Genomic DNA, 57,534 nt, shown 5'->3' with positions numbered 1-57,534 from the left:
ATCGTTTGGACCCTGGACGAGACGACCAGTCGGGAGGTTACGGAAATCCTCCAGCGAAAGGTGGACTGGAAGGCGGCGACAATTAAGACTCTCCTTCACCGGCTAGTCACTAAGGGTGCCCTGACGACGACACGGCGGGGCCGGGCCTTTATTTACCATCCGGCAGTTGCCGAGCAGGAGACAATGTGTCAGGCAGCGGACGACCTGTTTCAAAATATCTGCGAGCGCCGGGTTGGCCGGACGCTTAACCATGTCTTAAACCAGGTGGAGTTGAGCAAGACTGATATCAAAAACTTGCAAGCAACGTTGGATAAGAAGCTGGCAACCGCACCAGACCAGGTTCAGTGTAACTGTGTGCCGGGCCGACCGATGAACTGTTAGGGGGCGCAGGATGATAAAGGGTTTAGGCATTGACCTAACGGAGATATCACGGGTTGCTCACCTGGCGGCAGAGCATCCCCAGTACGTTCAAAGAATCTTAACCTCCAAAGAAATTGCCCAGTACCAGCACTTTACTGGGCAGCGAGCCAACGAGTACCTCGCCGGACGGTGGTCATTAAAGGAGTCGTTTTCCAAAGCCTGGGGAACCGGAATTGGAAAAGCGGTCGGTTTTCAAGATATCGAGATTCTGGATAACCAGCTCGGCGCGCCGGTAGTCACCAAGTCACCATTCAACGGGGCGGTCCACGCCTCGGTCAGCCATACCAGCGAGTTGGTAATGACGGAAATAATACTGGAAACAACTGAAAACGGTGGAACAGTTGCATGAGTCCTGCTACATAAAAAGGCCTTCAGTCGAGCTGGAGGCCTTTTATAGTTGGGTGCCGAAGTCAAAATCAATCCGGCAACGTCTGCGTCATTTTGCTATTCAAGCTTACTTTTCCTTTTTGTCGTCATCCTGGTCGTCGTCCTTATCCTTCTTCTTCGGTTTGATGTAGACGACCTTAAACTTCTTCACGTAGGAGTTCTGCAGGTCTAAAGGCGTGAATGAGAAGTTGTCAACCCGAATTGGTTGGCCGACTTTTAAGTCATACTGGCGTTCCAGGAAGAAACCAGTTAGGGTCGTGACTTCTGACTTTTCGAACTGGGCAATCTTGGTGTGGAAGTATCGTTCAAAGTCGTCGAGTGGCATCTTTCCCGATACTTCGTAGGTTGGGTTCCCCTTAGCGTCCGGGTCCTTCTTCTCGATCATGTCTGAGGTAGCGTGATCGATTTCTTCTCCCACGGTCCCAAAGAGCTCTTCGTAGATATCCTTATCGGTGATGATCCCAGAGGTACCACCGTATTCGTCCTGAACCACAACGATTGGGACCTGCTTCTTAACCATGGTTTGCAGGACACTGGTGATCGGTTCGTTCTCATAGACGATGGGGATCCGCCGCATGATTGTCCGAATTGACTGCTGGGAGTTGATTTGGTTTTGCCGCATCACATCGTAGGAGAAAATGTACCCTAAGATGTGGTCCTTATCGTTATTGGCAACAACGGGGACCCGGGTAAACTTCTTTTCAAAGTACAGCTTAGCGGCGTCCTCAATCGAGGCCTGGATATCAATGACCGCCAGTTGGGTCCGGTCAATCATAATGTCTTCGGCGACCTTGTCGTTCATTTCAAAGGCCCGCTGCATGAAGAGGACGTCTTCCTTGTCCATTTCACCGGCCTTTTCGGATTGCCGCGAAAGGGTGACGATTTCGTTTTGGGAGTAGGTATCTTCCTCTGGCTGGACGTTAAAGCCAAGCAGCTTAGTAATTCCCGCAGCGGCAACCGCGAACAACCATACAAATGGGTAAAAGATCGTGTGGAAGAACTGGACGGGGTGGACAATTGCCAGCAGGATGGGCACCGGCCGGTCAATCGCCATGTTCTTTGGTACCAGATCGGTAAAGACGGCGTGGAAGAAGGTGAAGATCAGGACACCGATAACCGGGGCCAGCGGCTTCAACACGTCTTCGGGAATCAAGTGAATCTTTAACAAGAGGTCAGTAATGAATTCGTCACCAATCCACCCTAAAATCAAGGAGGTCATGGTAACCCCAACCTGGGCGGTCGATAGGTACTCGTTCAGGTTGTTAACCATGTGGATGGCCCGCTTGACTTTTCGGGTCTGACGAAGTTCCGCCAACTCACTTGGCCGGACCTTAACAACTGAGTATTCCAGCAGCGTAAAGAGGGCGGCCAGAAGAAGAATCAAAATAATTACAACTAATCTAAACCAATAAGATGACCATAGTGCATCCATATTAAATACTTCACCTAGGCTTTCATTTCTAATTTCACATCTATTGTATCAATTTACTTTTTGGGTGACCAACTATTTGATAAAAAAGTGCGGTAAAATTGTAATAATTAATCTGTGGGGGCGAACCGAATGAGTAATGACCAGGGACAGACTGTTAAAAGAAGTGCCCGGCTAAAAGAAATTATGACCGTGATGCGTAAACACCATTTTCTTTCAAACTTCTACCGCCAGGAGGCACCTGAAGAAATTTGTGCGGCCTTGCAGGAGCTGGGCCCAACTTTTATCAAGTTGGGACAGATTCTTTCAACGCGGCCCGACCTTGTTTCACCGGCCTATATTAAAACCTTTCACCAACTGCAGGACCAGGTTAAGGCCGACCCGTTTGCCAGTGTTCAGCAAACGTTCGCAGCGGCGACCGGAAAACAGATTGGTGATGTCTTTGCGGAATTTGAGGAAAAGCCGTTTGCGTCAGCCTCGATTGGTCAGGTCCACCATGCCAAGCTGAAGGATGGGACGCCGGTGGTGGTGAAGGTTCAACACCCAGCGGTCACCCAATTAGTCAATACCGACCTGGCACTGCTCCGCCAAGCAATTAAGCTGTTTAAGTACGTCCCGACCGGCAAGATGGTGGTTGACCTCGATAAGACCCTTGATGAATTAAGTGCCTCCCTGTTAAGCGAGATCAACACGATGAATGAGGTTCAAAACGGGGAGGAGTTCTACCGTCTTAACAACGGGGACGGTATTATTATGGTTCCCAAGGTTTATCGCGACTACTGCGCACCTCAAGTGCTGGTCAACCAGGCGATGGTCGGGAAAAGCATTCGGACCCGTTTCGGCCACGATGATGATGAGAAAGTCGTTAAGGAAAATAAGTACCTGGCGAAATGTTTGGTGCGGAACTTTATGAAACAGGTCTTTGTTGACCGCTTCTTCCACGCTGACCCCCACCCCGGCAACATTCTTTTTGCCAAGGGGCAGGCTGGTGAGCGGCAAACGACCAAAGAGCTGGCTAAGCGGTGGGGTGCCGCTAGTGTGCGCTATCAGCGACAAGAGGAGTTACCGCCGTACCGCCTGGTTTACCTAGACTTTGGCATGATGGGGCGCTTGACCCCCGTCATGGCAGACGGCATTGCGGAGGTGATTTTGGCCCTGACCAGCAAAAATGGTCACCGGATTGCGGAGGCCATCCTGGGAATTTGTAACCAGGTCGGGGAAGTAAATGAGCAGCGTTTCACCAGGGAATTAGGTAGTTTTCTCCGTCCCTACATGGCCCAGGGGTTAGGACAGATTGATTTTGCAAACATGCTTTACCGGGTTATTCAGCTCTGTCAGGATAATAATCTGCAGATCAAGCCCGAAGTCACCCTCCTCGTCAAGGCCTTTGGAACGCTTGAGTCAACAGTAGCCAAGCTCGACCCTGATATTTCGATGATGGCAGTTGCCCGGCCGTTTGGGCTTGCCTACCTAAAACGAAAGTTGCGTGCCCGTGACCTGGTTGATGACGGCCTTTTCAAGAGCCTGGTAACGCTGGAATCCGTCAGCCAGCTCCCCGAAAAGGTCGATACGGCCCTCGATACCATCAACAATGGTGATATTGAGTTCAAACTGCGTTATCAGGGGCAGGAACGGTTGGTTAAGCAGGTGGAGCGGATCACTAACCGCTTCTTGATTGTCATTATTTTAGCAGCCGTTATCCTGGGTTCCTCCTTACTGGTGGAAAATAGTACCCAACATCCCCACATCTACCACCTCGGGGTAATGGGGTACGCCATTTCGATTGCGGTCATTGTGATCCTGGTCCTGAGTGAACTGGTTCACCGCTTTCGCCACTGGCGGAACCAGAATAAGTAGGGGATGGTCATGATGGATACCAACATTGCGGCCTTATTAACGGCCATTCTGACGGCTTTAACCTGGGCCATCACAATCTACCTGATCCTGATCCTCCGCTTTAAGAACCGCGGGGCAATCTTGAAGTATAACTTCTGGACGGCCTTCTTAATGGGCGCCAACCTGCTTGGCTGTCTGCCAATATTATGGTTCTTCGGTCGGCAATCCCTGGGCGGCTTCGTCCGTCAGGCCTGGCTCCTGGCAGTGGTGACGGATAGTCTGACCACCGGGGCGCTGATTATCTTCATCCTGGTCACCTGGTCGATGAGATTTGTCCCAATTCCGGACCACTTTGACTTTCTGATTGTTTTGGGCGCGGCACTTAATAGGGGAAAGGTTCCACCGGTGCTGGCGGCGCGCTTAGACCGGGCCGCTGAACTGTGGAAGGCAAATCCGGATGCCCTGATCATTGTAACCGGTGGGGTGGCCCACGGTGACCAGGTGGCCGAAGCGGTCGCGATGGGCCGGTACTTACAAGGGGTAGGGGTGCCCACTAGTAAAATTCTCCTGGAAAAGCGGGCAATGAATACCTGGCAGAACCTCGAAAACTGCCTGACCCTGATTGAGCAGCGCTGGCAGGCGCACCGGGCCCCTAAAATCGTCGTGGTGACGAGCTCTTTCCATGTTTTGCGGGCGGCCAGCTACGGTCGCCGGCTCGGTTTAACTTTGAACTGGGTCAGTGCCCGGACACCGGGTCCCTACCTGCCGTTGACAGTTGTCCGCGACTTTCTTGGCAACATTCGGGACCACCGCAAGATGGCCATCCTTATTTTAGTAGTAGCCTTGATTCTTGTGGAAATAATTTGATAAAAAAAGAGCAGCGATCGTTGAAGCAATCGCTGCTCTTTTACTTTATTTGTTCTTGTAAACACTAATCTCAATCAGGTTATTATCCGGGTCATGGACGTACAGTGAGGTCATTGCCCCCTCGGACCCGTGCTTTTCTACTGGCCCTTCGATGACGTCGACGTAGTAGCTCTTGAGGTGGTGGATGATGTCTTCCAACTTGTCGCCGGCGACCATGCAGAGGTCAGCGGTCCCCACGGTTGGCTTAGCCGCCTTTAGTTTGGTCGGTCGGTCCGCCTTCTGGAGACGAATCAGTTGGTGGCCGCACCGGAGGGTGATTAAGTGGTCATTACTCTGTTGGTCGATAACGGGCATGTCAAAGACTTCATGGTAGAAGCGCATTGATTCTTCCAGATCACTGACCGTGAGGACAATATGGTCGATTCTGCGCATTTTCATGGATTAAAGTACCTCTTTTCCAAATTTTTTGCCTATATTATAACAGGAATATCGGCTGAAATCCGCTTTTTACCGATGTTAGTCAACGGTTGCCCAGACATCCTGCAGTTTGCCTATTAAGGGCGTGAGTCGCTGACGATCAGTGGCCAAATAGTTGGCATAAAACTGCTGGTGGGCAACTGGGTCTGTGAAGGGAACCGTCACCCGGTTTTTGGGCAGGTCCGCCCCCCAAAGCTTATCGAGGACTGTCAGGTTGGTTGAGAAGAAGGGGAAGCTGGAGTGGGCGAGGAGCTCACTGTATTCTGCCGAGTCGTCTTGGTAAATGAAGCGTCCGTTTGGAATCTCATCTTCAAAGAGCTGGCCCCAAAAGCCAACGTTCTTACCGACGAGGAAGGTTGTTCCCTTCATATCGGTAAAGGAGAGCTGGTCCACTTTCGCAAAGGGCGAATCAGCTGGTACGTTGATGGCAAGACTTTCGGTCCCCAGGTAAGTTGACGAGAAATCTTCCCCAGATAAGCAGTGATTTAAGAGGAGGAGGGAGAACTGCCCACTTTTCAGGAGATCGGCAAACCGGTCTTTGATAAAGGCATCATGGATGAGGACGTTTGGGGCTTTGACTGCCCGGGCAATGATCAAGGGGCCGGGGGCGTCAGCCGCCAACTTGATTTTGGCGTGACTCTGGGCAAAGTTTTGGACCTTTATTCCGTAGGCCTGGTTTGTCCAAAGCAGCTTTTTTGCTTCAGCTGCCGCAAACTTTCCGGTTTCATTAAGGCTGATCCGGTTGGGCTGGCGGTTGAAGAGAGGGACGCCCAATTCATCTTCAATCTTTTTCATTGACCTGGTCAGGGCTGGCTGGGTGACTGATAACTGTGCCGCCGCTTTGGCGAGCGTGCCCGCCTTGGCGAAGGCAACCAGGCCCTCTAGTAAGTAATTATCAATCATAACGTACCCTCCTTAGTATAAGTTACGCTTATACTACCATGATAGAGAAGTAATTTTCAAACAGGAAAGAGCACCATATAATTAATCATGAAAATTAATTGATGAGGAGGAAGAATGATGGCAAAGATCGTAATTTTAACTGGTAGTCCTCACAACCCAGGAACTTCAAAGCAGCTGGCCGACGCCTTTGAAAAGGGCGCTAAGGTAGCTGGCAATGACATTTACCGTTTTGACGCTGGTCTCCAAGGTAATGGTGAGCCGCACTTCTTACAACTGAAGAAGGAACCGGGGATGGAAGTAGGAATCACTGATCATGACCTGGTCGAAGAAGAGGTGATTCCCCACCTAATTAAGGCTGACGTTGTAGTACTGGTTTCATCCCTCTACTACTTTGGTATTAACGCCCAACTCAAGACGGTAATTGACCGTTTCTATAACTACAACCATGAACTCAAGGACAAGCACTCGGTTGTCTTGGTCAGTGGCTATGGTACCCAGGATGACTTGGGCGCAATCAAACTCCACATGCAAAAGTTACAGAAGTACATGCGCTGGCCAAGCTTGGGTGACGTCTACGCGGACGATTCATGGAACCAAAGTAAACTCAGTCGGTTTGCCCAACAAGCATATGAAATTGGTAAGAAGATTAAGTGAGGAGGAACTCAAAATGACAGAATGGACGAAGGATGAAATCGCCACCCTTAACCGGGTGCAGACGCTACAGAACCGGCCTTTTAATGATGACCAACAGACATTTGAGGAGGACAACCCGGTATGGGAAGTCACGGTTGACGGCAAGCTCTACATTCGTGGTGCTAAGGGGACGACTAAGACGAAGTGGTACGTAGCTGGCGTTAAAAACGGTGGCCAGGTTGGCATTGACGGGCAAAATTATAGTGTCAAGTACGTCCCACTGAGCGATTCGGCCACGATTAAGAACGTTACTGCTGCATATCAGGCTAAGTATAACGGCCAGTACCCGATTGACCTGATGGTTTCTGACGATGTTGCCGCAGCGACCGTTGAACTGGTAAAGAACTAAAAAAGGAGGTTGTTGCCAATGATTAAAGGAAAAGTAATCGTAATTACAGGCGCCTCTTCTGGTATCGGGGCCGCTACGGTTAAACGGCTGGCAGCGGCGGGAGCTAAGCTGGTCCTCGGAGCGCGCCATGAGGATAAGCTACGTCAACTTGCAGCCGAAATTAAGGATAATGGTGGCCAGGCCACCTACCGGGTGACCGATGTTACTAATCGGTCAAATAACCAGGACCTGGTGGAATACGCAGTGGAACAGTTTGGCCGAGTTGATGCTATTTTTCTTAACGCGGGGATCATGCCTAGTTCACGGTTAGCGGAACTAAAGGTTGATGATTGGGACCGGACGATTGATGTTAACCTAAAAGGGGTCCTTTACGGAATTGCGGCGGTCTTACCAGTCTTTAAGAAACAAGGCTATGGTCAAGTGATCGCAACATCATCGGTTGCTGGTCTGAAGACATATGCCGGTTACGCTCCCTACTGTGCAAGTAAGTGGGCGGTACGGGAAATCATGGCAACCCTGCGCTTGGAAGCAGCCCAGGATAAGGCCAATATTAAGACAACCACGATTTACCCGGCGGCTGTCCATTCTAACCTGATTAGTGGAATCGCCGATGCAGATATCCAGAAGGGTGAAATGGCAGTACGTGCCCAAACGGAGTTACCGGCTGATGAAGTGGCAAAAGCTGTCGAATATGCGGTTGATGCACCTACAGGGACCGATATCCAAGATTTGACAATTGCTCCACTGAACCAGGAGTGGTAAAGATGGTTGAACGCGTTACGTTAACAAATTCACAAAAACGGCTAATTGCCAAGAATAAACCCTTGATTCAGGAACTCAATACTGGCGTACATAGCGACGCCGAGATTCACCAATTGATGAGTGAAATCATGGGTGAACCGCTTGATCCGTCAACGGAAATTCGGTTGCCCTTCTTCACCGATAATGGCTTTAATACGCACCTGGGTAAGCGTATCTTTATTAACACAGGAGCGACCTTCTCAGACCTCGGTGGGGTCTACGTTGAAGATGATGTACTAATTGGCCCCGGCGCAAAGCTGATTAGTACTAACCACCCGATTGATCCGCACTTCCGTCATGAAATGGAACTACAACCGGTGCGGGTAAGGAAAAATGCCTGGATTGGCGCCGATGCCAAAATTCTGCCCGGGGTCACGGTTGGTGAAAATGCCGTGGTCGGTGCCGGGGCGGTCGTCACTAAGGACGTTCCAGCTAACACGGTCGTAGTTGGCGTTCCCGCGAAGGTAATTCGAAAAATTAAAGAATAAGTGAAAATGCTCCAGCAACTGCAATTAGGACAGTTGCCGGAGCATTTTGCCTTTAAACCAACCTATTTAAGCGTTAAGCAGGCAATGATTTGCCTTTGAATGAGGGCCAAGTCGGCCTGACTGCCGGGGGCCTTAAAGAGCTGGGTTTGCAAGGCGTAGGTTAGGACAGGCCCGATGAAGATCCGGGCAATTTGAAGTGGCGTTAATTCCTGATTAACTTCCGGAAAAGATTCTTGAATTTTCGTCATTTGAATAAGAAAGCCGTTTGGACCGGTTACCATCCCCGAGTATAGTTCGGGTGGCAGATTGCCAGTGAGGGCCTCCTGGGCAATCAGGCGGACAAAGTCAAAATTAGCGGCGATAAACTGGAGGCGGTTGTTCACCACGAATTCAACCAGTTGTTCCAAGTTAGCGAAACCACTAAGCTGCCCAAAGAAGTTCCCCTTAATTTCCGCAATTACCGGACGGAGAAGCTTGGCGAGGAGGTCGTCTTTTGAAGAGAAATACTTGTAGATAGTCCCTTCACTGGCCCCGGCCCGTTTGGCAATCTGCGCAGTCGTGGTGGCGTGAAAACCGTTGCTGGAAAATAACTTCAGGGCAGTCTTCAAGACCTTCTTTTTGCCGGCCGGCATCTTGGCGTCATCAAGCTCGGCGGCGTAGTTTGTTAATACTTCTGCCATTCTATTCACCTCACGTTCTATTATACTTTCCGGTACCGTTTCATCACAATGATGTTAAGCCAGAGAAGGACCACCAGAAAAATCAACAGGGCGAGGATATCGCCACCTAGGCTAGTGAGGCCCTTACCCGTCATCACGATTTTGGTTAAGGCATCCCCAGTGTAGGTTAAGGGCAGGACTTTACCAATGTATTGCACCCAATGGGCCATCGAATCGAGGGGGATGATTCCGGAGAAGAAAACCTGTGGCACGACGACCAGGGGGATGAACTGCATCATTTGGAATTCTGAGTTAGCGAGCGTTGACATTAAGATCCCAAAGGCAAGGGCTACCAGGGCAAGGAGGACGCTCACAATAATGATGTTAACGATACTACCAACGACTTCAAACTTGAGCAAGCAGACAGTGGCCAGGACGATAACCGTCGATTGGAGAATTGAAATGGCACCGTAGCCTAGCATGTAGCCATAGACAATCTCACTACGCCTTACCGGGGTTGCCAGTAAACGATTGAGGGTCCCCGAGGTTCGTTCGTTTAACAGGGCCATTCCTGAGATGAGGAAGACAAAGAAGAAGACAAAAAAGCCCATCAGAATAGGAACAATTTTGGCAAAGAAGCCGGTATCCTTGTTACCGTACTGGTAGTGGTTACTAATGGTCGGCGCCGTATTCTCCCTTTGTGGTTGAACGGCGATTGGGCGGTTCTGCTGGACCATGGATTGGAGCCGGTGATTAGCAGCAGTGAGGGTACTGATGGTTTGGCCGGTGAGGGCGGCCTTCAATGCCTGCTTGGTAAGGTTGGTTTTACTAGCATCGGTATTGGCGTAGGTCACCTGGTAGTGGTTGCGGGCTTGCCGGTAGTTGATAACGGCGTCGACGGTCCCTGATCTTAGTGCCCGCTGCGCCTTACTGTTAGTGGCACTTCGCTTAACAGTGATTCCGTTGACCTGGCCCAAGTTGTGGCGGACGGTCTGGGTCACGTTGACGGTTGCGACCGTTGCTTTGGTGTTTGAGTTGGCCGAAAACATCACGTTCATCAACCACATAATTAAAATGGGGGCCAGAAACATCAACGCCAGGGTCCGCTTGTCACGAATTAGCTCTTTCAAGACCCGCTGGGCAATTGCTAGTGTCCGCATCATTGCTGTTCCTCCTTTTCTGCTTTTAAGAAGACGTCTTCAATTGTCGGCACTTGGTACTGCTGTTCTAGTTTTTGCGGTGGCGCAAAGGCGATAATGTCACCGTGAAGAAGGAGGGCGACCCGGTCGGCGTGTTCGGCTTCATCCATCACGTGGGTCGTAATTAGGACGCTTTGTCCCTGATCACGGAGGAGCCCTAATTCGTGCCAAATCTGGCGACGAAGGGCCGGATCGATGCCGACTGTTGGCTCATCAAGTACTAATAGGTCTGGCTGCCCAAGCAGAGCAATGGCAAGCGATAGTCGCCGTTTCATTCCCCCGGAAAAGCCACTGATTCTTTGGTCAAGGTTTTCGGTAAGGTCAACCACTTGACTGACGTGGGTAATTTCATTAGCTAACTTTTTACCGAAAACACCCTTCATCTTGCCAAAGAAGGCGATGTTCTCCCGGGCCGATAGGCGACTATATAAGGCATCAGACTGGGCCATATAGCCAATCCGACTCAGTAGTCGGCGGTCGGGCATTGTTCTACCCAGGACAAGGGCGGTTCCAAAATTAATCTCTTCCATCCCCAACATTGTCTTGATGATGGTCGTTTTGCCGGCACCAGAAGGTCCAATTAGGCCCACAATCTCACCGGGATTAACGGTCAGGTTGACATCCTTGAGGACGGTTTGGTGACCAAAACTCTTTTGGATATGTTGTAATTGAATAGTTGGGTTCATATTTAACCTCCTCCTGGTGAGTGAACACTCACTTTGCTAACCGTTAAAATTATAGTGAGTAATTACTCACCAGTCAAGCCAAAAAATGACCCTCGCAAGGGTCACCTCTTTAGCGCCAACTATCTGGATCATGGGTTGGCTGGATATAGTCGGGATCGTCAGGTGATAGGTTCATCCGGCGCTTTAGTTCTGGATCAATGTTCGGATCCGCATTCATTGCCTCACGGGCCTTTTCCTGTGGGTCTTGTGAACTGTTGTTAGTCGTGGACTGGTTATTGGCCGGTTGGTCTACATTGCCAGTGTTGTTTGAACTCCGCTGGTCCTGTAGGTTAACCGTACCGGCCAACTGGTTAATGACGTCGCCGGCATTGTTTTTGAAAACGGGCAAGGAAACACGTTCTTTTAAGGACGTGATGAATTGCCTATTTTTTAACCTTTTAGAGGATAACCTGTATAACAGGTAGTCCTTCTCATCACTAATACTTATTTAACCGTGTACCGCAGCCGAACAGCCCCGTCGTCAAAGCTCTGAACACCCTTTAATTGTAGGCTTAACGGCTTATCACCTAAGCAACCATCAAATAGGCTGGGTTGGTTAACCCGTCCGTCTACTCCAGGACCGATTAGGACACTAATCTCGTCAACCAATCCGGCATTGAGGAAGCCGGCGTTGATTTTGCCACCACCGACCACGGCTAACCGACGAACACCAAACTCCTCAGCGAGAATATCCATGGCGCGGGCCAGGTCAACCTGTTCTTGGCCAGTCGCGATCCAGGAAATTCCCTGCTGGTTAAGGTAGGATAAGTATTCCTTATTAACCTGTTCACTGGTGATGATGAGGTGGGGGAAATCAGCCCCGTCTTCTGAAGGCCAGTCCAAGGTGCCATGAGTATCCACCACGATATTGTAACGATCACTACTAGTATTCACCTTGAATGCTGTTTGGTTGAGCTGTTTATCATGTTGGGGGTGGAACTGCTCACCACTGGTCATTTCGGTGGCGGCGGTTACCCGACCACTGACTCTCGTGGGGGCATTCAAACTATTAAGGGTAGTGTAGTACTCATCAGTACCACGCAGCTGGGCGGTCATCTTACAGTCGATTCGACCATCAATTGATTCCATCATGTGGACAATAATATCAGGCTTATTCATACGTTATTCCTCCTCAAGGTTGTTAATTCAATTCTAATTCCCAATCTCAGCCATTCCCAATACCAATTGCTTATCCTTTTCCATACGGTTTAGGTATATCAGTAATGTTGACAAGCAACAAAATTAGAGTATGCTAGTATATAAGTAATGTTGATAAGCAACAAAAAGGAATGATTAATATGAGTACAGTTTTAGTAGTTCAAGCACATCCTCACATTGAAAATAGTCTTTCTCTGACGGTGGGGAAACAGTTCGTTGATAGTTACCGCCAAAGTCATCCCGACGACCAGGTAATTATCCGTGATCTCTATGCTAAGGGAGGAGTCCCACCATTAAACGACGTGACGATGGCAGCGTGGCGGAAACAGAAATTTGATGAACCATTGACGGAAGAAGAGAAGGCCCTCTTGAACCGCCACCAGGAGTGGTTGGCAGAGTTCATGGGAGCAGATAAATACGTCTTCATCAACCCAATGTACAACCACTTCTTACCAGCAGAGATGAAACAGTACCTTGATTTGACGGCGGTCGCTCATAAGACCTTTAAGTATACTAGTAAGGGGTCGGTCGGCTTATTAACCGGGAAAAAGGCAATTCATATCCAGGCCGCCGGTAGTGAGTACCACGCCAGCGGCAAATGGGGAATCGTCAAGTTCCTCTTAAAGCGTGCGTTGGGCATTAACAGCAAAGAAAGCTGTGCCCTGATGGATCTGGGGGATACCTACTTGACTAATATGTTGAAATTCTACGGCGTTACGGATGTTCAAAAGCTCTTCATTGAGGGGGCCGACGCCCATCACGACCGGCGTCAATCAATTTTAGATCGGGCACTAAACCAGGCCAACGCCATGGCAAGTGATTTTTGATATAATGGCCTTAACAACAGTAAAGCGGGGCCATCTGATGAGCGAAGAGACAATTGATAAAATTCAACACACAATCCAGCAACTGCGAGCACGGCACAACAATGTCCATGGTTCACAAGAACAGAAGTGGATTCAAAAGCATGTGGCGGATGAGAAGCTGGCGGATATCGTTTTAGACCTATCAATTGTCGCTTTTCATATTCTCTCGGCTTTAGAGACGGGAGAAAAGACCGGAATTGAGCTGGCAAGTCTTCTCCAGGTCACCCGCGGTGGAATTACCCGGGCGGCAAAAAAGTTGGTTCACTACCAACTTGTCGATGCTAGCAAACATGTCAATGACCAGAAAAAGATCTATTATTCGTTGACCGAACAGGGACAGAAATTAGCCCAGGTTCATGACCAAATGCACCGCAGCATTAAGAAAAAGCTGGTTAAGAGTTTAACGGCGAAATATTCATCTGCAGAACTGGAAACGGTCGCCGCCTTTTTACAGGACCTTTACCAGTTGGAAAGTAAACTATAGTTAGGTTAGTAAAATACGCCAGTATCCGGAAAAACCGAATGCTGGCGTATTTGGTCATTGTCTGCCTAAGTTAACTAGAAAATTAATCGCTAACCACGACGTATGATTTAATTGCCTGGTGGTCGGCCATGGCCTGGTAAGCCTGGTTGATTTCATCCAGGCTGAAGGTCTTGTCAAATACCTTTCCCGGGTTAATTTCACCATCGAGGACCGCCTTAAGAAGAACTTCCTTGTCGTAAGTGGTGACGGAAGCCGGGCCCCCAGCGATTGTTGAGTTGCCGTAAAAACTCTGGGCAGGGTTGAGTTCGGCTCCATGGGGAAGGCCAACCCGGCCGATGTATGAACCAGGCCGGCCAATTTGCATTGCTTCAGCGTTTGACTGGGCAGTCCCGACACATTCAAGGATGGCGTCAGCGCCGCCATTGGTAATTGCTAGTAGCTTCTTGATTCCGTCTTCACCACGTTCCGCAACGTTGTCGGTAGCGCCAAACTCACGAGCGAGCGCTTCCTTATCGGCATGCCGGCTAGTGGAAAAGATCTTTTTAGCGCCCCGCATCTTGGCGGCAATGATTGCGCACAGGCCAACCGCCCCGTCGCCTAAAACAACAACGGTGTCACCAGGCTGAACGTGGGCAACGCGGGCGGCATGGTAACCAGTCGCCATCACGTCGGCAAGGGTCAGCAAGGACTTCTTCATTCCTTCCGTGTAGTCGCTAGCTTGCCCTGGAACCTTAACGAGGGCCCACTGAGCATGCTGGTAGCGGACGTATTCTGCCTGGTAGCCCGACGAGAAGTTCTCCGTCAGGGAGTGGTCCATGCAGGTGCCATCATAACCGGCGACGCAAGCACGACAGTGACCGCAACCATGAGTGAATGGGGCAATTACGAAGTCCCCGGGCTTAACAGTTGTGATATCCGCACCAACCTCTTTAACAATCCCAATTACTTCGTGACCGTCATTTTCTTCACCGTGTTCCTCTAGTCCCTTGTATGACCACATATCGGAACCACAGACACAGGTCCGTAATACCTTAATAATGACGTCATCATCAGCCTGAATTGTTGGCTTTGCGATATCCTTAACTTCAATTTTTCCCGCACCTTCAAATGCTGCAGATTTCATTATTACAACCTCCGTTTCTGGTTATCAAACATATCTTTCATGATTAATTATATTGGCGAGAGTGAAGGTTGAAAATTAATGATTATGAATGCTAGGATAAATATGATTTATCCTAAGGAGGTGGGGAATAATGGTTGACTATGGTTTATTGCTCGCATTAGTGACATTTGCCCAGCAGGGGACGGTTCGTAAAACCGCCCAGGCCCTGGGCCTAACTTCCCCAGCGGTTACGCACGCGTTAAAGAAGCTGGAGGAGGAAACGAATGTCCAGCTGTTCATCCGGCGCCCCAATAAAATTTCCCTGACCAAGGCTGGTCAATACGCCGCTCATCAGGCCCAGCGGTTAGTTAAGGAGAATCATGACTTTATTCCCTTAATTCAACGGTATGATGAAAGAACGGCGACGGTGACGTTAGCAGCTAACGCACCAGGACCCCTGATTGTGGCCCGCGCAATTCATGATTCCCGGCTTACTATTGTTGACCATTATTTAGAAAGAAATTTTGTTCAAATATTAATGGACGACCAGGTGACGATCTTAATTACAAACCAGCGCGTAGAGTCTCCAGCGATAAGTTCGGCTTATCTTGGAACGGAGGAGATGATGGTGAACCTCTCTAGTAAGGATCAGCTGGCCAAGCGGCAATCACTAACCTATGCGAACCTCCGAGAACGGTCAATTCTTAGCCCGGCGGAAGTTGGCTTCTGGCGACACTTATACCAAGAACATATCCCCGGCGTTCGCCTGATTTCACAGCCCCGTCCGGAGGAATACAACGCCCTGCTTAATTATTCGGAGCTACCCTTCTTCACGACCAACCTGACCCACCTTGACCCACACTGGGGGAGGGGGTTACCTGATAACCGTGTCATTCTCCCTCTAGAAGATGATTGTGCTCACCAGCGCTTCTACGCTAGCTTTTTGAAGCTGAACCGGCGGCGGGTTGCCCCCGTAATTGCTCGCATACGGGCATGCTGGTCGCAAAGAGCAAACTCATTCGACTATCAGTCTTAGTTATACTGGTATGAGCATTAAGCAATATTCGTAAATTCACCCGCATGGTAAGCTGAAAACTGTCAATAGCGGTTAGGACCCATCAGGAATGGATTGAACGTGATAGGAAAGTTGAATGGTTACTTATTAATAATAAGCATTTTACTTGAGTCAATTCCGGTCCTAAGGTTATTATTAAAGTTAATAGGAGGAGATTAACAATGGCAAAGACCCTTGTTCTGTACTACTCAGCAACGAATACTACTAAGAGAATTGCGGAAAAGATTGCCCAGCAGCTTGATGCTGATATTGCCGAAATTCACGCCGCACAGCCGTACACGACCGCGGACTTGAACTGGCACGATCCCAAGAGCCGGACCTCAATTGAACAGCACCAGCACAATCGCCGGGTTGACATCAAGGACGACCTTCCGGACATCAGCACTTACACCAACATCATCATCGGTCACCCCATCTGGTGGGGGATTCCACCGCGGATGATCAGCAGTGTCATTGACCATTTGGACTTGAATGGTAAGACCCTCTCCTTATTTGCCACTTCAGGCGGAAGCTCCTATGAACGTTCACAGAGCTACGTGGAACGGACGGTTAAGGAAAATGGTTACGACGTGCAGGTCAACCCGGGAGCCGTTTTGAATAGTGGTAACCAGGTTCAATCCTGGCTTCAAAAACTTAATTTAAACTAAAATAAGCCCGCAGGCTGTTTGTTAAATCCAAACACCTGCGGGCTTACTTATTTAGTCGTTATCTTCGTCACTTTCAACGATGCTGTTCAGCTTGTTTTGCTGATTACTGAACTGCTTTTCCAGTTTAGCTTTGGTGAAGGTATGAACCTTGCGCTTCCCATTTTGGTCGGTGGTCTTAAGGATCACGTTTGACTTATTGACCTCAACAACGAAGTCACTACCGTTCTCGTTATCGATTTCAAAATGGCCGTGTTCGCTTTCCACCTCGAGTGAGTTATCAGCAACGCTGTTCAGATCCTGCTTAGTGTACTTCAGGTAGGCCATCACCGCATAGTTCTGCTGACTAAATTTAGTAGTCGCTGCCAGGGCGGTCGAGTCAGTGCTTAAGCTAAAGCTATTGGCACTTGTGGCAAAAGTACTTACCGTTAACACGGCCAGTGCCGAAGCACATAGCAATCCAATTTTCTTCATTATTAAGTTATTCCCCCATAAATTTCAGTGTTACACGTCACTAACTAGTATATCATACTTGCCATTTACACTAGTGGAAAGGGAAATAAGCTAATTTTGGTAACGATGCCAGTAGTCGGCCAGGTACTTGCTGGTCAGACTGTGCGGGTCAGCGATTAACTTGCTTGGGGCACCTGCAGCAACAACTTGGCCACCATTTTTACCACCACGGGGCCCGAGGTCGAGGACATAGTCAGCATTTACCACGAGGTTAAGGTCGTGGGTGATTGTGACCACAGTTGCCCCGCGGTTAATTAACTGCTGGATGACGCCCACTAATGTTTTGACGTCCAGGGGATGGAGACCAATCGTCGGTTCATCAAAAACAAAGAGGGTGGTTGCCTGGTTGTGGTTAAGGTGCTTGACCAACTTCAGCCGCTGGGCTTCACCACCGGACAGGCTAGGGGTACTTTCACCCAAATGAAGGTAAGCCAGGCCAACTTCTTCAAGGAGTTTTAACTCCCGTTCAATCTTTGGAACGTCCTTGAAAACGGGCAGGGCTTGCCGGACATCTAGCTTGAGAAGATTAACGATTGAATAGCCGTGCCACTTGACCTCCTGGACGTCCTGGTTGTAACGGTCACCATTGCAGACGGGGCAGACCTGTTGCATGTCGGGAAGAAACTGGATATCCAGGGTGACGATTCCCGCACCCCCGCAGTTGGGGCAAGCCCCCTGCTTATTGTTGTAGGAGAAGTAACTTGGTGTGTAGTGCTTTTGCTTGGCCAGGGGCTGGGCGGCAAATAGCTTCCGGAGGTTGTCCATGATGCTGGTGTAGGTGGCGACCGTTGACCGCTGCGTCTTGCCAATCGGTGCGGCGTCGACACTGACGACCTCCTTCAACGGCGATTCGAGTTTGCGCACTTGTTTAGGAAGGGGACTTCCCGTACCCTGGGCTTTGATTGCGGGAACCAGGCTATCGAGGATCAGACTCGTCTTCCCGGCACCGGAGAACCCGGTGATGGCGCTCAACTGGTTGACGGGGAGGTCGACATGGACATCTTTAAGGTTGTAGTAATTGGCAACCTCAAAGTCGATTTGTTTTTTAGGCGCTTTTGTAACTGGCTTCCGGGCCATGAGTTGTGCGGTCCCGTTTAGGTAGGGGCCAATCTTGGAATGGGGGTTGGTGATAATCTTGTCTGGCGTGCCCTGGGCAATCACCTGACCACCCTCATCCCCGGATCCGGGGCCAATCTCGATGATCCAGTCCGCGTTCTTGATGATGTCGACGTTGTGGTCAACGACCACGAGGGAGTTCCCCTGGCTGACCAGTTCCCGGAAGACATTTAAGAGGCCGCTGATGTTGTCCGGGTGGAGACCAATGGAGGGTTCGTCAAGGATGTAGAGGACCCCGGTCGTTTGGGTTCGTAGTGTCCGGGCCAGCTGAATCCGTTGCAATTCACCGGTGGACAAGGTATTTCCGTTCCGTGAGAGGGTCAGGTAATCGAGCCCCAATTCGAGCAGGGGGCGGAGGTTGTCGTCGAATTCCTTGAAAAGGCTGCCCGCCATCTTACCCATGTTGTTAGGCAGTTCGGCCAGAACTTTCTTCTTCCAGTCCGTCAAGTCGCCCAGGGTGAGGTCGGTTACCTCGGCGATGTTTAATCCCCCGGCCAGCTGGTTGAGGAGTTCTGGGCGCAGCCGGGTTCCATGGCAGACAGGGCAGGTTGAGTAGTGGAAGAACTCGCTAATCCGCTTCTGGGCCCGCTCACTCTTGCTGGACTTAGCCGACTCCAGGACAGCTGCATGGGCATTTTCGTAGAGGGCGTTGAAGTCGTGGAAGACCCGGCCTGTTCCTGACCGGAAATCCATTTTGAACTTTTGCTGAGGACCGTTTAAAACAAAGTCCTTTTCCTTAGCAGTCAGGTCCTTGTAGGGAACGTGAATCCGGACCCCAGCTTGTTCAGCGACATTCGGCATGAAATTACGTCCCGGCAGGTGCCAGGAAGCCACGGCACCATCAGCAAGACTTAGGTTTTCGTCACCAATCAACTTGGAATCGTCAATCTCACGTACCATTCCCGTCCCCTGGCAGTTGGTGCAGGCTCCATCTGAATTAAAGGCAAAGTCCTCGGCACTAAAGGCCTGGAACTTGGCCCCACACTCTGGGCAGGTCAACTGGCCCATACTGCTGTCGGACCGGCTCATTGCTTCAGCAATTTTCAGACTTGGCTTTAGACGGTGGCCATTTGGACAAACCGGGGACCCGAGGCGGGAAAAGATTAGGCGGATGACATTAAAAATCTCACTCATCGTCCCGACGGTGGCTCGCTCGGATGGGATGCTCGGCCGCTGCCGAAGAGCCAGGGCAGAGGGAATATGCTTCACGCTAGTGACCTCTGCCTGGGCACCCAGCTTGATCCGCCGCCGGGTGTAAGTTGAGAGGGCCTCCAGGTAGCGGCGGGACCCTTCCTCATACAAGATCCCCATTGCCAGTGAACTTTTGCCCGAGCCGGACAACCCTGAGATGGCAACGAACTTGTGTAAGGGGATGTCAACGTCGATGTTTTTTAAATTATGGACCTTGGCACCACGCACTTCGATCTTCGTTGGTAAGTCATTCACACTTAAGACTCCTTCATTCATAATTACTATTTCTAGGTTACCAAATAACAAACGGGAGCGGCAAATAATCCGTTCCCGTTATTTTATTTGTGATAATTTTGACTGAGGAAGCTGAGCATATCCTGCGGGGCGTGACCCGTAATCCGCTGGAAGTCGTCCGTGGTTTTAGCCATCAGCCCCTTTGCTGCTGCGGCATACATCGAGGCTAATTCATCCCCATCCCCCTCGGACCGGTAGATGTCGGCAAATTCCCTAATAGAAACTGGTGAGTAACCGATTGACTGGCCAGTGACCTTAGTCATGATCGTGCTTAGTTCAACCATGTTATAGTTTTGCTTCATCGTCAGCAAGTAATTCTGCCCGTGATCCCGGAGGTAGTCTTTGACGGCCACGTGGGCAATTGCTGTAGCGCTGTCCTGACGACTGATAAAGGACATTGCCTGGTCACCGACCGGGTAGATGACATTATGCCGCTGAATGAGTTCCGGTAAGTAGGGGACCAGTGGGTCGGCGTACAGGGCGTTCTTGATGACCGCATAGCTAAATGATGAGCTGGCCAGGCGGGCTGGCAGGTAGGCGTAGTAACCCGCCATCTGGAAGGGGTTATTGAACTGGTCAGCGATAAAACTGACATCAACAATGCTCTTGACTCCGGCAGTCTTCATTGCCGTGAGGGTGTTCTCAAATTCGTTGATCCGACCCTGAACGTCGTAAGTCAGACTTGGGATGTAAATGAGGACATCAACTCCCTGAAAAGCACTTGTCATGGTAGAAATGTCCGTATAGTCAATCGCCGCTAGCTGGTAGCCAGCGTTCTTCAGGTTGGTTGCCTTAGCTGGAGTGTGGACCCCCAGGCGAATCGCGGACTTGGGCACTAGCTTACTTAGTTCCGCTACGACCTTACTGCCGAGGTGACCGGTTGCGCCAGTAATAAAGTAGTTCATTATTATTTACTTCCTTTCTTGATAGCCTCTTTTTGGGCCTGCTTGACGAGAATCGAATCGATGACGTCGGCGAGTTTGAACTGAACGAGCTTAGCCTCCGCCGCAACCTCAGCCTGGTGGTAGTAATCGGCCAGGGTGGCTTGAATGTTACCTCCCACGATGCACGCTGGTTCCGTTTTTTCGTCAATCGTGAAGAGGTGGCGCTGGGGCCCCTCGACCGCAAGAAAAATATCATATAAGGAGATTTGATCAAGCGGGCGTGCAATTTGGGGATCGGCAGAGCCGTGGACCGTTTTGAGTAACCCCGCCTTCCTGAGGGCGCTCATTAACCGGCGGACAACGACCGGTGATGTTTTGACACTTCCCGCAATGTTTTCACTGGTTAGTGGTAACTTGTCCTTATATATCGAAATGAAGGCTAAAATATGAATACTGTCGCTAAAACGCGTTGAGATTCGCATGTCCATCCATCCATCCTTTCAGTTACTATTGTAACTGTATTAGTTACATATGTCCAGGGGTAACACCGCAAATTTCGTGCACGTATCAATTGACTTTACACGTCTACCCGTATTATATTAGTCCCAGCAACTTAAATGGCCTGAAACTTTTATGGTTACTATAGGAGGCTGAATACTAATGTTGAGAAAAGAGAAATGGTTAGCAATCACTCTTGCAATCTTACTGGTTACAAGCTTTTTGCCATTAACCGCCAAGGCTAACAGCCGGACACCAATTGTTGTTGGTTCAAAGAGCTTTGCCGAGAGTAAAACCGTCAGTGAAATATACGCGCTGGCCCTCGAGCATGCGGGATATAAGGTGATTCGTAAACCCAATATCGCCAATTCGGTAGTCTACCGGGTGGTTAAGACCGGACAGGTAGATGTCTATCCCGAATATACCGGGACGATTGTTGAGACTTATTTGAAAAAGAACGGCTCCGGTTTAACGGCCTCGCAAATGGCAAATGTCGCTCGTAAAGGGGTAAAAAAAGATGGCCTCGTGATCTTTAAATATGCCCCGGGGGACGACCGGCAAGGAATCGGGATGCGGAGCAGTGTGGCCAAAAAGTACCATATTAAAACGATTAGTGACCTGCAGAAAAATGCGGCGAAGATTCGCTTTGTCTCGCAGGGAGAGTTTGATAAGCGGGCCGACGCGCTTCCAGGAATGAACAAGAAATACGGTAAGTTTAACTTCAAATCACTGCGCGACTATGATGACAGCCTTAAGTACACCATCATGGCAGAAGGAAAGGGTGATGCGGCCCCGGTCTCGACTACTGAGGGGCAGCTCGCGACTAGTAAATACGTCCTATTAAAGGACGACAAGGGCTTGTGGCCACCTTATAACCTTGTCCCACTGGCAAACAAGAAGTCTGCAAAGGAGCACCCCAAGATGGCGGCGACCCTTAACCGGGTTGATGCAAAGTTAACCACCAAGCAGCTGATTAACTTAAACAAGCAGGTAATGGTTCAGGGAAAGAACTACCGGATGGTGGCCCTAAACTGGTACAACCAGCACATGAAGGAGGGGAGAAACTAGATGATGACGTCAATCATGCATTATTTTCAAAATGATGGGGGTCAGTACCTGCAATATGTCTGGCAACACCTCTACTTGAGCTTCATCTCGTTGGCAATCTCGATGGTGATCGCCCTGCCGCTGGGCTACCTCGGTTCACGAATTCGACCCGTAGCCGCTGTTTGTACGGCATTTGCCCAGGCACTGCGCATCATTCCGAGTTTAGCATTACTATTTCTCCTGATTCCCTTTATCGGGACAGGGATGCTTCCGGCAACAATTGCCCTGGTTGCCCTGGCCCTGCCGCCGTTACTCATTAACACGATTCTGGGTTTTAATGAAGTCAGCCCCCTGTATAAGGAAGTCGGTACCGCACTGGGAATGGACCAGCGCCAGTTACGCCGCCAGGTTGAGATCCCCCTGGCCCTTCCCTACATCCTGAATGGAATTAAACTGGCCCTCGTGGAAATCATCGCCAGTGCGACTCTGGCAACCTACATTGGGGCCGGGGGCCTTGGCACGCTAATCTTCACCGGTTTGGGCCTCTACGATATGACATATGTTGTAATCGGTGGGGTTAGTGTTGCCCTCTTATCCCTGCTTTCGATGGTGAGCTTTGACCTGGTGATTAGGAGGATGAAGAAGAATGCCTAAAGCAATAATTCAATTTAAAAACGTGCAAAAGAAGTTTGGAAATCGAACGGTTATTCCGAATCTTAATTTCACAATCAACGCGGGGGAACTGGTAACCATTCTGGGTTCGTCCGGCTCTGGTAAGACGACCACGTTGAAGATGGTTAACGGTCTGTTGAAGCCGGATAAAGGCCAGGTCCTGGTTGACGGCAAACGGTTGGCCGACCAGGATATCGTTCGTCTTCGTCGCCACATTGGCTACGTTGTGCAGCAGGTAGGCCTCTTCCCCCACATGACGGTTGCTGAAAATATCGCGGTGGTCCCAAAGATGCTCCACTGGGATAATAACCAGATTAAGGAACGCGTCACCGAATTACTCCAGCTGGTCCAGCTGAACCCGGCCGACTACGCGGGGCGTTACCCGAGTCAGCTCTCTGGCGGACAACAGCAGCGGGTGGGGGTTGCCCGCGCACTGGCCGTCAACCCGCCATACGTCCTGTTTGATGAACCATTCGGGGCCCTTGATGCCCTGACTCGGGTAGAACTCCAGAAGGAAATTAAGCAGATTCACCAGCAACTTGGCGATAAGACCTTCCTGTTCGTAACCCACGACATTAACGAGGCCCTCTTCTTGGGCCAGCGGGTAATGGTCATGCATGAGGGGCAAATCGAACAGTTTGCCACCCCATCAGAGGTAGTAAACCACCCAGCCACCGCTTTCGTTCGCGACCTGCTGGGGACGGTTCAACAGAACAAAAAACTGTGGGGTGGTTATTATGATTGAATATTGGCGAGAAAACTACCCAATCATGCTAATTGAAATGGGGCAGCATGCCGAAATGGTCTTTGCGGCCCTGGCAATCGCGATTGTGGTTACGATTATTCTAGTACTTGTCTTCCTTCACCGACGGAACTGGTTAAACGGACTGGTCTACTTCTTTTCATTATTGTATTCCGTACCCAGTTTTGCCCTGTTTGCCCTCCTCCTTCCGGTGACCGGACTAGGAATGCGGACCGCGATCATCGTTTTAGCCGTTTACTGTGAGTATGTTCTTCTGCGCAGCTTTATCACCGGCATCCAGGGGGTGAACCCCACAATGGTTGAGGTCGCCCGGGGGATGGGGATGACCAACCGTCAAGTCTTTATGAAGGTTCAGTTGCCACTGGCAGTACCCGCGATTTTCTCCGGCATCCAGGTGGCCCTCGCTTCGGCAATGGGAATTGCAACGATTGCGACGACCATTAATGCGGGGGGCCTCGGCGAACTTCTTTTTGAAGGCTTGCAGACCCAAAAGGTTACCCCAATCCTCTGGGGAACAGTATTGACAATCGTCTTGACACTGACCAGTGCCGCAATCTTAAAGCTTGTGGAATGGGCCCTTGACCACCGCTGGCGGCGTGTTCTCACTGCCAAGGAGGCGTAATTATGAAAGCCGTAGTAATTAAGGAAGCCGGTGGGCCCGAGAAACTGATTTACCAAGACGTTCCCACCCCTGAGGTTCGGCCGGGGTGGACCCTGATAAAGGTGAAAGGTTTTGGGGTCAACCATTCGGAGATCTTCACACGTAAGGGGCTATCACCAACCGTTAAGTTCCCGCGGATCTTAGGGATCGAATGCGTGGGGGTGGTCGCGAAGACAAGCGCCCCAGACCGGCTGCCGGTTGGGCAAAAGGTTGTTTCCATCATGGGAGAGATGGGACGGGCGTTTGACGGCTCATATGCTGAGTACACCTTATTACCCAATGACCAAGTCTACCCGGTTAAAACCAACCTCGACTGGACGACTCTGGCTACAATTCCCGAAACTTATTACACCGCCTACGGATCACTTTTGAATCTGAAAATAAGGCCCGGCGAACACGTGCTGGTTCGGGGCGGTTCAAGTGGCGTCGGCGCTGCTTTTGTGAACCTCGCCAAAGCATTGATCCCAGACGTGCAATTAGCAGGCACGACCAGGTCCCTAGAGAAAAGAGCCCTTCTTCTGTAGGCGGGGTACGACCAGGTCATTAAAGACCAGCAGGGCCACCTGGCAGGTGAAGATAAGTTTGATAAGGTTCTTGAACTAATCGGCTCGGCAACGGTCAAGGACAGCTTTACCCACCTCAATCCGGGGGGAATCGTTTGTAGTACTGGTGAGCTCGGTAACCAGTGGTACCTACCACAATTTGACCCCATCATGGATATCGCGCCGAACAGCTACCTGACGAGTTTTTACTCGGGAAACGTTGACGAAGCAAAATTAAATGAACTGCTAGACGTGATTGAAAAATACCGAGTTCCAGTAAAGCCAACCCGGGTGTTCAGACTTGACCAAGTTGCGGACGCTCACCGCTACTTAGAAGGCCACCATAGTTTCGGCAAGGTTATTGTAAAAATATAGGATTAGCGGAGGAATCCGCTTTTTTTATCCTGGAAAAAAACGGTATAATGCAGGCAGAGAATGTTGCAAAGGAGAATTAACGATGAAATTTATTTCGTGGAACATTGATTCAATCAACGCGGCCCTGACTGGCACCTCAACCCGGGCCGGCGAAACCCGGGAGGTGCTGCAAAAAATCTATGAACTTAAGCCGGACGTGCTAGCCATCCAGGAGACCAAGCTTTCCAAAAACGGCCCCACCAAGAAACACTACCAAGCCTTGGATAAGATGTTTCCGGGTTACCAGGTGGCCTGGCGGAGTTCCGTTGAGCCAGCACGGAAGGGTTACGCCGGAACGATGTACCTCTACCTGGATAAGTACAGTCCACAGGTTACCTACCCACAGATCGGTGCCCCAGAACCAATGGATGATGAGGGGCGGATCATTACCATGGAGTTCCCGGACTTCTTCGTTACTGAAGTCTACACGCCAAACTCTGGCAATGGCCTGAAACGGCTGGCAGAGCGTCAGGTTTGGGATGACTGCTACCGGGAATACCTGGAAAAACTTGATGAGCAAAAGCCGGTGATTGCTAGTGGCGACTTCAACGTGGCCCACGAAGAAATTGACCTGGCCCATCCGGCAAATAACCACCATTCCGCGGGCTTCACGGATGAAGAACGGGAACACTTCACGAAGCTACTGGACGCCGGCTTTACGGATAGTTTCCGCTACCTCCATCCGGACGAGAAGGGAGCCTACTCATGGTGGGCCCAACGGGTAATTACTAGTAAGCAAAACAACTCCGGCTGGAGAATTGACTACTGGTTGGTCAGTGACCGCCTGGCTGATAAGCTGCAATCTTCCACGATGGTCGACAGCGGGAAACGGCGTGACCACACCCCAATCATGCTTGATATTGACCTATAAAATAAGAAGCTGGGAAAAAAGCTTCAGAGTGCTCCGTATGGCTAGTATAGGACGATTGCTGGCCAATGATTGTCCGTAATCAATGGACTTGCTTCGCGGCGCTAGACACTAGGAGCACGCTTCGACGCGGAGCAAGCCTATTTGGTTTTTCCGCGATTACTGTGTAATATTCAGAGAACTAAATGAGGTTGGGAGAAAACTTTGTTTTCTCCCAACCTCATTTTATCGTTATGCTGGTATTTCTTTATTGGAACGCGTGCGCTTAATCATCTTTTTGACAAGGATGTAGAGGGCAATCACGATTACGATCGCCACCACGGCTCCAATCAAGCGCTTGTTATCACCCTTGAAGAGGGCATCCCCACCAAAGGCGTAGATGAAGGAAGTCGGTGCCATTCCGACGGTTACCATTGCCAGGTACCGCCAACGGTTGATATTTAATCGGGCCCCGGCGTAGTTTACCAGGACACTCGGAATGACGGGGACCATGAAGCCGATGGTAAGCCCGATGAGGGGGTGGCGCTGGTTCATCAGTGAATTTAACAGCTTGGACTTCTTGGTGCGCTTGGAGAGGTCGATTTTCCGGATGACCGCCATGACACCGCAGTTACCAATGATGTTCCCCAGCCAGTTGATGATGAATCCGATGGCTGGCCCATAACAGAGACCAGCAAAAATACAGACAAAGGAATTCGACATACCGGGGATTGCATTGAAGGTAGCAATCAGTGCCAAGAGCAAAAGCATGTCCTTGATTCCGTGGCTCCGGATCATGTGGAGCAAAATCAGCTTGTTATGGTGGTTCATATGGAGAAGCAGGGTCAGCTCAGGCCGGTAATCACGGTAGATAAGGTAGAGCAGAATTAGTGAAATGATAATCCCGCCGGTAATCAATAGGGGTTTATTTATGTTTTTCATTTATCTTCCTCCCGGGGAATGGTCAGGCCCGCTTCTTTGAACAGGTCAGTGAGGGTGTGACGGAGCAGGGGGTCATGGGCATAGATGTATGTTCCGTAGACGCCACGCTTGAAGAGGACGTTCAGTGAGTTCATAATCATCCGTTTTTCCAAATCCGTGATTTCCTGTGGATCGGTTAAATCAGCTCGCTTCTTGAACGCTTCGCTGTCGGTGTACTTATCGAGGTTGACCTGGAGTCGCTTGCTGGCGGGAATCTGGCTGATTGGCGGCCCAATGATGATTCCCGTATAGTTAAGATCAAAACCCTGGCAGGTGTAGATAGACCCAACCTCGTCAATCGTCTGGGGGATCTCCGCCCAGGGCGTAACGGTGTAGTTGTACTGGTCCCATGGCATTTTGAACCGTCCCTCGCGGATATAGTGTTTTCCCCCATCCAGCGTTGAAGGGTACCCCGAAGTGGAGAGAATTCGGGAGAGACCGACTTCACTATTGCGGTGGACAATCGCCTGCCGCATCTCTTCCGCATCATCGTAAACCCGAAAATCGTAGTGATCACGGGCGTCACGGGGAATGGGCACTAGCTCACCATTGCTGGTAAAGTGGTTAAACCAGGCGACAAGATCGTCACTGGCGGTCATCCGGAACATGTGGTGAAGGTGGTATTCCTTGAATGGATACTGGTGGGTGATCTTTTGCAGTCGTTCCGGTGTCCACAGACTTTTCATCCGTAAAACCTGGTACTGGTCGAAGACGATGATGACCACCTTCGCCCGCTTGATGAGTTCAACCAGCTGGTTGTCATGATAAAAGTTATTGTAGTGGTCAGCCTTTGATAACAGGAGGTGGGCCTCGTCAACCACCGCAACGTCAATCGTCTTTCCCCGCTTATCTAGCTGGTTGATCAGAGAGGTGGGCCGGGCAAAGTCCTTCTTGTAAAGTTCGGGACGTTCGCCAGCAATCTCCCGGTACACCTTCAATATTTCTGGGTGGTTGACCAGGAAGTAGTTACTGGTCTTATAAAAAGGCGACGACTTATCCCGGCGCGCGGCCGTCTGGATGCGGTCAAACAGTTGTGATAAGACAACGCTCTTTCCAGTCCCCGCATCACCGTAAATGGTGTAGGTGGCCGGAAAGCCTTTTTTCAAATGGTCACTGGTAAAGTTTAAAATGTCTTCCACCAGTTGTTCTTGTTCCCGGGTCAATTTCTTCAGCGGCGAAAGCTTTTCAACCGCAGCGTTTTCAATTTCCCCCATAGTCAAACCAAGTCCCTTTTTTCAAAAAATCTTTACCTATATTATGTTATCTAAATCGAGCTTGTTCGTCAATTTAGGGGCCCACTATTTTCGCACCCTTGTGAAAAGTGATAAAATAATAGGAAATGCAGGAAGCATAAAATATCGTTTATACCGAAAATCATAAAAGGAGTGGCGATAAATGAATCGGCATCCAGACTATTTACTGAATGAAGTAGATGAACCGGAAGATATCAAAGGGATGACGCTTGATGAACTGAAGCGGTTGGCGAGTGAAATGCGCCAACTGGTTCTGGAGCGTGATGCAGCAATCGGTGGGCACGTTGGTCCAAACCTTGGGGTAATGGAATTAACGCTTGCTTACCACTATGTTTTTAATTCTCCACATGATAAAATCATCTGGGATGTTTCCCACCAGTGCTATGCCCATAAAATGTTGACGGGCAGGAAGCTGGCCTTCTTAAATCCTGACCACTACAAGGACATCTCCGGATTTACATCACCAGCCGAGAGTAACCACGATTTCTTTGAGATTGGCCACACCTCCACTTCCATCTCGTTGGCCGTGGGGATGGCCCAAGCACGGGACCTCTTGAACCCGGATTCCAAAGATAACGTTGTTGCCGTCATCGGGGATGGCTCCTTAAGTGGGGGCCTCGCCTTTGAGGGCTTGAATAACGCGGCTAAGCTTAAGTCTAACCTGATTATCGTTGTTAATGATAATCAGATGTCGATTGACGAAAACCAAGGTGGGTTATACCAAGGTTTGAAGGAGCTCCGGGAGACCGACGGGGCATCACCGAATAACATCTTTAAGTTCATGGGCCTGGACTACCGTTACGTCAAGGATGGTAATAATTTGCGGGCCATGATTGATGCTTTCAAGGAAATCAAAGATGTTGACCACCCGATCGTGCTTCACGTCAATACGCTGAAGGGCAAGGGCTATGAACCAGCAATCAAGGAAAAGATGAATTACCACTGGCGGATGCCATTCGACCTCAAGACGGGTAAAGATAAGCATCCCGTTACTGGTGAATCCTATAGCGATGCCATTTTGGCCGAGTTAGATCGGCAAATTGATGCTGGTGAACCGGTCGTGGCCATGAACGCCGCCATTCCCGGTGCCTTTAACTTGAAGAAATTCCAGGCTAAGCACCCGGACCGGTACTATGACGTGGGAATTGCTGAACAGGACTGCATCAGCTCGGCGGTTGCGATGGCAATCGCCGGTGCACGGCCAGTCGTATTTCAGAATGCAACCTTCCTGCAGCGGGCGTACGACCAGTTAATTCATGACATGGCCCTGAATGATGCTCCAGTAGTGATGATTGTTCGTGGGGGAACAATTGCCACCGAATCCGCAACCCACCAGGGATCGTTTGATATTTCGATGATTAGTGACCTGCCGAACATTGAGTACCTGGCACCGACAAACGTCGAAGAGTTGCTTTCAATGCTGAAGTGGGCCATTAAGCAGACTGACCAGCCGGTTGTTATCCGGGAACCAGAAAAGCCACTGATTCACGGTGAAGCAACGCAGGATGACTACAGCAACATCAAGTATGACATTGCCCACCACGGGAGTGAGGTTGCCATCATGGCTGTTGGTGACTTCTGGGAGTTAGGTAAGAAGGTTTGTGAAGAACTCAAGAAGAAGATCAACGTCGACGCGACGCTGATCAATCCAAAGTCACTTACCGGAATTGATCCGCAGGTCCTACACCACCTATCAGAAAATCATGATGTTGTCGTTACTTTGGAGGATGGAAACTTAAGTGGGGGCTTTGGCGAGACCATTGACCGCTACTACGGACCAACACCGATGAAGGTTCTTGATTTTGGTGCACCACGTGAATTTGCCGATAACGTGCCGTTAGAGGTTCTCTACGAATGGTACCACCTGACACCTAAGCAAATCGTTGATGACATCGAAAAGGTTATTCACTCCTTGTAAAATTTGATAATCGAACAAACGCGCCCCACCCGTCTGAGAAAACGAGTGGGGCGCGTTATTATTTATAAATTTTCAGTTTTTCTTTCTCCATGCCTAACGGTTATGACGTTAAGCAGAGATTGTAAAATTAAAACGCAGAAAGGAATCCATCATGTCACTCAGAAGTTCAGTTGCTGCTGGAGTAGGTCACCTTTCCCAATCCATCCTACACGGAATCTTTAACCGGGGAAGTTCACTGCCCGGTCTCGTTGCGCTTAAGCTTGATCCAGACATTCTTTACCACTACAAAGATCGCTATGACTTCGTAATTGTCGGGGGAACCAACGGGAAAACCACGGCAACTGCATTGGCCGTCCACGCCCTTAAGCAAAAGTACCCGGATGTCCTTTATAACCCAACCGGGTCCAACATGAAACGGGGGATCGCCACCATCTTCGTCACGGCGCCTAAGCCCAAGAAGAAGGGGCTAGCCGTCCTTGAGGTCGATGAGGCTAACATTGTCCGCATTGTAAAGTACTTTAAACCCAAGGCCTTTGTTTTCACCAACCTCTTCCGGGACCAGCTTGACCGGTACAGTGAACTATACGCAACCTGGGACCGGATGCTCGAAGGGGTGCGGATGGCACCTCAAGCAACCATTATTGCTAACGCTGATGACCCCATCTTTAACTCCGTTGACCTGCCCAACCCCCGCGTTTGGTACGGGTTTAACGACCAGCCAATGGGCGATTTAGAAGCACCATCCAATACCGATGGGGTGGTTTGTCCGAAATGCCACCATATCATCCACTACGGCTTCATTACCTATGGTGGCCTGGGTGCTTACTTCTGCCCTAATTGTGGCCACAAGCGTCCGCAATTAGACTATGAAGTAACTGCCGTTGAGCGGATGACTTCGGCGGACTCAGTGGTTAAGTTTGATGATAGCGAGTTTAAGATTCCCGTGGGAGGCGCCTACAACATTTATAATGCCCTGGCGGCGTACTCCCTGGCCCGCTTCATGGGGGTGGAAAGCAGCGCCATTAAGACCGCGTTTGCCCAAAGTCCCGAAATCTTTGGCCGCCAGGAAAAGGTCAAAATTGGTGACAAGGAAATGGTCAAAATTGGTGACAAGGAAATGGTCATTATCATGGTCAAGAACCAAATCGGGGTCGATACCGTCTTGGATATGATCAAAACTGATAAGGACCCGTTTTCCTTTGCCTTCTTGCTTACCGCCTTACCGGCAGACGGGGAAGACACTTCTTGGATTTGGGACTGCAACTTTGAAATCCTCAAGGACCATGACATCCCGTACTACCTAGTCGGTGCGGCAAATTACAAGGATGCCGCGACCCGCTTTAAGTTTGGTGGATTTAAGGATGTAAACGTTGAACCGAACCCGGAAAAAGTGATTGACCGGATCAAGGAGATTCCAACGAAGCGCATGTACGTGGTAACCTGCTATACCGCGATGCGGCAGCTCCGGAAGGCACTGGCAGAACAGAAGCTGATCGATGGGGGGATGGAATAATGGCAAAGTACCAATTACAGCTAGCGCACCTGTATGGTAACCTGCTGAATACCTATGGTGACTTGGGTAATATCATGGCATTAAAGTACTATGGCCAGCTTTTGGACACCGATGTATTGAGTAGGGTTGTCAGTGTGGAAGATGGGTTTTCAGCTGCCGACTATGACCTGATTGTCCTGGGCGCCGGCCAGAAGTTTGAGCAGTCCATCGCCCGGGAGGATATCGACAGTAAACATGATGAGCTCCACCGCTATATTGAAGGTGGTAAGCCTCTGCTAGCGGTTGGTGAGGGCTACCAGTTGCTTGGACAATCTTATGTTGACCAGCATAACAAAAAGATTGCTGGGGCCGGGCTACTATCCCACCATAGCGAACTACCAGCTGATGGCGAGCAAATCCAGGGTGAGTTGGTGATTGAGTCCCAGTGGGGGACCAAGATGCACGGCCATGAAAACCACGACCTCGTGACCTTCCTTGGTGAAGGCGAAAAGGCCCTCGGGACCGTGGTTGAGGGAACCGGTAATAACCATGATGACGATACGGAAGGAGCTGTTTACAAGAACACCTTCTGCACCAACATGCACACCATCCTCGACCGCAATGGTGAATTGGCAAAGAAGATGTTACTGGCAGCACTTAAAAATAAGTACCCAGACGCGGACTTAACGGCCCAAAAGAACGTTAAAATTGAAGCAACTTACTAAGCAAAATAAAAATCAGGCAATGGATTTACAAGAACCATTGCCTGATTTTTTGTATATGGTATTTGGTAAACGCCCCTCACTTCTCCCCCAAGCGGTTGGCAATCTGTTCGTCAAAGTAGCCAATTTTATTGACCTCGAGGGTCTTCAGATAGGCAATCAACTCAATTGCGGAGCTCGGACTGAGTTCGTTGACCGCGTTGAGCCCCATCCCCGTCGGTACGGTTTCGCTCATCGCCGTTACTTGGTTACCGTCCTTAATTTCCACCTGGGAGCAAGAAATAGCCCACCGTCCACCAACGTTTGGTGCAAAGACAAAGAACATGTTAAAGTCCGTGGAAAGGTAGGCCGGCATGCCCCAGGCAACATCATCAATCTGTTCAGGCAGCATATCCCCCTGGAGGGCAAATTTATCAATGTTGAGTGCGGTTGGTTGGACGCGGAGCATGAACATTGTGTTTTCGAATTCGCGCATGCCGAGTTTCATTTCTGGTCGTATTTGTGGATGCATCATTAACCTCCCTATTCAAAATGAGTGCGGTAAAACTGGTACTTTTGCTTGATATCCTTGAGGGGCTTGTCCATCACATGTTCGTGGCCCTGGCCATCAACCAGGAAATACTGATCGATGAGCTGGTCAAACTTAATGCGCAAGACGGGCTGTTTATTAAGCAGCGGTGCCAGGTCAGCGGACATAATATCGAGTAAGCAGTGAATGCCTTTTGTTGTGCATGTAAATTACCGGTGAATTGTTTTGGTAAAGGTGACGATGACACTGGCAGCGAGTACTAGGATGGCTCCCAAAATTAACGAGGGGGTTACTTGAACCGGGAAGAAGAATGCGGAGTAGATGATTACAATAACCGGTCCGATGGCGCGCACAATGTTTGCCTTTCCTGCAGAAATAAATTTTAAACTTGTGTAGAAAAGAAGGAGGGAGAGGAAACCATTAAAGAAGGCCCCCACCAAAGTTAAAGGCTACCGCTGAGGATGAAATTCCTTTAAACGACGTCCCACTCGCCAGTGCAAAGACAAGTAATAGGATCGCTGAGGTTGAATGGTTATAAAAGAGGACGCTGTTTGCGTGAGCATCCGTAACCAGGTGCTTAGCGGTGATATTATTTGCGGCATACATCAACGGGTAGATAAAGGCACAGATAATTCCCCAACCGTTATCACTGAGCTGTAGGCGATCACTGGAAATCAAGAAAGAATCGATGATGCACAAAACGATGGCAAGATAGTCTAGTCCTTCAATCTTTTCACGAAGAAAAACGTAGGAGAGCACGAAAAAGTAGACCAGGTACATCCGTGCAATCAGTGTAACGGTAATTGGGCTCAGTAGGGATAATGCCACGTACTGGAGAATAATTCCCACGGCGTTCGTTCCCCCGAGAAGCCAGAGCCAGGGATTGGCGAAGGAACGCCAGCTAAGAGCCTGGCGCCGGAAAACAATTGTTATTAAGACAAATACGGCCGCAAAAATACTGGTGAATATTCCACCGATTACCGGGCTGAGGCTTGTTAGCGAGAACTTATTCAGGACGGGGCTAATGCTGCTGAACAAGAGTGAAATCAGGTTTAGCTTAACACCCCACAACTGACCTTTAGAAAAAGACTTTGTATTATTCATATATTCCTCCTATAACATCTAAGATAAATGATTCACGGAAATAAACAATTAGGTAATCACCTAGTACACTTCTGACCGTTGACTAGTCGCTTTTCAAATTACCTGAAATTCTTAGATGCCAAAATGACTTAGCCTCGTATTTATTAAGTGAGACCAATAATGCGAGGAGAAAAATACATGAAAAGCAAACATATCAAAACAACATTAGCACTCTTTTCCACACTCGCCCTAGTATCAATAACGGTGACGACGGTGGATGCCAAGACAATTGGCAATGCGGAGAGCACCCAGGTTGGAAAAACCACAGCCCCCGCAGAGCGGACGGTTACTCGGACAATAACGGTTATCAATCCGTTAAGCAAGGAAAAGACGGTCATCAAACAGGTTGCCACTATTAATATTGAGCGGATAAATGCGAAGCACCCCGACATGTGGCCTGAATTCGTGGCCCCGGAATTTAAGGGTTACCGACCATCCGAACTTCAATTGAACCCCGTGAAAATGACACCGAAGACGAAGTCGGTAGATGTAACGATTGATTACCAACCGTTTATCGATAAGGTGGCCCCGGCTACTCGTTATTTTGTGCTGGATGACGTCGATAATCCCTATAAGTCATCGTTTACAATTCCAGTCCATTCTGATCAGTTCGGTCGTTATAAATTGCCAACCCCACCAGCAGGATACCACTACTTCATCAAAAACCTGCCAAAAGAAATTCAGTACTTCCCAAACACTGGGCACTCTACTTTCTACCTGACAATCAAGAAGGATGGAAACAATCAGGGGAAAATAGTTAGCAAGGTCTTGACCCGGAAAGTTATTTTCCACTTACCGGCTGGTGACAAGGTCATTGAACAGTCTGCACGGGCTGATTTTAAGAATGGTCACTGGATAATTCAATCTTTCCCGAAACTAACGGTTCCGCAAGTGGATGGATATGTGTCGACGGTTAAAAGCGTTCCGGACTTGCAAGTTGAAGAGAATGCAATCGACCAGGTCGTACCGACATTTGAGGTCCAGTACAGTAAGAATACAAGTGACCAAAAGGATAGTAGTAAAGAAAAAGGGGAGGAGACGGCACAAGGTTCAAAAGTCGACTCAAAGGACTCATCAACCGCCACTAGCCAAACTGGCCAGGAAAAAGGCAGTCAGACAACGGATACCGTGAAAAGTGATGGCAGCACTCAAACTGAAGATTCGGGGATTAGCTCTTCTACCCAGACAGACACTGACAAGGGACAAGATGCCGACACTCAGACTAGTGAGACCGAAAAAGCAGACGCGAGCACGCAGGCGGGTGAAAGCACGTCATCAGCAACCCAAACAGAAACAACTGATAGTAAAGATGCTGGGACTCAAACTGCTAAACAGCAGGTAGTCAGTGAAAGTACCCAAACCAGTGAGACTGAAAAAGTAGACGCAAGCACGCAGGCGGGTGAAAGCACGTCATCAGCAACCCAAACAGAAACAACCGACAGTAAAGATGCTGGGACTCAAACTGCTAAACAGGAGGTAGCCAGCGAAAGCACTCAAACCAGTGAGGGAGTATCTGCAGGTACCCAGACCGATGGAGGTGAAACAAAGGAAGAGGGTTCCCAGACAACCGTGATGGGGATGGAAGATTCGACGTCCCAGACAGAGAATCCTGAGGAATCTTCAACGGCAACCCAGACTGAACCTAATATTCAGATCAGCTCGAGTGCTACCCAGACAGATGATGAGGTTCAAGGGGTCTCCGTGGCCACCCAAACTGATGGTGTTTCGACGAATTCTACCGGAACCAAAACTCCACCTAGTGTTTCCGTCGGCACGCAGACCGAAGCTCATTCGTCAACTACTTCTGTAGCAACTCAAACTGAAGATAACGGTGTCTCCGAAGGTATGCAAACTGAGTCTATTATCGAGGAAAGCACTGGTACGCAGACAGAAGTCCCAAAGTTAGATTCATCGACGACCCAAACAACTAATAATCTGGGGAATGTTTCTACTGGGACCCAAACGAGTGGTACTATCGATAAAGTTTCGTCGGGTACACAAACAGCGGAAAGCAACCCTAGTGAAGGTGTTCAAACCGATCTGAATGGCGGGAACGATGCAGAAACACAAACCGGTGATGTAAACGGTAGTTCTTCTGCCGCACAACATGTGTCAACAGGATCACAAACGGAGGCTGACCCTAGTAGTGTTGTTTCATCAAGTACGCAGACGGATGAGAACACTATCACTACTAGTACTCAGACCGATAATTCTGGGTTGACTTCAACCGCTACCCAAACATCAGGCAGCCAAACTAGTGATGGTACACAGACTGACCCGGAAGAAGGATCAGATACAATAACCCAGCCGCACCAACCAGTTTATGTGGACAATAGCAGTCAGGCTCAACAAACTGGTAAGGTAAATAGTTCGCAAGTCGCGGGAAAAGGGGATCCTGAGGGAAACAATAGTCCGCAACTTAACGGTAATACCCAAGCGGGGGAAGGTCCGGTGAGCGATGTCCCAGAAACGTATACTAATCAGTCGTTCTTTGATAACTCTGCTGACCCGACAAGTATGCGGCCTCAAAGTCGGTCTGGCCTTGACCACCATCTTCAACAAGAGCTTAACCGGATCCAGGACCCGCTCCGCTCTCTAGAAAATGAGCCAATCACAGCCAATGGCCAGCTTCCCCAAACGGGCAATGAACAGTCCAGTACTAAAACAACGGCGTTAGGACTTGTAACGATTGCCTGGGCAGCAGCCGTTAGTTTATTTGCCCTGAAGCGTAAATTCAAATAATTTGAGATTAGTACTTGCATTTTTAATTTTCTCATAGTATTCTAATAACAGTCGAAAATGAATGGAGGAAGTTAAGATGCAATTATCAATCGTACAACATAAGAAACTATCTCTAACCTCCACCACAACCACAACAACTAGGACCGTGGTTGGGGAATAATTAAACACGTATTTGATTCTGTTAATTAACAGCTATTCAATTTACTCAACCACCAATATTTATTAGAGTGTGTGGCTGATTGGGTAAATTGGATGGCTTTTTTGTTGGAGAAGAGAGGTTTTATTATGTCAATGCATGAAAAGGTTAAATTAAAAAGAACGATGACTCCCGGACAAATGGAAATGATCGCAATCGGTGGAACCATCGGTAGTGGTCTTTTCATGGGGGCGACGTCAACCATCAAGTGGACGGGGCCATCTGTTCTGCTAGCTTACGCCCTCGTTGGCCTGGTTCTTTACGGCGTCATGCGGGCATTAGGGGAATTGATTTACATAAATCCAGGGACTGGATCGTTTGCTGACTATGGTGAGAAATATATTCATCCCTTTGCCGGCTACCTAACAAAGTGGAGTAATATCTTCCAATTTATCATCGTTGGTATTTCAGACATTATTGCCATGAGTCAGTACCTAAATTATTGGTGGCCCAACCTTCAGGACTGGATTTCCGGAATCATTGTGATTGCAATCCTGACCCTGGCGAACATTGTTTCCGCGAAGGCCTACGGGCGACTGGAATTCTGGTTTGCGATGATTAAGGTGGTAACCATCATTGCTATGATTATCCTGGGCCTCTGCGTGATTGTCCTCGGCCTTGGTAATAACTGGCACCCGGTTGGGATTTCTAACCTGTGGACACATGGCGGATTCTTCACCGGTGGTTTCATGGGCTTCATGTTCTCCCTATCTGTTATTGCTGGTTCTTATCAAGGAATTGAACTTTTGGGGATTACTGCTGGTGAGGCTGCTTCTCCGCGCAAGGCAATTGTTAAGTCAGTTAAGTCCGTTATTTGGCGGATCTTGATCTTCTACATCGGCGCGATCTTCGTCATCGTTTCGATTTACCCTTGGAATCAATTGAAGGCGGTTGGTTCACCATTTGTTGAAACCTTTACTAAGGTTGGTATCACTGGTGCAGCCGGGATCATTAACTTCGTTGTCCTGACGGCAGCCCTTTCAGGTGCCAATTCCGGAATTTACAGTGCCAGCCGGATGCTGTTTAAGCTTTCCATCGATGGTCAAGTGCCAAAGGTCTTTGGTCGTCTTTCAAAACGAATTGTTCCTAACGTGGCCGTTTTGACAATTGCCTTCTGGATCTTCGTTGGTTTCGCGTTGAACTCAATCCTTTCGATGGTCGACGCTAACGCAAAGAACATCTTCGTTATTGTTTATAGTTCAAGCGTCCTTCCCGGGATGGTTCCTTGGTTCATCATTCTGCTGGCCGAATTAAACTACCGGCGGCACAATCCGCAAGACCTGGTTAACCACCCATTCAAGATGCCTCTTTATCCGGCATATAACTACTTCAGTCTAATTGCCTTAACGATTATCCTGGTATTCATGTTCTTTAATCCAGACACTCGGGTATCAGTTTCCGTCGGGGTCGTCTTCATCTTCATTATCTGGTTGGTATACCAACTTAAGGAGCGAAAGAAAGTCGCAGCTAAATAATAGAGTCAGTAAAATACCATTGATGCCACACCGCATCAATGGTGTTTTTCTCTATGGTACCTAAAACATTTGACCACACGTTCGGCAAAATATAGTAAGATAGAGGTATTAAGAATTAGAGAGGTTTTAATCATGTATCGTCTCAAAAGAAAATTCTGGCGGATTATCCTCGCACTGGGAATCCTCTTTGCGGTTGGTGGGCTCGTTAATCAGCCGGATAACGGTAAAGCAGCTCTGTCACAAGGAATTCAGCAGCTAGCTTCCTGGGGGAACCAGGGTCAGCGAAGTAGTCAACCAACAACGCTCCCACCGACTAAGCAACAAGCCGAGGCAGTTCTTACACCGGGAATTCGGTCCCAACTTGGTTCGTCTATTTCGTGGAACGGTCACGGGGCCTTCATCATTAATAATAACCAGCCCAAACTCAACGCTAGTATTAACAGTGCTCCCTATGCAGTTAACTATAAAGACCGCCAGGGAAGGGCATGGCGGGGGGATGCCTGGTTAAACCGAACGACCCGTCAATACAAGAACCGTTCAGAGACCGGAAACGGGGCAACAAACTGGCGACCGGCGGGCTTCCTCCAGGCATATAATCTTAAGAATGGGTACCGTCATGCGTATGATCGTGGTCACCTTCTTGGTTATGCCTTGGTTGGTGGGCTCCGTAACTTCAACGCCTCGGAGTCGAATCCGGCAAACATCACAACCCAGACGGCCTGGGCCAATGAAGCGCGTAGCCCAGAATCGACGGGGCAAAACTACTATGAAGGCTTGGTTCGGCGGGCACTCGACCAAGGGAAACAGGTCCGTTACCGGGTTACCGACCTTTACGATGGCAACAACGTCGTTCCTTCTGGCGCCCATATTGAGGCCCTTTCAAAGGATGGGAGTTTGAAATTTAACGTATTTGTCCCCAATTGTCAGCGCAACATTGATATTAACTACGCAACGGGAGCCGTAACACAGAGATAATAAAAGAGCCACGAGAAATAGCAGCACATCTTGTGGCTCTTTTATTTTTCTCCGTCAATAAGTCCTAACGAGTGGATAAAAAGTTTTTCAATAGTCCTGTATCTGAAATTAGTCACAGATTCTTTTTCTAGACTAGTTAATTACGTTAGGGAACATAATCTCCTATTGAGGCGAAAAAGCATCATAGACAAGCTCAAAACTATTCTATACACATTGAAAAGTTTCATACACTTCAATTAGAATATGAATTAAGCAAATATCCAGAGGAGGAGCAGTTACGATGGTAAGAAAGTACAGCGTCGATAATGTAAAGGTAGAGGACCTTCTTGCCTGGATTAACCAAGGGCGGGTGGGTCTACCGGAAATGCAACGGCCGTTTGTTTGGAGCAGTACCAAGGTACGGGACCTTATCGACTCACTATATAACGGTTATCCGATTGGTTATATTGTTACCTGGCTAAATCCTGCGGCAAAGTTGAAAAACGATTCTGACTCCAACAATAAAGAAATTATTATTGATGGCCAACAACGTCTAACCGCTTTAAAAGCTGCCCTGAATGGGGATGAGGTAATCGATAAACATTACAAACGTGAACGCATTAAGATATCCTTCAAGCCTAGCGAAGAAATATTTGCAACCAGAAACGTGGCTACCGAAAAGGATCCACGATGGATTGATGATATCTCGCTGATTTTTCAACCCGGTTATAACTCATGGAAGTTTGTTGACGAAAATGCTGACCGTCTGGGAACGAAAAAGTCTGACTTAGGAAATGTCCTCCAAAAGGTCAAGGACATTAGTCAGTGTGAAATTGGAAATATCAGCCTGAGCGATGAGCTGAGTATCGATGCCGTTACTAATATTTTTAACCGAATTAATTCAAAGGGAGTTACTCTGTCATCTGCCGACTTAGCGATGTCACGTCTCTCTGCTGATCACTCTCACAATGGCAATAACATTCGTAAGCAGATCGACTACTTTGTTCAGCTCTTTAACGATCCCACGCTCCTTACAAATATTGAGGACGTCGATCCCGAATTTATAAATTCTAAATACTTTGATAGGATCAAATGGATAGTGTTTGACAAAACGCGTATCTATGTCCCCAACTATTCTGATATTTTGCATGTGATTCTGGCGTTTACCTATAAGCGTGGTAAACTGACGGATCTAGTTAGTCTCATCTCCGGCCGCAATTTCCAGACCCGGGACTTCAGTGAACAAGCGATGGATGAGAATTATCAAAAGCTGTTACAGGGAGCTAGCCAGGTGTTTAGTAAACTTAACTTCCAACGCTTCACGATGATTCTCCGTGACCTGGGAATGCGAAATAGTGGCAAGCTAGGTCTGGTTGGTTACGGCACACTTAACTTCGCATATATTCTGTATCTTTACCTTCAGTGCGAGCTTCACCTCTCGAAGGATAAGATTGACTCGCTAGTCAAGCGATGGGTCGTCATGTCAGCACTGACGGGAAGATACAGTGGATCAAGTGAGTCCGCCATTGAACGTGATATCAAGGCAATCTCACAATCGGGTGATCCAGTTGCAACGATGAAGACTATCTTAGGACGCGAGCTGACTGATAACTTCTGGAGTATTACCCTGCCAGAGGCCTTGCAGCGACAAACAACCCAGACTAGTAGTTGGCGAATCTTTCAAATGTCGCAGGTTTACTCAGGTGACCGAGCATGGCTAGCTAAGGATACGCGAGCTGAAACGGTTATGGAAGAGGAGGGAAATATTCATCATATTTTTCCACGCGCTTATCTCAGGGCCAATAATTTTTCTAAGGCTGAAATCAATCAGATTGCTAATTATGTATGGCTTACGCGTCCACGTAACCTGAACATTGGTGACCGGGCGCCTAAGGATTACCTCCATGATAGCCAGATCAGCCAATTTTTAAACGAGCAGAATAACGCTGAAAATGCTATTCCGGCAGATTTGCCAAACTATGACTTTCATAATTATCATCATTTTCTGGAACAACGTCGACAGCTGATGGCTGAAAAGATTCATCATTATTATGATGAATTATAATCACTAGACAATTTATGGTCTTTCGTAGAAGAAAATGTGCTCAATACTGCTTACCATTGATGTATTGCTATTGTGTTCTATAACTGGTAAGAAGGGATTGTTCGTACTCAACAAGAAATTAGCCAGCAGATATCTACCTCAGTAACGAAAGCTCAACCAATAGTAGATTCAAACAAGAATCTCGATGATTCCCTTTTAGTAAATTGCATGGTATCGAAGCCATGCGTGTAATATAGTTACGTGCTTTGCAATAGTTACTTCAACGATGATCTTAAATGAGGTAAATTTAAACCAAAATAAGCGCTAATATTAAATCCATCAGTACTAGAAATTGTAGAACTCAAAACTAAATAATATGTATTCTCCCTAGAAAAAGTCGACTACAATAAGTCGGCTTTTTTAGTCTTTAGTAATTCCGCTGTGAATCCATAGAAACTAATCTGTGATACTTTTATGCAACTTTACTATTAACTATTCTTTAATACTCCCGTTAATCAATTGCCCAATTCCGGAATAAGTATCGATTCGCTATCATGAATAACGAACAATATTTAACGGAAAGGGAGATTAATTATGCCAAAGAAAATTGTTGTGATCACCGGCAGTTCTCATCAGGGCGGAACATCAGCACGGTTAGCTGATGCCTTTATCAAGGGCCTGGATGACCGTCATGAAGTCACGCGTTTTGATGCTGGAATGGTGGGGGCACGTCACCATGATGACCTAGTTCCGCAATATGTCGATCGTAGTGAATCCGCTGTTCCCGTCAATGATAGCATCCAGAAGCTGATTCCTAAGTTGGTGGATGCAGAGATGATTGTCCTGGTCACGCCTCTTTATTACTATGGCCCGACGGCCCAACTTAAAGCCGTGATTGACCGCTTTTATGCCTATAATCACGCAATGAAGGGAAAAGACAGTGCTATTTTGGCAACGGCGTTTGATCCAGTGGAAAAGTTCAAAGCTTTAGACACCTGGTATGACATTTTATGTCCTTATATGCGTTGGCATAACCGTGGCAAGATTTATGCTGGACAGGCTTGGAGCCAACTGGATAAGTACCTTGAAGATGCCTACGAATTAGGGAAACAGATTTAGGGAGGTGGTCATCAGATGTTTCTTTTCTTAGTTCTCGGAATTGTTTCCGGTGGATTGGTACCGGTGCAAACGAGCTTCAATTCACGCTTACGGCAAGATACTAATGAACCATTCCTTGCTTCTGGAATCTCATTTCTAGTGGGGACAATTTTCCTCAACCTGTTCGGTGTTATTACTGGTGGCGCACCTTTTTTAACCGGTCATGAATTAGGGCTGATCCCCTGGTGGGGGTACTTGGGTGGTTTGCTAGCAACCATCTGTCTAACTGCCAATATATTTATGTTTGACGTTTTAGGTAGTGTGCTGGCGATTGTGTTGCCAATGGTCGGCCAAATAATTTTTAGCCTGTTAATCGATAGTTTTGGCTGGCTCGGCACTAAGGTAATTCCATTATCATGGGCTAGAATCAGCGGTGCTATCCTAGTCATCATCGGTATTATCTTCATTGTTGTACTTCCCACTCTTCACCAACGGGGTCAAAAACAAGAACACCACGTTGCTCGGATGTTTTGGACGGTTGGTGGGCTTATCTCAGGGGTGGTCTATGCAACCGAATTAGCAATCAATGGACGCGTCGGTGCAATTGTTCATTCCCCAATTCACGCCGCATTCTTGACCTTCGCGATTGCAACTGCCCTATTATTCCTTTTTGTTGCTGGCCGGGGGCATATTCAACGGATTACTCTGCTTGTTAAGCAGCGGACACCATGGTGGGCCCTGCTCGGTGGTGTGATTGGCGGCTTTTCAATTTACTTAGGGGCCTTTCTGGTTCCCCAGATTGGAAATGGTTCCGCAATCGTCCTTGGTATTTTAGGCCAGATTGCCGTCAGCATGCTAATTGACACTTTTGGCCTCCTCGGTGGAAAAAAACGGCCACTTACTCTTGCCCAATTTTTGGGATTGGTAATAATGGTCGCGGGTGTAGTACTGATTGAACTCCCTTAGTTGCTTTATTGGCCCTAGTAGATTAAGCTTGTATTAACTAAAAGTTAAGGCAGGCGGGAATAATGTATAATCAGGTGCTCGATACTTTTATTGCGGTGGCACGCGAGGGTAGCTTCTCTAAAGCAGCCAGTAGTTTGTTCATCTCGCCGGTTTCGGTAATGAAACAAATCAACCACTTTGAAGCTGAATTGGGCTTTAAAGTCTTTGAACGAACCCCACGAGGCGTAACTCTGACCCCCGCTGGTCGCTCGTTACTTGCGGCGTCCCAGCAAATCATTGATGAATCACGGACCGCAGTTACTAAGGCCAAGTCCTTATCTAAACAGCCACAAACCACCACAATTCGGATTGCCACTTCACTACTGCGATCAGCTCAACCAATTATGGAAGCCTGGGAACAGATTAGTAGCGAGAATCCGCAATATACGATTCAGGTAATGCCCTTTAATGACGATGCAAGCTCACTACGGCGAGTGACTAATCAGTTAGGAAAGACAGTGGACCTAAGCGTGGGCCCCACGAATGCCAACTATTTGATGAATAATGACATTAGTTTCTTTAATTTGGGTGATCGCCAGTGCAACGTGATGGTGCCGAAGAAGAATCAGCTTGCCCGCAAGCAACGTTTAACCTGGACTGATCTGGATGGTCAGGCACTGCTGTTGCTGCGACCGCACCTTTCACCAAAAATTGACGAATTACGAGAAGAAATAAAAAGCCAACACCATCGAATTCAAATTATCAATACCGATCATTTTTATGATATGGCGGCCTTTAACCTGGCTGCTAATCACAACTACCTCATGGAAACGTTAGATATCTGGAATGATATTCATCCCTCAATGGTTAGCCTGCCGATGGACTGGGACTACTCAATTAGTTATGGAATCCTGTATTCTAGTTCCGCCGATGAACGGGTTAAAGAATTTATCAGTATGGTTGGCCAACAATACTTAAAGGTGAACCAAAAGTAACCACGACACTCTCGCTTGAGATGCCGTGGCTTTTTCTTATAGTTAGTTTTAACCAGTGGTTAATAATAGGGTTAATTAAAAACCATCTTCTGCTAAAACTATCGAATAAATACAATAAAAGTATCAAATCAATAGGAGGTTTTCAATGATGGCAGATACCTTATTAGTTTACTATTCACTGACGGGAATGAATGATGCAATTGCGGCGCAGGTCCAACAGATGGGGGATATTGATGGATTTAAAATAAGTTCCCAATATGATTACCCAACAGGGATGTATGATTGCTGGGACGTTGTCAGAAAGTTTCGTCATGTCAACACGACCATTCCTCGCCACGGCGAACCTTTACCGGATATTAAACAGTTACCGCCAATCCAGAATAATTTACCAGACATCACTAATTACCAGAATATTATCATTGGTGGACCAGTTTGGGGCTGGACCATGGCTGACCCCATTATGACCTACCTTAACGAAAGCAATCTGGCCGGTAAAAACGTGAAGGCATACTGGACCTGTGTTAATACTGATTATAATTACGAACATGATTTTAAGTCGCTATTGTCGCCAGATGCCAACTACCAAGGCGGTCTATGCATTGACGCTGGCATTTCAGACAATCCGCAACGACACAAGTCGGCATTGCAACAGCTAATCAATCAGTAGTCCTGAGGTAATACCAATGATTTTGGACGAAAACATTTTACTAAGCAATGGCGAACAAATGCCCCGGTTAGCATTGGGAACATGGTTTATGGAAAAACGTGATGTGGCAACAGCAATTAACCAAGCACTGACTTTTGGTTACCGTCGTTTAGATATTGATGCTAATTTTCCTAACCTCACGGAAGTCGGTAACACCCTCAGGCAACACTCACGGCGGCCCTTTATTACCGTCAAACTACCTAATAATGTTACTGGTGATAATGTTGCTTCCACGATTAAGCAAATCTTGCAAGAACTGCAGGTTGATCATGTTGATATGCTGATGCTGAGAAAGAAAAGTTCCTGGGTGGATACTTTAGCAGTCTGGCAATCACTGATTGAAGCTCTGCAACGAGGACAAGCTAACTTATTAGGGGTAATGGATTTTAGTAAAGACGACTTGCAAGAGTTAGTTGGCGATAGTCTAACCTTTCCCATGGTTGACCAAGTAGTTGTCCGCATTGGGCAAACTCCCCATGACCTGCTGAGGTACAATCGCGCAAATAACGTTGTTACTGAAGCTTATTCGCCGGTGCCCCACGGCTTGGCAATTAAAGCGCCGGTCGTTGCTAAAGTGGCAGCTAAGTATGGCGTCTCAATTAACCAGTTATGCTTACGATATGTTTGGCAGTTAGGCCTGGCAATGTGGCGGCAAACCACTAATCCACATCACATGGCTGAGAATGCCAATATTGACTTTCATATTACTGAACAGGATATGGAAACATTAAACAATTTACAGATCAAAGAATAAGGTGATTTTTATGACAAAAAAGTTATTAATCGTTGGGGTCGGCGAAGGCCTTGGCAAGAGTCTGGCAACTAAGTTTGGTCAGCAGGGCTATGAATTATTCCTGATTGCCCGGAACTTAAACAGGTTAGGGAAAATGGTCAATGAGTTGACAGATCAAGGAATCAAGGCGCACGCATATCCGGCTGATGTGTCAGACGAAGTGAATTTTGCCCATGCACTCAATGAAATAAAAAAGTTGGGCCCGGTCGATGGAGTGGTATACAATGTTGGGATTACGCAACCAGATGGTGAAAACTTTACTCGTGACGACTTAGAAAAGCATTTTGAGACGGATGTTGCGGGCGCATACCAGACCATCCTAACACTTCATGATGATTTAAAAGTTTCTCATGGCTTTGCACTCTTTACCGGTGGCGTTGCCGGCGTTCAACCATTTCCTGGTTTTCTCGGATTGGGCGTTGCTAAAGCTGGACTCCGGAATTTAGTTCAGTTGTTGAACCAGGAGTTAAAGGAAGATGATATCTTTGTCGGGACGGTTACTATTTATGGCGTCATCAAGCCTGACACGCACTTTGCTCCTGACATGATCGCTGACAAGTTTGTCGACCTGGCCAACAAGCGTGACCAATGGGAAGTTAATTACCAATAATTAGAAAGGAAGGTTAAAAATGGAATATTACAAGTTAAACAATGGCATTAAAGTACCAGCAATTGGTTACGGGACTTATATGACTTCACCGCGGATTACCGAACAGGAAGTTGCGAATGCATTACAGGCCGGTTACCGGTTGATTGATACTGCTCAAAATTACGGCAACGAACGGGAAGTCGGCGCCGCGGTTAATAAGAGCGGGATTGATCGTGCTCAAATTTTTGTTACTTCTAAAACGCAGACCAGTGGCTACCGGAGCACGAAAGCAGGAATTGATGCCTCACTGAGTGCGGCGGGCTTGGACTACTTCGATTTGATGATTATTCACTGGCCAAATGGCAATGATTTAGAAACTTACCGGGCATTAGAAGATGCCTATAAAGAAGGCAAACTCCGCGCGATTGGTCTTAGTAACTTTAATCATAATCAGGTGCAACAAATTATTGATAATAGTTCGGTAGTACCTGCAGTGGACCAGATTGAAACGCACCTGACCTGGCAACAATGGGGGATGCACAAGTACCTTGCCGATCACGGCATCCTTCATGAATCATGGGCACCACTGGGTGAGGGTGGCAACAATGTCATTAGCAATCCAACACTGGTCAAAATCGGTCAGAAATATGGCAAGTCTTCTGCCCAGGTGATGTTGCGTTTCTACGTTCAGAGCAACATTTTAGCAATTCCAAAGAGCATTAATCCAACACACTTGAAGGCTAACTTAGATATATTTGATTTTCAATTAAGTGATGAAGATATGCAGGCAATTAAGGCGGAGGACCGGAAGGCTAGTGGCAGTGGTTGGCCGGCTTCAATGTTAATTGAGCAAAATTATTAGGAGGTTCGTTATGGAATTTGAACAAGCATTAAAGAATCGCCATTCAGTGCGCCAGTTTACTGATCAACAGGTACCATTAAATGATATTCGTCAGATTATTAAAAATGTGCAGTTAGCACCATCATGGGTTAATTCGCAGCCCTACCATGTTCATTTAGTTGTTGGCGAATCTCTAGAAAGAGTTCGGCACGAACAATTTGAACTGGAGCAAAAGGGAATAAAAGGACACTCAGATATTCCCGTGATGTCACGAAAGAAATGGTCAAAACAAGCCCAAGCGAATATGGCTGAATGGACACAGGGCCTAGGAGAAGCTGCAGGAAAGATGGGACCAGCGGCGGCAAAATTGTATAATGCCCAAGCGGTAATTTATTTAACCTTGCCAAAGGGTTACTCGGCATGGTCCCTATATGACCTTGGTGCTTTTGGCAATGACATTGTGCTTGCCGCAAGTAATCTTGGTATTTCCTCAATGACTGCTTACCAGTTTGTTAAGTATCCCGATATGCTTCGCCAACAATTGGCAATTCCTGACGATGAAGATATTATTATTGGGATTGGCCTAGGATACCGTGATGATAAGGCAGAAGTTAATACTATCAGTTCAAAACGGATGGATTTGGAAAAGATCTTATTTTTACATCAGTAAAATCATATTATGATTTAACCCCATATTAATAGCCAGTTATAACGGCCAAGGTGTCATTATAACTGGCTATTTTACGTTGAAAAAGCGCTACTAAGTAAACAACGAGCACAAGCTATTTGAGATGGTTTATCGATTTATTTAAATATCCTAAGATCCTGCGAGAAATCTTAGATATTCCAGATGATGAGGTGGTCATTATTGGAATTGGTCTTGACTATGCTGATCCGAATGATCCGATGAATAAGATCACATCAACCAGGATGCCTCTTTAAGGATTTGTTACTTTTAAGAATTAATGGAATCTAACATACCAAATATGTTAGGCCGAGAAAGTAATTTTCAGGCATCCCATCGGGTTATGTAAAGAACCATGAAAGTGGCTAGGAAGATAAATCAGTGCGACAATCAATGATCTGGAGCTTAAACGGCAAGCTTCTGGCCACGATACTGGACCCCTCGGAAGCTAAGAAGAAAAGCTTATTATCGTACATTATCCTGTGCATATGAGATAATAAGTGTGTACATGATAATGTACAGGAGAAACCACGATGGATAATGTAGTAACGCCTACTCAAGGCCGAAAAGAGTTTTTTAAGCTTATAAATAAGGTAAACGAAGATAAGCAGCCAGTTATGGTTAAGCCAACAAAAGAGGGCGAAAAAGGGGCAAGACATGACTTCAAGAAAATAAAAGGTACATATTTAGAAAAGAGCTTTCTTTCGGTCATAAACAGCTAAATGAAGAGCCTTATAAAAACAATCAGAGCTTTGAAAAATTGGTACCACCTATTAAGGGATTTTAATCTCAGCATGGTACAGTATCTTTAGCGTGATTCTTGTTAAATATCTCATGCACACAGACACATTGTAGGGCCCTCCGTCTTTTGGATGGGGGGACCTTTCATATGTTTAGACTCTCGAAACTAAAACAGACTCATTTTCATCACTTGACCATATTACAAAACTGCACATTCTTGGTAAAAATGGTAAAGAAATAGTAAAGAGGTCATCTCAAATATTTCCTTTGAACTATAATTACCGTGATTGATTTAGGAGGTATTTGAGATGCAAAAAGTTAAATTATTTGGTACTGCCTTGGCATTAATCGCTGGTTTATCTATTGCGGAAGCCAATGTTAATGCTTCGCAAAAGAGCAATAACAATACCAACGATGTTAATGAAGTCGGTTCTTTAATTTACTCAAATGCATATGGTCAGGATTATATTAAAGGTGCTCACAACGTAAGTATCTTTAAAGATAGTAATGGTCGTTATGGAATCGGTCAGGGAACTGCTGATAGCACCGCGTTCTTTAAGATTAATAAAGACGGTACGGTAACTATTTGGCAGCTAAAGGAAGATCCAAATACTCCAACATATAAGCAGGGTTACACTAAGAAAACCGTCTCAATCGCCAGCTTGCAGAAGTCAGAAAATAGTACCGCTGCACAAAAGTCTAACATCAACAATGTAATATCATCGGTTAAGAAGAATCCTTCAGCGACCCCAACTGCACAAAGCAATTCAAGCACTAATAATACCGGGTCGCAGCAGCTGTTAAAGGATGAACAAGTAATTGATGATTTAGGGACGCAGCTATATAACCACTACTATGGAAACGCATATAGGGGAACTGCTCTGGATGTAAATAAGGATAGTAATGGTCGAATGAGTATTGGCCGTGGCAGCTTTGATAACACCATTTACTACAAAATTAATAGTGATGGCAAGGCCATGACCGTTTGGCGCCCAGTTTCGAATGCTAATACTCCAGCGGCAAAGCAACAATATACTACTTCAATTGTAACGCTTAGCTCACTCGGCTTTGACCCAGCCGAGATTAACGCCCAATCTAATTCAGACGCTTCAACACAATCTAATTCAAATTCTTCGGCGCAAACTAGCTCAAGCTCTTCAGAACAGTCCAGTTCAAATTCCTCAACGCAAACTAGTAGCGCGACTAACCAAAATGTTCAAGGCAATAGTAGCAGTGCAAACAGTAGTAACATGAGCCAGTCCAGCTCCGTTACCTCTTCCAAACCACAGACTAAGACGAGTTCAGCCTTAACTAACAGTGTCCCTCAAACTCACCATGAGAGTGAGATAGTGGCTAAACAGGCTGGTAAGGAGATTACTGTTTCATCATCTCAAGGTAAGCAAACAATGTCTTACTATAAGATCGCTGCATTGCTTTATGCTAAAGTTTATGGCACAGATCGTTTAGGTAATGACCAAGGCTTACAACTAACGATGAATAAGAACCATTCTCGTTTTATTTTAGGTGAGGGGACCGCTGATAGTACCCTCTACTTCCGCGTTAACCAAGGCAAGAAGACCGTTACTGTTTGGTCGCTTTCAGCTGATGGTAACTCATTAGTTAAAAACACTTATAACATCAGTTCACTAATTAATGAATTCTATAACACGAGTAGTCTTCAAGACTTAGTTAACCAAACAGCTACGTCACTAATGAAGTAATTCGTACAAATTCCCCGTTAGGATTTATTTAAGTTGAATATTAAGGCATGATTTCGGCATGGCACCGGAACCATGCCTTTTGCGTTACTTCAATTTTCTGCAGGATTGCATAAGTGTAATCACCCGGTTTTTATGGCACTGGGTCGTCAATCGTTCAACGTTACAGATAAAGATGCTGAAGAGGTAGCGTCCCCTAATATAAGGAACGCCTGATTTTTCTTTGAACAAAGAGCTGCCGCGGCCAAATCTACCAATCGGAGCTGGGAATTTACTAGCAGGTACATTAGAATATAGAAGAAAGGGATGAAGATAATGGAAACACACACTTGTACGATGTTCTTGGCGGGGAAGAAGGCTACGCTCGACGGCTCGACGATCGTCTGTCGGGAAGAAGACTACTCCAATGCTTTCGATCCGCAGCGTTTTGTATACGTGAAGCCGGCAGACCAGCCACGGCACTATGAGAGCAAGTCGACGGCATTCAAGATAGACCTACCTGATAATCCGGTCGGCTATACCTCAACCCCGGATGCCGACAGTTCCGCCGGCGTATTCGCGGCTGGCGGGATCAACCAGCATAACGTCAGCATGACTGGAACGCTGACGATCACCACCAATTCCCGGATTCTCGGGATTGATCCCTTCAACAACACTGATGGAATTGGTGAGGAAGACCTGGTCACCCTGGTCCTGCCTTATATTAAGACGGCTAAAGAAGGGGTGGAACGATTGGGCCACCTGTTAGAGAAGTACGGGACTTACGAGTCAAATGCCCTAGCCTTTGGCGACCACGACGAGGTTTGGTACATGGAGACGCTCGGCGGGCATCACTGGGCCGCTGTCCGGATACCGGATGACGCCTTCATGATTGCGCCGAACCGGCTGACCATCGATAACTTTGACTTTGCTTCTGACCAGACCGCCTGCTCTCCTGACTTACAGGACCTGATTGACCGCAACCAGCTCAACCCATCCCTCGACGGGCACTACAACCTGCGGGAGATTTTCGGGAGTCAGACCGTTACTGACACTCATTACAACAACCCGCGGGCATGGTACGTACAACAACAGTTGAGTGCCAACCCGACCGGCCAACCAACCGACCAGGATCTTCCATTTATCTGTCATCCACGACGGAAAATCTCAATCGAAGATATTAAGCGCGTGATGAGTTCACATTACCAGGGCACCCCATACGACCCTTACGAGCACGATGACAAAGCCCCGTACCGGTCAATTGCCCTCAACCGGAATTTGGAACTCCATATCTTACAGATCCGCAATGGTGTACCGGACGCGGTTTCGGGAATCCACTGGCTTGCTTTGGGACCGAATGCCTTTAACACGGTTGTGCCGTTCTATGCGAACGTTACCGACACCCCGGCTAGCTACCGGGACACCCCAACTGACTTTGCTTCGGGCAGCATGTACTGGTTGACTCACACGATTGCTGCCATCGGTGATGTCCACTATGATCAGGCCCAGGCGGCAGTGGAAGCCTATGAGCAGAAGGTAGTTGCTGCCTGCCGGCATATCCAGCGGAGTACTGACCAGCATGCGGGCCCGGCATCTATACAAGGCCAGCTCACCCGTGCTAATGAACAGATGGCGGGTATTGCCATGAAGGAGGCCACGACCCTCCTAGGTAAGCTGGTTACCGTGGCATTTAAGGATGCTAAGCTTCAGTATTAACGGAAAAAGCTAATCGCCTGCGCTAACGGCAATTTTGTCGGCAACGCAGGCTTTTTCCTTAAAAAGTCATAAAATATTGATGCTTAAAATGAGTAGATATCAATTAATTATAGGTAATTTACATTCATCGTGTGACACTCCATAATTAAGTTAAGGAAGTGAAGGATGATGAAGTATAGTTATACCCCAACGACAGGAATCAAAATCTCAAAACTAGCAGTTGGTGGGATGAGTTTCGGTAAGCCGGCCATGAAGACCTACCGCTGGATCCTTGATGAAGAGCAGACTGACCGGATGGTACAACATGCCCTTAGTCTCGGCATTAACTTTTTCGATACCGCTAACGTATACGGGATGGGAACCAGTGAGGAATACATCGGTAACTCGCTGAAAAAGCACCAGATACCGCGCGACCAGGTAGTCCTGGCTAGTAAGGTTTATTTCAACCATGGCCGCCTCTCTAAGAAAGCTATCAACCGGGAAATTGATGGTACCCTGCAACGGCTGGGCACCGACTACCTGGATCTTTATATCATTCACCGCTTTGACTACGACCACCCAATTGAGGAGACGATGGCGGCTCTAAATAACTTGATCAAGGAAGGAAAGGTCCGGGCGATTGGTGCCTCGGCCATGTATGGCTACCAGTTCCAAAACATGCAGCATATCGCTGAACAGAACGGTTGGCACCGGTTTGTTGCGATGGAAAATCATTATAATCTCCTCTATCGTGAGGACGAGCGGGAGCTGATCCCAATTTGCAAGCAGGATGGGGTAATGCTGATGCCTTACAGCCCGCTAGCCAGCGGCCACCTGACCCGGCCAACCTGGGAAGGGCACTCCAAGCTCAACGCGACGGATACCTCGCAACGGGCCAAGTACGACTACGCCAAGCAACAAGATATGCCGATTGTTGACCGGGTCGCCGAAGTAGCCGCCCAGCACCACGTCAAAATGTCACAGATTGCCTTGGCCTGGCAGTGGGCTAAGGGGATCGTGGCGCCAATCGTCGGGGCCACCAAGACCCAGTACCTGGATGATGCCGCAAAAGCCACTGATATTGACTTAACCCCTGATGAAGTAAAGTACCTCGATGAACTGTACACGGCCCACGAGATTGTCGGTGCCCTCGACCAGAACCCGGTGGGGATGCTGCCCAAGGACGTTAAATAAAGGAAGGACGAGCAATGCAAACAGTTAACCTCAACAACGGAATCACGATGCCGCAGCTGGGTTTTGGCGTCTTTCAGATGGAAGACTTAGTAGAGTGTTATCAAGCTGTGACCGCCGCAATTAAGGCCGGTTATCGTTTGTTTGACACGGCGGCGACCTACGGAAACGAAGCGGCCGTCGGCAGGGCAATCCGGGAAAGCGGGATTCCCCGTGACCACTTCTTCGTTACCTCGAAGATGTGGATTCAGGATTATCAGGGGACCAAACCGCAAGCAGCGATTGACCAGTCCTTAACCAACCTCGGCCTAGATTACATTGACCTATACCTGGTCCACATGCCCTATGGAGATGTCTTTAATGCCTGGCGGGCAATGGAAAAGGCATATCAAACTGGTAAGTTACGAGCAATCGGCGTTTCCAACTTTTCGCCGGATCAGGTGACCAACTTAATGCTTTTTAATAGTGTCAAACCGGCGGTAAATCAGCTGGAGACGAATCCCTGGAACCAGCAACATATGAACCTACGCTTTAACCAAAAGCAGCATATTCAGGTTGAGGCCTGGGCGCCATTTGCGGAAGGTAAAGACCAGATTTTTACCAATGCGGTGTTAACGAAGATTGCCCGGGCACACCACAAGACGACCGGTCAGGTCATCCTCCGCTGGTTACTGCAACGCGGTATCGTGGTGATCGCCAAGAGCGTACACCAGGGCCGGATCCAAAAGAACATCGATGTGTTTGATTTCTCCCTGTCGGAAACGGAAATCCAGCTGATCGGGGAACTCGATCGCCAAACCAGCCAGTTCTTCGATCCGCATGATCCAGCGGCAATTAAAACAATTGTAAAGGGCGGGCGCCCCGGGGCAAATCACTAAAATGAATATCATGAAAGTGAGGAAGATAGAACAATGAGTCTAGTAGTGAACCTTTATTATGCTGGTAAGAACGGTAGTGCTAAACAGTTTGCTGAGGAGATGGAAAGGACTGGTGTAGCCCAGCGGATCCGTGAAGAAGCGGGTAACGAACGCTACGAATATTTTCAACCATTGAACGATCCAGAGACTGTCCTCTTAATTGACAGCTGGAGTGACCAGAAAGCACTTGATGCACATCACGCATCACCAATGATGCAGGAACTCGCCGACTTGCGGGAAAAGTACGACCTGCACATGCGAGTTGAGCGCTACGTCGCCGAAGAGCAGGGGATGCCCGCTGGTGATCAGAAGTTCATTCGAAAGTAGTTTCACGAGCGTCCCGCTTCAACCTTGGAGCGGAGCGCTTTTCTGAGTGTATACTTGAGATGAATGATACCGTACGATCAATACAGGGAGGACAGGCATGGAAACTAGAATCCTACGTTACTTCTTAGCCGTTGCCAAGCAGGGGACTATCTCCGGGGCAGCGCGCGAATTGCACATCTCCCAACCAACCCTCAGTCGGCAGATCCAGCAACTCGAAGCCCAGCTGGGGTCACCCCTATTTACCAGAGAACGACGGCGAATGTACCTCATTAAGGCTGGGGATGCGTACGAGGCCAAGGTCCGTCGCATCTTAACCGAACTCGACCAGGCTAACCAGATGGTGGCCACCATCAGCAATGACGACCTGACGGGGACTATTCGCATCGGCTGTGTCGAGTCTGAGGTAACCAGGGAACTAATTCCGCAGTTGGTGGCCTTCCACCAGCGCTACCCGCACGTCCGCTACCATTTCTATGATGCGGACGGTGAAGATATCAAGGCCCGTCTTGATCAGGGCCTGCTGGAACTGGGAATTGTATCGACGCCCATCAGCACCGCCAAGTATCACACTTTCCCGCTATCGATTGACGACCGCTGGGGGCTCCTCGTCCGGCCGGACAGTCACCTGGTCCATCAGCACACGGTCACCGCGGCGGACCTACGCCATTTACCGCTGATTATCCCGCATCGCTCACTAATTTACGATGAACTAACGGACTGGCTAGCGCCCCACGGCGGCCAGCTCCAGGTGGTTGCGGAATCGAACCTGCTGACTAACGCTTGTTACCTGGCGGCAGCCGGGGTGGGGAATATTGTCTGCATTGAGGGCACCCCGCGGCCGGCCTCAACCGACCTGAAGTTTGTCCCCTTCTCTCCGGAGCGGCGCCAGAAGCAATTCCTGATCTGGCGGAAGGGGACCGTCCTGACGGAGCCAACCCAGAAGCTCGTCGACCGGATCCGTAATGCATCCGTGACTAGGCCCGCACACAATTCACCGCATGATTAAAACACAGGGGTGGGATTGCACCACCCAGGAAGGAGTCTACCGATGATCATTGATGTTTTTGCCCACATTCTTACACCGAATTTTTACCAGGAGATGTTAAAATACGACGCCAGTATTCCCCAGCAGTACCCGTTCCTGCGAAACCAGGTGCTGACCGATGTTAATGAGCGGATAAAGCATTGGCCGCAAAGAGACCTGAAGCAGGTGGTTTCCTTCGTGAACATCAACCCGGAAGACTACCTTGACCCCGCGACGGCAGCGCGGCTCTGCCACCAGGCCAACCAGGAACTGGCCGCCACCGTTGCCCAGTATGACGACTATTTTGCTGCTGGGGTGGGGATGTTACCGATGAACAACATCGCTGCCGCATTGCAGGAACTTGACGATATCAAAGCCGCGGACCAGTTAGTCGGCGTTCAGATGTTCACCCGCCACCTCGGGAAGAGCATTGCCGACCCAGTATTTCGCCCGGTCCTGGCTCGTGCAGCCCAACTCGGCCTGCCAATTCTATTACACCCCGTTTTTGACTCCCGGAAGCCGGACAATAACATTGTCTTCTCCTGGGAATACGAGCTTTCCCAGGCGATGTACCAGTTGGTGCTGGCCGGCATCTTTGAAGACTACCCGCAGCTGAAGGTGATCGCCCACCACGCCGGTGCGATGGTCCCGTTCTTCGCCGGCCGGATCAACCACATCCTAACCGCCCAGCAGGCCGCCGACTTCAAGCGCTTCTACGTTGATACCGCCATCCTCGGTAACCCGGCGGCCCTGCGCCTCACCCTGGATTACTACGGGGTTGACCATGTCCTGTTCGGCACCGATGCCCCGTTTGGTATCCTGCCGGCGGGGGCGACGACGGTCATCCAGGATGCGCTGGTGGAGTGTGATCTGACGCCGGCCCAATTGGCCCAGGTAAATGCCGGGAACTACCAGCGCCTGGTGAATGGAAATTAAAAATACTGAAAAAGGGAGCTGCTCGCGTTCGATTGGCAGGCAGCTCCCATTTGGTGTGTCTTATTGATGTTTCATCAGTGGCTGGTGAGGACGCCCGCGTTCATGAGGGTCACGAGCGCGGCCCTGGTCAAGCATGTTGAATCGTTAGCAGAATGACATCACCATGGCATATGTAATTACTTTTACAATTACATATGCCATAATAGTGTTACTAAATAATGAGGGTGAGATGAGATCATGGATACTGTTAAGGCACGAATTCAGGGCAATGCAACTGTCGTAACAATTCCCAAGTCTTTTGATGTCAAGCCAGGCACTGAGTATCGCTTTTCTCAGGGTAAAGGTGGCGTTTTGACGTTGACGCCGACCAAGAAGGTGCCTTCAACAATCGAAGAGCTTTTCAAGAATTGGCATGGCGAGTATCAGATGCCAGATGACCTCAAAGTTTGGCAAAACGCTAAGCCTGAGGGAGAAGAATTATGGTAGATTATCCGCAAAGGGGAAGCATTATTTATATCGATTTTAATCCTTCGGTTGGTGCTGAAATTCAGAAGCGGCGGTCAGCAGTGGTAATCAGTAATGATATCTTGGCGAAGACATCCCCATTCGCGTGGGTTGTTCCAATTTCACATGGTTCTTTTAATGGTGAGGACTATCCGCTGCATATTCAGTTAGATGAACGGACCCAGGTCGATGGGACCATCTATGTGGAACAAATTAAATCCTTCGATTTTAATCATCGTAAGTGGCAATTTGTTGAGATGCTGCCGACCGACTTGTTTGATGAGGTTGAAAAGAAGGCCCGGTTAGTCATCTAAATATAGGAGGCTGGGAAAAAACTCTCAGTCCAAAATGAAAGCCGGACGATGAATCAAATCTTGGTTCATCGTCCGGCTTCTTA

Annotated in this window: 58 protein-coding genes and 2 pseudogenes (1 of these 60 only partly in view); 43 read left to right on the top strand and 17 right to left on the bottom strand. The window is 48.3% G+C overall.

The features are described from left to right. Positions 1-381 carry the 3' portion of a CopY/TcrY family copper transport repressor gene (locus tag QOS01_RS02505; RefSeq protein WP_283620962.1) on the top strand. The gene continues 48 nt to the left of window position 1, outside the view, so only the last 381 of its 429 coding nucleotides appear in the window; the start codon falls outside the window, past its left edge; its stop codon occupies positions 379-381. Positions 382-391: 10 nt separating this feature from the next. Beyond that, the gene (acpS, locus tag QOS01_RS02500) at positions 392-769 is read left to right on the top strand and encodes a holo-ACP synthase (RefSeq protein ID WP_283620961.1); all 378 of its coding nucleotides are present in this window, start codon (positions 392-394) and stop codon (positions 767-769) included. Between the two features lie 105 nt (positions 770-874). On the opposite strand, the gene QOS01_RS02495 is transcribed toward acpS, so the two are convergent. Next, complete coding sequence (locus QOS01_RS02495) at positions 875-2,239, bottom strand: hemolysin family protein (RefSeq protein ID WP_283620960.1); 1,365 nt, start codon at positions 2,237-2,239, stop codon at positions 875-877. 129 nt (positions 2,240-2,368) lie between these two features. Here QOS01_RS02495 and QOS01_RS02490 point away from each other — a divergent pair, with 129 nt between their 5' ends. Then, entirely contained in the window at positions 2,369-4,093 is a 1,725-nt protein-coding gene (locus QOS01_RS02490; protein ID WP_283620959.1) for an ABC1 kinase family protein, read from the top strand. Between the two features lie 12 nt (positions 4,094-4,105). Continuing rightward, a complete protein-coding gene (locus QOS01_RS02485; protein WP_283620958.1) occupies positions 4,106-4,939 on the top strand; it encodes a YdcF family protein in 834 nt (277 codons plus the stop codon). Positions 4,940-4,984: 45 nt separating this feature from the next. Here the strand turns inward: QOS01_RS02485 and QOS01_RS02480 are convergent, their stop codons facing one another. Both QOS01_RS02480 and QOS01_RS02475 read right to left on the bottom strand, forming a co-directional pair. Then, on the bottom strand, positions 4,985-5,377 hold the full coding sequence (locus QOS01_RS02480) for a VOC family protein (protein WP_283620957.1): 393 nt from the start codon (positions 5,375-5,377) through the stop codon (positions 4,985-4,987). A gap of 78 nt (positions 5,378-5,455) precedes the next feature. After that, a complete protein-coding gene (locus QOS01_RS02475) occupies positions 5,456-6,319 on the bottom strand; it encodes a LysR family transcriptional regulator (RefSeq protein ID WP_283620956.1) in 864 nt (287 codons plus the stop codon). Positions 6,320-6,436: 117 nt separating this feature from the next. Between QOS01_RS02475 and QOS01_RS02470 the strand changes: the two genes are divergently transcribed. Genes QOS01_RS02470 through QOS01_RS02455 form a run of 4 tightly spaced genes read left to right on the top strand, consistent with a single transcriptional unit; the run spans position 6,437 to position 8,650 of the window. After that, the gene (locus tag QOS01_RS02470) at positions 6,437-6,973 is read left to right on the top strand and encodes a flavodoxin family protein (RefSeq protein WP_283620955.1); all 537 of its coding nucleotides are present in this window, start codon (positions 6,437-6,439) and stop codon (positions 6,971-6,973) included. A 13-nt stretch (positions 6,974-6,986) separates the two neighbouring features. Further along, positions 6,987-7,361, top strand: coding sequence for a DUF2255 family protein (locus QOS01_RS02465; RefSeq protein ID WP_283620954.1), 375 nt, complete (start codon positions 6,987-6,989; stop codon positions 7,359-7,361). A gap of 18 nt (positions 7,362-7,379) precedes the next feature. Next, positions 7,380-8,123: an SDR family oxidoreductase gene (locus tag QOS01_RS02460; protein WP_283620953.1), complete on the top strand. Its 744-nt coding sequence runs from the start codon at positions 7,380-7,382 to the stop codon at positions 8,121-8,123. A 2-nt stretch (positions 8,124-8,125) separates the two neighbouring features. Further along, positions 8,126-8,650, top strand: a complete 525-nt coding sequence (locus tag QOS01_RS02455; protein ID WP_283620952.1) for a DapH/DapD/GlmU-related protein — start codon at positions 8,126-8,128, stop codon at positions 8,648-8,650. A gap of 62 nt (positions 8,651-8,712) precedes the next feature. Here the strand turns inward: QOS01_RS02455 and QOS01_RS02450 are convergent, their stop codons facing one another. From QOS01_RS02450 to QOS01_RS02430, 5 genes are all read right to left on the bottom strand, one after another. Beyond that, positions 8,713-9,330 carry a TetR/AcrR family transcriptional regulator gene (locus QOS01_RS02450; protein WP_283620951.1) on the bottom strand — a complete coding sequence of 206 codons (618 nt, stop codon included), beginning with the start codon at positions 9,328-9,330 and terminating at the stop codon, positions 8,713-8,715. 20 nt (positions 9,331-9,350) lie between these two features. Next, the gene (locus QOS01_RS02445; RefSeq protein ID WP_283621010.1) at positions 9,351-10,469 is read right to left on the bottom strand and encodes an ABC transporter permease; all 1,119 of its coding nucleotides are present in this window, start codon (positions 10,467-10,469) and stop codon (positions 9,351-9,353) included. Next, positions 10,469-11,194 carry an ABC transporter ATP-binding protein gene (locus QOS01_RS02440; RefSeq protein WP_283620950.1) on the bottom strand — a complete coding sequence of 242 codons (726 nt, stop codon included), beginning with the start codon at positions 11,192-11,194 and terminating at the stop codon, positions 10,469-10,471. Before QOS01_RS02440 ends, QOS01_RS02445 begins: the two co-directional genes overlap by 1 nt. Positions 11,195-11,303: 109 nt before the next feature. Beyond that, positions 11,304-11,582 (bottom strand): hypothetical protein, encoded by a 279-nt coding sequence (locus tag QOS01_RS02435; protein ID WP_283620949.1) that lies wholly within the window; start codon positions 11,580-11,582, stop codon positions 11,304-11,306. 95 nt (positions 11,583-11,677) lie between these two features. After that, positions 11,678-12,352, bottom strand: coding sequence for a dihydrofolate reductase family protein (locus QOS01_RS02430; RefSeq protein WP_283620948.1), 675 nt, complete (start codon positions 12,350-12,352; stop codon positions 11,678-11,680). Between the two features lie 179 nt (positions 12,353-12,531). Between QOS01_RS02430 and QOS01_RS02425 the strand changes: the two genes are divergently transcribed. Next, the gene (locus QOS01_RS02425) at positions 12,532-13,218 is read left to right on the top strand and encodes an FMN-dependent NADH-azoreductase (RefSeq protein ID WP_283620947.1); all 687 of its coding nucleotides are present in this window, start codon (positions 12,532-12,534) and stop codon (positions 13,216-13,218) included. Between the two features lie 37 nt (positions 13,219-13,255). Then, a complete protein-coding gene (locus QOS01_RS02420; RefSeq protein ID WP_283620946.1) occupies positions 13,256-13,741 on the top strand; it encodes a MarR family winged helix-turn-helix transcriptional regulator in 486 nt (161 codons plus the stop codon). 82 nt (positions 13,742-13,823) lie between these two features. Here QOS01_RS02420 and QOS01_RS02415 read toward each other — a convergent pair whose 3' ends face one another. Next, the gene (locus tag QOS01_RS02415) at positions 13,824-14,864 is read right to left on the bottom strand and encodes an alcohol dehydrogenase catalytic domain-containing protein (protein WP_283620945.1); all 1,041 of its coding nucleotides are present in this window, start codon (positions 14,862-14,864) and stop codon (positions 13,824-13,826) included. 130 nt (positions 14,865-14,994) lie between these two features. Between QOS01_RS02415 and QOS01_RS02410 the strand changes: the two genes are divergently transcribed. Continuing rightward, on the top strand, positions 14,995-15,879 hold the full coding sequence (locus QOS01_RS02410; RefSeq protein WP_283620944.1) for a LysR family transcriptional regulator: 885 nt from the start codon (positions 14,995-14,997) through the stop codon (positions 15,877-15,879). 200 nt (positions 15,880-16,079) lie between these two features. Next, positions 16,080-16,565, top strand: coding sequence for a flavodoxin (locus tag QOS01_RS02405; protein WP_283620943.1), 486 nt, complete (start codon positions 16,080-16,082; stop codon positions 16,563-16,565). Positions 16,566-16,616: 51 nt separating this feature from the next. On the opposite strand, the gene QOS01_RS02400 is transcribed toward QOS01_RS02405, so the two are convergent. The 4 genes from QOS01_RS02400 to QOS01_RS02385 form a co-directional block, all read right to left on the bottom strand. Then, complete coding sequence (locus QOS01_RS02400; protein WP_283620942.1) at positions 16,617-17,036, bottom strand: hypothetical protein; 420 nt, start codon at positions 17,034-17,036, stop codon at positions 16,617-16,619. 90 nt (positions 17,037-17,126) lie between these two features. Beyond that, positions 17,127-19,658 carry an excinuclease ABC subunit UvrA gene (locus QOS01_RS02395; protein WP_283620941.1) on the bottom strand — a complete coding sequence of 844 codons (2,532 nt, stop codon included), beginning with the start codon at positions 19,656-19,658 and terminating at the stop codon, positions 17,127-17,129. 62 nt (positions 19,659-19,720) lie between these two features. After that, complete coding sequence (locus QOS01_RS02390) at positions 19,721-20,581, bottom strand: NmrA family NAD(P)-binding protein (RefSeq protein WP_283620940.1); 861 nt, start codon at positions 20,579-20,581, stop codon at positions 19,721-19,723. A gap of 2 nt (positions 20,582-20,583) precedes the next feature. Continuing rightward, complete coding sequence (locus QOS01_RS02385) at positions 20,584-21,042, bottom strand: Rrf2 family transcriptional regulator (RefSeq protein WP_283621009.1); 459 nt, start codon at positions 21,040-21,042, stop codon at positions 20,584-20,586. 181 nt (positions 21,043-21,223) lie between these two features. On the opposite strand from QOS01_RS02385, the gene QOS01_RS02380 reads away from it, so the two are divergent. The 6 genes and pseudogenes from QOS01_RS02380 (at position 21,224) to QOS01_RS02355 (ending at position 26,028) form a co-directional block, all read left to right on the top strand. Continuing rightward, positions 21,224-22,126: a glycine betaine ABC transporter substrate-binding protein gene (locus QOS01_RS02380; RefSeq protein ID WP_283621008.1), complete on the top strand. Its 903-nt coding sequence runs from the start codon at positions 21,224-21,226 to the stop codon at positions 22,124-22,126. Beyond that, a complete protein-coding gene (locus QOS01_RS02375; protein WP_283620939.1) occupies positions 22,127-22,759 on the top strand; it encodes an ABC transporter permease in 633 nt (210 codons plus the stop codon). Beyond that, positions 22,752-23,522 carry an ABC transporter ATP-binding protein gene (locus tag QOS01_RS02370; RefSeq protein ID WP_283620938.1) on the top strand — a complete coding sequence of 257 codons (771 nt, stop codon included), beginning with the start codon at positions 22,752-22,754 and terminating at the stop codon, positions 23,520-23,522. Before QOS01_RS02375 ends, QOS01_RS02370 begins: the two co-directional genes overlap by 8 nt. Next, the gene (locus tag QOS01_RS02365) at positions 23,515-24,162 is read left to right on the top strand and encodes an ABC transporter permease (protein ID WP_283620937.1); all 648 of its coding nucleotides are present in this window, start codon (positions 23,515-23,517) and stop codon (positions 24,160-24,162) included. The genes QOS01_RS02370 and QOS01_RS02365 overlap by 8 nt, the downstream gene beginning before the upstream one ends. Positions 24,163-24,164: 2 nt before the next feature. After that, a pseudogene (locus tag QOS01_RS02360) lies at positions 24,165-25,118 on the top strand (zinc-binding alcohol dehydrogenase family protein). Positions 25,119-25,200: 82 nt separating this feature from the next. Continuing rightward, positions 25,201-26,028, top strand: coding sequence for an exodeoxyribonuclease III (locus QOS01_RS02355; protein ID WP_283620936.1), 828 nt, complete (start codon positions 25,201-25,203; stop codon positions 26,026-26,028). A gap of 228 nt (positions 26,029-26,256) precedes the next feature. Here QOS01_RS02355 and QOS01_RS02350 read toward each other — a convergent pair whose 3' ends face one another. Together QOS01_RS02350 and QOS01_RS02345 are read right to left on the bottom strand one after the other, a co-directional pair. Beyond that, positions 26,257-26,946, bottom strand: a complete 690-nt coding sequence (locus QOS01_RS02350; protein ID WP_283620935.1) for a TVP38/TMEM64 family protein — start codon at positions 26,944-26,946, stop codon at positions 26,257-26,259. Beyond that, positions 26,943-28,199: a DUF2075 domain-containing protein gene (locus tag QOS01_RS02345; RefSeq protein ID WP_283620934.1), complete on the bottom strand. Its 1,257-nt coding sequence runs from the start codon at positions 28,197-28,199 to the stop codon at positions 26,943-26,945. Before QOS01_RS02345 ends, QOS01_RS02350 begins: the two co-directional genes overlap by 4 nt. 181 nt (positions 28,200-28,380) lie before the next feature. On the opposite strand from QOS01_RS02345, the gene QOS01_RS02340 reads away from it, so the two are divergent. From QOS01_RS02340 to QOS01_RS02330, 3 genes are all read left to right on the top strand, one after another. Continuing rightward, entirely contained in the window at positions 28,381-30,156 is a 1,776-nt protein-coding gene (locus tag QOS01_RS02340) for a 1-deoxy-D-xylulose-5-phosphate synthase (protein WP_283620933.1), read from the top strand. Between the two features lie 151 nt (positions 30,157-30,307). Next, complete coding sequence (locus QOS01_RS02335) at positions 30,308-31,669, top strand: Mur ligase family protein (protein WP_283620932.1); 1,362 nt, start codon at positions 30,308-30,310, stop codon at positions 31,667-31,669. Beyond that, positions 31,669-32,373 (top strand): type 1 glutamine amidotransferase, encoded by a 705-nt coding sequence (locus QOS01_RS02330; protein WP_283620931.1) that lies wholly within the window; start codon positions 31,669-31,671, stop codon positions 32,371-32,373. The genes QOS01_RS02335 and QOS01_RS02330 overlap by 1 nt, the downstream gene beginning before the upstream one ends. 76 nt (positions 32,374-32,449) lie before the next feature. On the opposite strand, the gene QOS01_RS02325 is transcribed toward QOS01_RS02330, so the two are convergent. Both QOS01_RS02325 and QOS01_RS02320 read right to left on the bottom strand, forming a co-directional pair. After that, a complete protein-coding gene (locus QOS01_RS02325) occupies positions 32,450-32,881 on the bottom strand; it encodes a hypothetical protein (RefSeq protein ID WP_283620930.1) in 432 nt (143 codons plus the stop codon). Positions 32,882-33,108: 227 nt separating this feature from the next. Further along, a pseudogene (locus QOS01_RS02320) lies at positions 33,109-34,003 on the bottom strand (DMT family transporter). Positions 34,004-34,180: 177 nt separating this feature from the next. On the opposite strand from QOS01_RS02320, the gene QOS01_RS02315 reads away from it, so the two are divergent. The 22 genes from QOS01_RS02315 (at position 34,181) to QOS01_RS02210 (ending at position 57,451) form a co-directional block, all read left to right on the top strand. Then, complete coding sequence (locus QOS01_RS02315) at positions 34,181-36,784, top strand: LPXTG cell wall anchor domain-containing protein (RefSeq protein WP_283620929.1); 2,604 nt, start codon at positions 34,181-34,183, stop codon at positions 36,782-36,784. Positions 36,785-37,069: 285 nt separating this feature from the next. Beyond that, the gene (locus tag QOS01_RS02310) at positions 37,070-38,455 is read left to right on the top strand and encodes an amino acid permease (RefSeq protein ID WP_408612422.1); all 1,386 of its coding nucleotides are present in this window, start codon (positions 37,070-37,072) and stop codon (positions 38,453-38,455) included. Positions 38,456-38,587: 132 nt separating this feature from the next. Continuing rightward, positions 38,588-39,430, top strand: coding sequence for a DNA/RNA non-specific endonuclease (locus QOS01_RS02305; protein WP_283620928.1), 843 nt, complete (start codon positions 38,588-38,590; stop codon positions 39,428-39,430). A gap of 280 nt (positions 39,431-39,710) precedes the next feature. Further along, positions 39,711-41,474, top strand: a complete 1,764-nt coding sequence (locus QOS01_RS02300) for a GmrSD restriction endonuclease domain-containing protein (protein WP_283620927.1) — start codon at positions 39,711-39,713, stop codon at positions 41,472-41,474. A 573-nt stretch (positions 41,475-42,047) separates the two neighbouring features. Beyond that, positions 42,048-42,572 (top strand): flavodoxin family protein, encoded by a 525-nt coding sequence (locus tag QOS01_RS02295; protein WP_283620926.1) that lies wholly within the window; start codon positions 42,048-42,050, stop codon positions 42,570-42,572. Between the two features lie 15 nt (positions 42,573-42,587). Beyond that, a complete protein-coding gene (locus tag QOS01_RS02290; RefSeq protein WP_283620925.1) occupies positions 42,588-43,517 on the top strand; it encodes a DMT family transporter in 930 nt (309 codons plus the stop codon). A gap of 62 nt (positions 43,518-43,579) precedes the next feature. After that, a complete protein-coding gene (locus tag QOS01_RS02285; RefSeq protein WP_283620924.1) occupies positions 43,580-44,491 on the top strand; it encodes a LysR family transcriptional regulator in 912 nt (303 codons plus the stop codon). Positions 44,492-44,639: 148 nt separating this feature from the next. After that, positions 44,640-45,158 carry a flavodoxin family protein gene (locus tag QOS01_RS02280; RefSeq protein ID WP_283620923.1) on the top strand — a complete coding sequence of 173 codons (519 nt, stop codon included), beginning with the start codon at positions 44,640-44,642 and terminating at the stop codon, positions 45,156-45,158. A 16-nt stretch (positions 45,159-45,174) separates the two neighbouring features. Next, positions 45,175-45,951: an aldo/keto reductase family protein gene (locus tag QOS01_RS02275; protein WP_283620922.1), complete on the top strand. Its 777-nt coding sequence runs from the start codon at positions 45,175-45,177 to the stop codon at positions 45,949-45,951. Between the two features lie 10 nt (positions 45,952-45,961). Continuing rightward, a complete protein-coding gene (locus tag QOS01_RS02270) occupies positions 45,962-46,600 on the top strand; it encodes an SDR family NAD(P)-dependent oxidoreductase (protein WP_283620921.1) in 639 nt (212 codons plus the stop codon). 19 nt (positions 46,601-46,619) lie between these two features. Then, positions 46,620-47,441 (top strand): aldo/keto reductase, encoded by an 822-nt coding sequence (locus QOS01_RS02265; RefSeq protein ID WP_283620920.1) that lies wholly within the window; start codon positions 46,620-46,622, stop codon positions 47,439-47,441. 10 nt (positions 47,442-47,451) lie between these two features. Then, positions 47,452-48,090 carry a nitroreductase gene (locus QOS01_RS02260; protein WP_283620919.1) on the top strand — a complete coding sequence of 213 codons (639 nt, stop codon included), beginning with the start codon at positions 47,452-47,454 and terminating at the stop codon, positions 48,088-48,090. A 548-nt stretch (positions 48,091-48,638) separates the two neighbouring features. Beyond that, complete coding sequence (locus tag QOS01_RS02255; protein WP_283620918.1) at positions 48,639-48,827, top strand: hypothetical protein; 189 nt, start codon at positions 48,639-48,641, stop codon at positions 48,825-48,827. A 327-nt stretch (positions 48,828-49,154) separates the two neighbouring features. After that, the gene (locus tag QOS01_RS02250) at positions 49,155-50,567 is read left to right on the top strand and encodes an Lreu_0056 family protein (RefSeq protein WP_283620917.1); all 1,413 of its coding nucleotides are present in this window, start codon (positions 49,155-49,157) and stop codon (positions 50,565-50,567) included. A gap of 312 nt (positions 50,568-50,879) precedes the next feature. Then, on the top strand, positions 50,880-52,259 hold the full coding sequence (locus QOS01_RS02245) for a C69 family dipeptidase (protein ID WP_283620916.1): 1,380 nt from the start codon (positions 50,880-50,882) through the stop codon (positions 52,257-52,259). A gap of 168 nt (positions 52,260-52,427) precedes the next feature. Further along, a complete protein-coding gene (locus QOS01_RS02240; RefSeq protein WP_283621006.1) occupies positions 52,428-53,432 on the top strand; it encodes an aldo/keto reductase in 1,005 nt (334 codons plus the stop codon). A 14-nt stretch (positions 53,433-53,446) separates the two neighbouring features. Continuing rightward, the gene (locus tag QOS01_RS02235) at positions 53,447-54,307 is read left to right on the top strand and encodes an aldo/keto reductase (RefSeq protein WP_283620915.1); all 861 of its coding nucleotides are present in this window, start codon (positions 53,447-53,449) and stop codon (positions 54,305-54,307) included. Positions 54,308-54,340: 33 nt separating this feature from the next. Continuing rightward, positions 54,341-54,673: a putative quinol monooxygenase gene (locus tag QOS01_RS02230; protein ID WP_283620914.1), complete on the top strand. Its 333-nt coding sequence runs from the start codon at positions 54,341-54,343 to the stop codon at positions 54,671-54,673. Positions 54,674-54,770: 97 nt separating this feature from the next. Then, the gene (locus tag QOS01_RS02225) at positions 54,771-55,679 is read left to right on the top strand and encodes a LysR family transcriptional regulator (protein WP_283620913.1); all 909 of its coding nucleotides are present in this window, start codon (positions 54,771-54,773) and stop codon (positions 55,677-55,679) included. A gap of 42 nt (positions 55,680-55,721) precedes the next feature. Then, the gene (locus tag QOS01_RS02220) at positions 55,722-56,633 is read left to right on the top strand and encodes an amidohydrolase family protein (protein ID WP_283620912.1); all 912 of its coding nucleotides are present in this window, start codon (positions 55,722-55,724) and stop codon (positions 56,631-56,633) included. A gap of 237 nt (positions 56,634-56,870) precedes the next feature. Continuing rightward, positions 56,871-57,119 carry a type II toxin-antitoxin system PemI/MazE family antitoxin gene (mazE, locus tag QOS01_RS02215; protein WP_283620911.1) on the top strand — a complete coding sequence of 83 codons (249 nt, stop codon included), beginning with the start codon at positions 56,871-56,873 and terminating at the stop codon, positions 57,117-57,119. Beyond that, the gene (locus tag QOS01_RS02210; protein ID WP_283620910.1) at positions 57,113-57,451 is read left to right on the top strand and encodes a type II toxin-antitoxin system PemK/MazF family toxin; all 339 of its coding nucleotides are present in this window, start codon (positions 57,113-57,115) and stop codon (positions 57,449-57,451) included. Before mazE ends, QOS01_RS02210 begins: the two co-directional genes overlap by 7 nt. Positions 57,452-57,534: the final 83 nt, after the last annotated feature.

The sequence above is a fragment of the Limosilactobacillus avium genome (genome assembly GCF_947381485.1).
GTDB lineage: Bacteria > Bacillota > Bacilli > Lactobacillales > Lactobacillaceae > Limosilactobacillus > Limosilactobacillus avium.
This window is presented reverse-complemented; position numbering and strand designations above follow the sequence as displayed.

Coding starts and splice junctions, on each gene's coding strand:
- acpS (WP_283620961.1), top strand. CDS start 392: ATGATAAAGGGTTTAGGCATTGACCTAACGGAGATATCACGGGTTGCT.
- QOS01_RS02495 (WP_283620960.1), bottom strand. CDS start 2,239: ATGGATGCACTATGGTCATCTTATTGGTTTAGATTAGTTGTAATTATT.
- QOS01_RS02490 (WP_283620959.1), top strand. CDS start 2,369: ATGAGTAATGACCAGGGACAGACTGTTAAAAGAAGTGCCCGGCTAAAA.
- QOS01_RS02485 (WP_283620958.1), top strand. CDS start 4,106: ATGGATACCAACATTGCGGCCTTATTAACGGCCATTCTGACGGCTTTA.
- QOS01_RS02480 (WP_283620957.1), bottom strand. CDS start 5,377: ATGAAAATGCGCAGAATCGACCATATTGTCCTCACGGTCAGTGATCTG.
- QOS01_RS02475 (WP_283620956.1), bottom strand. CDS start 6,319: ATGATTGATAATTACTTACTAGAGGGCCTGGTTGCCTTCGCCAAGGCG.
- QOS01_RS02470 (WP_283620955.1), top strand. CDS start 6,437: ATGGCAAAGATCGTAATTTTAACTGGTAGTCCTCACAACCCAGGAACT.
- QOS01_RS02465 (WP_283620954.1), top strand. CDS start 6,987: ATGACAGAATGGACGAAGGATGAAATCGCCACCCTTAACCGGGTGCAG.
- QOS01_RS02460 (WP_283620953.1), top strand. CDS start 7,380: ATGATTAAAGGAAAAGTAATCGTAATTACAGGCGCCTCTTCTGGTATC.
- QOS01_RS02455 (WP_283620952.1), top strand. CDS start 8,126: ATGGTTGAACGCGTTACGTTAACAAATTCACAAAAACGGCTAATTGCC.
- QOS01_RS02450 (WP_283620951.1), bottom strand. CDS start 9,330: ATGGCAGAAGTATTAACAAACTACGCCGCCGAGCTTGATGACGCCAAG.
- QOS01_RS02445 (WP_283621010.1), bottom strand. CDS start 10,469: ATGCGGACACTAGCAATTGCCCAGCGGGTCTTGAAAGAGCTAATTCGT.
- QOS01_RS02440 (WP_283620950.1), bottom strand. CDS start 11,194: ATGAACCCAACTATTCAATTACAACATATCCAAAAGAGTTTTGGTCAC.
- QOS01_RS02430 (WP_283620948.1), bottom strand. CDS start 12,352: ATGAATAAGCCTGATATTATTGTCCACATGATGGAATCAATTGATGGT.
- QOS01_RS02425 (WP_283620947.1), top strand. CDS start 12,532: ATGAGTACAGTTTTAGTAGTTCAAGCACATCCTCACATTGAAAATAGT.
- QOS01_RS02420 (WP_283620946.1), top strand. CDS start 13,256: ATGAGCGAAGAGACAATTGATAAAATTCAACACACAATCCAGCAACTG.
- QOS01_RS02415 (WP_283620945.1), bottom strand. CDS start 14,864: ATGAAATCTGCAGCATTTGAAGGTGCGGGAAAAATTGAAGTTAAGGAT.
- QOS01_RS02410 (WP_283620944.1), top strand. CDS start 14,995: ATGGTTGACTATGGTTTATTGCTCGCATTAGTGACATTTGCCCAGCAG.
- QOS01_RS02405 (WP_283620943.1), top strand. CDS start 16,080: ATGGCAAAGACCCTTGTTCTGTACTACTCAGCAACGAATACTACTAAG.
- QOS01_RS02400 (WP_283620942.1), bottom strand. CDS start 17,036: ATGAAGAAAATTGGATTGCTATGTGCTTCGGCACTGGCCGTGTTAACG.
- QOS01_RS02395 (WP_283620941.1), bottom strand. CDS start 19,658: ATGAATGAAGGAGTCTTAAGTGTGAATGACTTACCAACGAAGATCGAA.
- QOS01_RS02390 (WP_283620940.1), bottom strand. CDS start 20,581: ATGAACTACTTTATTACTGGCGCAACCGGTCACCTCGGCAGTAAGGTC.
- QOS01_RS02385 (WP_283621009.1), bottom strand. CDS start 21,042: ATGCGAATCTCAACGCGTTTTAGCGACAGTATTCATATTTTAGCCTTC.
- QOS01_RS02375 (WP_283620939.1), top strand. CDS start 22,127: ATGATGACGTCAATCATGCATTATTTTCAAAATGATGGGGGTCAGTAC.
- QOS01_RS02370 (WP_283620938.1), top strand. CDS start 22,752: ATGCCTAAAGCAATAATTCAATTTAAAAACGTGCAAAAGAAGTTTGGA.
- QOS01_RS02365 (WP_283620937.1), top strand. CDS start 23,515: ATGATTGAATATTGGCGAGAAAACTACCCAATCATGCTAATTGAAATG.
- QOS01_RS02355 (WP_283620936.1), top strand. CDS start 25,201: ATGAAATTTATTTCGTGGAACATTGATTCAATCAACGCGGCCCTGACT.
- QOS01_RS02350 (WP_283620935.1), bottom strand. CDS start 26,946: ATGAAAAACATAAATAAACCCCTATTGATTACCGGCGGGATTATCATT.
- QOS01_RS02345 (WP_283620934.1), bottom strand. CDS start 28,199: ATGGGGGAAATTGAAAACGCTGCGGTTGAAAAGCTTTCGCCGCTGAAG.
- QOS01_RS02340 (WP_283620933.1), top strand. CDS start 28,381: ATGAATCGGCATCCAGACTATTTACTGAATGAAGTAGATGAACCGGAA.
- QOS01_RS02335 (WP_283620932.1), top strand. CDS start 30,308: ATGTCACTCAGAAGTTCAGTTGCTGCTGGAGTAGGTCACCTTTCCCAA.
- QOS01_RS02330 (WP_283620931.1), top strand. CDS start 31,669: ATGGCAAAGTACCAATTACAGCTAGCGCACCTGTATGGTAACCTGCTG.
- QOS01_RS02325 (WP_283620930.1), bottom strand. CDS start 32,881: ATGCATCCACAAATACGACCAGAAATGAAACTCGGCATGCGCGAATTC.
- QOS01_RS02315 (WP_283620929.1), top strand. CDS start 34,181: ATGAAAAGCAAACATATCAAAACAACATTAGCACTCTTTTCCACACTC.
- QOS01_RS02310 (WP_408612422.1), top strand. CDS start 37,070: ATGTCAATGCATGAAAAGGTTAAATTAAAAAGAACGATGACTCCCGGA.
- QOS01_RS02305 (WP_283620928.1), top strand. CDS start 38,588: ATGTATCGTCTCAAAAGAAAATTCTGGCGGATTATCCTCGCACTGGGA.
- QOS01_RS02300 (WP_283620927.1), top strand. CDS start 39,711: ATGGTAAGAAAGTACAGCGTCGATAATGTAAAGGTAGAGGACCTTCTT.
- QOS01_RS02295 (WP_283620926.1), top strand. CDS start 42,048: ATGCCAAAGAAAATTGTTGTGATCACCGGCAGTTCTCATCAGGGCGGA.
- QOS01_RS02290 (WP_283620925.1), top strand. CDS start 42,588: ATGTTTCTTTTCTTAGTTCTCGGAATTGTTTCCGGTGGATTGGTACCG.
- QOS01_RS02285 (WP_283620924.1), top strand. CDS start 43,580: ATGTATAATCAGGTGCTCGATACTTTTATTGCGGTGGCACGCGAGGGT.
- QOS01_RS02280 (WP_283620923.1), top strand. CDS start 44,640: ATGGCAGATACCTTATTAGTTTACTATTCACTGACGGGAATGAATGAT.
- QOS01_RS02275 (WP_283620922.1), top strand. CDS start 45,175: ATGATTTTGGACGAAAACATTTTACTAAGCAATGGCGAACAAATGCCC.
- QOS01_RS02270 (WP_283620921.1), top strand. CDS start 45,962: ATGACAAAAAAGTTATTAATCGTTGGGGTCGGCGAAGGCCTTGGCAAG.
- QOS01_RS02265 (WP_283620920.1), top strand. CDS start 46,620: ATGGAATATTACAAGTTAAACAATGGCATTAAAGTACCAGCAATTGGT.
- QOS01_RS02260 (WP_283620919.1), top strand. CDS start 47,452: ATGGAATTTGAACAAGCATTAAAGAATCGCCATTCAGTGCGCCAGTTT.
- QOS01_RS02255 (WP_283620918.1), top strand. CDS start 48,639: ATGGATAATGTAGTAACGCCTACTCAAGGCCGAAAAGAGTTTTTTAAG.
- QOS01_RS02250 (WP_283620917.1), top strand. CDS start 49,155: ATGCAAAAAGTTAAATTATTTGGTACTGCCTTGGCATTAATCGCTGGT.
- QOS01_RS02245 (WP_283620916.1), top strand. CDS start 50,880: ATGGAAACACACACTTGTACGATGTTCTTGGCGGGGAAGAAGGCTACG.
- QOS01_RS02240 (WP_283621006.1), top strand. CDS start 52,428: ATGAAGTATAGTTATACCCCAACGACAGGAATCAAAATCTCAAAACTA.
- QOS01_RS02235 (WP_283620915.1), top strand. CDS start 53,447: ATGCAAACAGTTAACCTCAACAACGGAATCACGATGCCGCAGCTGGGT.
- QOS01_RS02230 (WP_283620914.1), top strand. CDS start 54,341: ATGAGTCTAGTAGTGAACCTTTATTATGCTGGTAAGAACGGTAGTGCT.
- QOS01_RS02225 (WP_283620913.1), top strand. CDS start 54,771: ATGGAAACTAGAATCCTACGTTACTTCTTAGCCGTTGCCAAGCAGGGG.
- QOS01_RS02220 (WP_283620912.1), top strand. CDS start 55,722: ATGATCATTGATGTTTTTGCCCACATTCTTACACCGAATTTTTACCAG.
- mazE (WP_283620911.1), top strand. CDS start 56,871: ATGGATACTGTTAAGGCACGAATTCAGGGCAATGCAACTGTCGTAACA.
- QOS01_RS02210 (WP_283620910.1), top strand. CDS start 57,113: ATGGTAGATTATCCGCAAAGGGGAAGCATTATTTATATCGATTTTAAT.